This window comes from Legionella sp. PATHC035 (assembly GCF_026191115.1).
In the GTDB taxonomy this organism is placed as follows: Bacteria; Pseudomonadota; Gammaproteobacteria; order Legionellales; family Legionellaceae; genus Legionella.
Genome location: NZ_JAPHOT010000001.1, coordinates 576,715 through 634,385, shown reverse-complemented (window position 1 = coordinate 634,385; position 57,671 = coordinate 576,715). Strand labels below are relative to the sequence as shown.

Sequence of the window (57,671 nt, the reverse complement as noted above, 5' to 3'; positions counted from 1 at the left end):
AAGTACGAAGTTGGTTTAGGGGTTCTTGTGTTTTCCTATCGATTGGTAATTGTGGGCCCGGAGTAATATCAAAATTAACCACAGCCCCTTTTTTATCCGAAGGATTTTGGAACAGACGCAATTGCTCGTAGGTATTGGCTTTAGTTAACAATTCAGTTGGATTAATAAAACAAGCAGGGGGAGATAAAATAGGTCTACTGACGTCATATCGTCTTTGCTCATAGCGTTCGTTTAATTCTTGCCAAAATTGTTCTGCATTATTTTGAATCGTTTCAATCAAACAAATCTTGGCATTTTCTGGGAGATAGTCGAAAAAAGTAACCGTTTTTTCAAAAAATAAGGGAAGGTAATATTCAATTCCTGAAGGGAATTGTCCCTCAGTGATCGCTTCATAAATAGGGCATTGACTTGGATTGCCAGGAAAGAGTTCTCTAAAAGCCCGTCGAAACAGGAGCTGACTTTGTTCGTTTAAAGGAAACTCGCGGGCAGGTAACACATTGATTTCTTTTATTTTTTCTATTGTGCGCTGGGTTTCTGTGTCAAATTCGCGTAGACTTTCTATTTCATCGTCAAAAAGTTCAATACGAAAGGGTAAACCGGAACCCATCGGATAAACATCAATAATGGATCCGCGTAGGGCAAATTCTCCGTGCTCAAGTACTTTATTCACACAATGATAACCCGCTTGTTGTAATTGATTACGAAAAGCGGTTAAGTCCAGTTTTTGCCCTTCTTTTAGCATTAAAGCATATTGATTTAAAAATTCGGGAGGACATAGTCTGTGCATTAATGTGCTTGCCGAAGTGATGACAATAGCATCAGTCACTTGTTGAATACGGCTTAAGGTGTACAACCGTTCTGAAATAATGTCCTGGTGGGGTGAAAATTGGTCATAAGGGAGCGTTTCCCAATCCGGAAAAAATAACAGTTCTTGAGGACTGTCGGGATTGAGAAAGAAATTCAACTCCGCTTGCAATTGATTTGCACTGAGATTATCTTGGGCAATCAATAACTTAATTCCGGGAGTTTGTTGACAATATTCAGCAAGTGCTAGCGCCAAGCTGCTTCCATGGAGCTGACCCCATACTTGTTTAGCCTGTGTCGATTTATAAAGTAAGGTATTTATGGGCATAGCTTAGGCAGTCGGATTTAAAAATTTCCTATTATACCCGATGTATTGACTTGGTTCATCTTAAAATTGCGGATAAAAAGAAGATATTGAAGTTGACGTCGTTAGGAGGGCAGTTACTCTGTATGGAGTATGTATTGTCGACTTTTAATCGTAAGGATCATCGAAATGGCTTTTCACTACCCTCCCAAAAAAAAGAAAAGAAAGCTAAAAAAAGGTCCTGGAACTGCTCTAATTGATAAGACCACCCAAAATGAACCCCATATTCTATGGTGTATACCGGAACTAACGGATACAATTTTATTCTTTGCCCGAAGAAAACAACCCGAACCTATGGTTTCTTCAATCGCTGGAGTATCCAAGCACTTTTATTCATTAACTAACCCAATTCGTATCACCGAAAAATTATTAGTGCATACAGTTAAGGGCGGGGAAGCGATGGTTAAAAAGCTCTGCGAACTGAGTCCTTTTTCTCATATTCATTATCTCGCGAGACCTGCGTACGTAAAAGATGATGCCGGGCGTGAATTCTTTCATATTTCAGCATTTCAATACGCGGTGTGGGCGATGGATATTCACATGTTGAATCTGATGCTTGATTGTCTCCAAAATGCAGCTTATATCAGAGGAGGATATAAAATTGCTGAAGAACTACGTGTGCAATTATTAGAACAGTATGATGAAGTGATGCAAAGAGGCATTAATTACACCCTGGGTGATATTGAAATCAAAGGGGAACAACATTTTGATTTGCAACCACTCATCAATGCGATTCATCAATTCAGTGCTGGATTTCGGATCTGGAATTGGCAACAACGAGCAGAGCATTGGATTAACAGAGTTGGTAAGGAGCAACTGCGGATTCCGGCTCATATAGCCCAAGAGTATTGCCGAAATGATCGCGCATTTTACCCTTGTCCAAAGTTCAATGAAGAGGCATTGCCTCGAGATTTGGAATTTTATAATTGGAGAAAACGCATGACCGAATCCTGGTGGCCCGCAGAGGGGGGGGCATCTATTGGTCGTGATTTTGCCATGTTACGTTCAACACATATTAGAATTATGACAGTTGGTACTGGTTTACAGCATCATATAGGTTTGTCTAATGCAGGCATAAGTGCCAAACATGATGCACATGCATTAACAGTCTTAAATCAAACACGAACTCATGATATTACCTGTTTACGAACGCGGCTTTCAACCCCATTAAAACTGGCAAACTACGATCCGGAGCTAATGAAATTTTATCTCTAGGGACAGTGCACGAAACCGGGATTAGGATTTAGTCTCTAAAGAGACTTTTTAGTAAGAATCAGATATCCAATGGTTACTAATTCTTAATGTTGAGATTTAAAACATTCAATTCGTTGTTCTTCCTCCTGATCATCGAAATGCTCATACTTTTCTCGCTGCTCTTGAATTAAGCTGTTCAGAACAGAAAATTTATTATCCAAGCGTCCAGGATTTCCGGCTAATTGCTTCAGTTTTTCTGAATATCTCGTGATTATTGAATCGAGGCACTCAATCGATATTTTTACATCTGACAATGAAATGGAATCCTTCAAAGTATCCATTGTGTACACCAGTTCGTCATGAAATTCTTGTGCAATCGCAGACTTAGCTTTGGTCAATTTATTTCCGAAAAAATTAAATAATTTTGTTCGGCTGCTGTTAATATATTCATCAATATATTCAAGGTTACTCGTCATAATCTTTTTAACACTATGTACAATATCGTTTGCGGATATTTCATAACCATATTGACCTCTTTGGTATTTAAGGCCAGTTTCTTTACTGGGTTCATTTTCTAGATAGAGTTTAGTTTCCGTAATATCTACGCCACGATTGCTTAAATATTCTAAAAATCGTGCTACAGAATATAAAGAGGGTTGGTAATGTCCGCTGTAGGTATTAATGCTGATTAATTTGCCATTTTTTATCTCCATTTCACCCGCAGCTAATACAGGAGCACCTGCGTTCATCGAAGAGTGAAGTAATAATCTACCTTGCTCATCCAATAGCCCACATTGATGCTCAAAGACAGAAAGCTCATAATTCGTATTTAAAGTGAATGCAACAAACCCAGGCTTTTTGTGGGCTATTGATTGAGAAGAATCAAAAATTTTACCTTCTTTATGAAATAGACCATTATTGATTTCAATATTGAATTCTGCTCGTTGTTGTGGGGTCAAAAAAGTGGTTACTGCTTTATCAAACCTTTTATCTTTTTCATTAACATCGAGTAATTCACCCCTGTTAAAAGCCGTTTGAATATCTGCTTCTGAAGACTTTTGGGGCTCAGACGTGGGTTTGAGTACTCTATTGGGTTCTAATTTATATTTTCCTCTAGATAGGACGGGGATGTAGTCGGGATTTTCTTTTTTTCTCTTTTCCCTCTCCCGCATTAGATTATCTAAAAGCTCATTAAGTACATTCTTTTTATTGGAAAGTTTTTTAATATCAAAAACATAAATCATAAAATCAAGAGCGTTAAGTCGATCTTCCTTGCTTAACGAACTGTTTCGATAATCAGACCATGCCTCATCCAGTCGTTTTGTTACTGTTCCGTCTTTGCTTGAAAAATAATTCTTGGGCATATAGGGTGCTTTATAAACATCTTATAATCATTATAAGTTATTTTTTTTAGCAGTTGGAACAGGTAAGTAAAATTTATTGGTTCTTGGAGCAAGGCTATTTTAAAAATAAGTTCTAGCCATCAAACTCGGTCCAGTCATTAATTTTTATATCGAAATGATGTAACAAAGCGACGACGTCAGGAAAAGAAAAACGTGCTTTTTTGATTTTATTTTCACTCGGGTCAATTGTGTAGTTGATGGCATTCGTGAAATCTGCAGCGCTTAGATTGGTATGAAGAAACAGACTGTTCAGCAAGTCGGTGTTCACAAAACTTGCATAACTTAGATTGGCCTCTCTAAAATCAATGTCATGGGCTTTACATTCTTCAATAATTAAATTTGAGAGTTCTAATCCATAAAAACTGGAGTGGCTTAAGTTGCTGTTATAAAAATAGAGGGGACTTGTCAGCTTGACCAAAGGCCAACATAATTCAGTCCAGTTGATTCCAATAATTTTTGAATTTTTAAAGGCGACCTCAGAAAATTTGCAGCCTGGGAATTTTGCTAAAGAAAGATCGCAGGATTCAAAATCACATTCAGTGAATTTTGTATGGCTGAATATCATGTCGATGAATTTGCATTCTTTAAATTGGCAATTTTCAAAGTCGAGGCGCTCAATTCGTTCTTTTTCAATGCTTAATTGTGTGAACGTTTGATTGATGTACGTACTTTCATTAAATGGGAATGTCATTCAATTTTCTCTTTGAACTGTCCATCATCGGAGGGCGGAGGGCAGCGAGTGCTCTCTGAGCAGCACACGGTTCATTGCGCGCGATGTTGCGTTTATCCTCGCGATGTGCGAAGTTCCGCTGTACTTCACCAAGGCTAAAAATTGTCCAAGATATGGCATCCAACATCAGGCCTCATCGGTTTCAATAAGTCCTAACTCATCTAACTCTATATCTACCGATTCAATTTTTTGGAAGCGTGAAGTAATTTTTTTAGCGGAAGTATTCACCTCACTGACATCCTTATGGGCTTGGTCAATATGTCTCGAAAGGTTATCCATTCTTTTTTCAAACCGTTGGAAATCATCGGCCAGAGCTTGTAAGTGTTTTTGAATGATATGAACTTGTTTGCGAGTGGCATCGTCTTTAAGCACTGCCTTTGCAGTAGTTAGGACGGCCATTAATGTACTGGGGGAAACAAGCCATACTTTTAATCTTTGGGACAGCGAAATCAAATCTGGATAATTGGCATGAATTTCTGCAAAGATGGATTCTGCAGGAATAAACATCATGGCGCCATCAGTTGTTTCGCCAGGAACGATGTATTTTTCAGCAATGTCCTTAATATGTTTTTGGATGTCTTGACGAAATTGTTGTTGCAGTGATTTTTTTTCACTTGAACCGGCATCCACATTGATAAGCCGCTGGTAGGTTTCTAGCGGAAACTTGGCATCAATCACTACATTGCCCGTAGGCTCAGGCAAGAATAATATGCAATCGGCACGTTTTTGATTGTCCAGTGTATATTGCATTGCAAAATGATTGGGGGGAATCATGTTACTAATTAAGGTTTCGAGCTGTACCTCACCAAATGCGCCACGTGCTTTTTTATCAACCAAAACATCTTGCAGGCTGACTACATGATTCGATAATTCAGTGATTTTCTTTTGAGCCTCATCAATGATGGTCAAGCGTTTTACCACATCGATAAAGGTTGCGGAAGTTTTTTCAAAACCTTCCGTTAATTTATGATTCACTTGTTGCGTTAAGCCATGCAGATGATTGCGAATCTCTTCGGTTAGCAACTGTAAATGAGAGGTGAGTGCACTGGCATGTTGTTTAAAGCTATGGTTGATTTGTTCGCGTACGTCAGTCATTTGTTTGGGTACGGTATCATGGATGATTTGTTGCGTTATTAATTGTCCTTGAGCTATTTTCTCATTAACATTCAAATGGAGTTGATGCAATTGTGTAGTAAATGCGTCAAGAGTCTTTTCGTGTAACTGCTCATTCCGTTTTTTTTGCTGATTTTGTTGTATCAAAAACCAAATTAAAAATAGAAATTGAAGGGCTAAAGCACACGCCAAGCCCTCAATTAAAGTGATTGAAGATAAAAATTGCATTCATTAGTCCAAAAGTTGACTGAGTTTAATCGGCGGATCATATTGATAAACCGTTTTTAATTGCCCGTAATCAATAAGACGCAAGTAACCTATTGAGAGCTGATCCTCTGCTAAATGAGCCGAATTGTCAAAACTAAATTTAATTGTTTGCTTTCCTGGCGCAAGCCATTGTGCACTTTGGGAAGTTTCGACTGGGATTTCCTCACCTTTAGTGTTTTTCTTATATAAAATACCTTGTAACGCATAGCGACTTGCAGTAGCTACCTCTACAGTAGCTGCCAAGGTTAGTGGTTTCGAAGATACTTTTTTGATGTTCACGAGGCCTGCAGACGGGACTGAATAGGAAAAAGCGGCACGTCCACTGCGATAAGTCGGGGTATTGTCATCCAGTTCCCCCGATACCTCAACTTCTATGTACCAATTTCCTCCATGTGAGTTTTCATCAGAGGACAAAAGGGCATTGGCCTTAAATTGATTACGCTTTACCTCTTTGATTTCGAGAGGAATGTTCTGGTTATCAGGACCTACCAATGAGGCGTTGATATCATCCACTGGATAGGACGTGCTATTATCTTTTAGGGTAATAAGTGCATTGAATTGATCTCCATATTGATATTGCAAAGCGGAAGGCTCGATAAGCAAATGAATTAAGGAGTACTTTTCAAAAACATGAATTAGATACTGATCTGCATCACTTGCAGGATCAAGGTGCTTACTTTTGATTATGAAATTACCCGTGCCTAATTCGGGTTTGAGTTGCAGCATGGTCTGATGTGAACCTATTTTAAGTGATTCGTCGATTGCATCATCCTGGCTGTACAAAGAAGAAGCATCTTTTAAGTTCATGAATTTACTGTTGGTACTTTTTATTTCTAATGCAGGAACGGATTTGTTTTTTTGTAAAGGGACAATACGCAGCACTGCCTCTGGCGCATTAATGGGCAGGGTAATGCCATGTTGCAATTGAGTGGCAGTTATTTGTTGCGTGTAACTGTAACTTTTGTGAATATTCTTTTCAGCTTTACTTAAAGAATTTCCGGAAACCTTCCAACGAGCCTGCAGGGGTTCATGAGATAAACTACTGCAAATATCACAATCATAAGATTTGATAGGATTTTGTGGTAGGGTAAATGCGCTGATTTGTGAGCAACAAAATAAAGACAATAAGGTAAGTGTAGTTCTCATTTCGCGACTCCTTTTAAATCTAAAGCAGAAATTAGTATCTTATCTAACCCAAAACATGAATGACGGCTTTGATTGTGACTCAGTGGAGTCTCATCTTCTGTTACTTCCTTATCGTAAAACCAAACAGTGCCCGCAGCGGATTGTGAACTGCAATTTAAAAAACCATCCGCACAGGAATCTAAATAGACTTTGGAAATCTTTAAACCGCTGTTGAGCAAATAACCGTTACAATAACTGGCTGAAGAAAAAGGTGAGGCAGATACGTCAGTCCCTACAACTGCATTAAACGATACGGGCAGGGAAGGTCGATTTTTTGTGCCCAATAAAAGCTCTTCATTATAGATGCTCATGTCACCAACACGTTGTTGTTTGACCGCATCTCCCGTATAACCTAATAACCAGCTCAAACTGGCCTCAAAAATACCTCCATTGAGGAGTATGTCAGCAAGCGGAGTTCCTCCACTTGAAGGCGCTAGAGCGACAATTTTTTTGATTTTGTTTTGTAATCGCAGGTACCGACTGTCATAAGTTGGATTCGATAGGATCCAACGCATTACATTTCCACCATTGGAATGAGTGTAGAGAATTAAAGCATCAATTTTTTTATGATCTATAAAATCCAATAATTGATTTGCAGTACATCCTGCGGCATCTTCATCCCACATGTATTTACTGTAATCACAGTGGACAACATAGTAGTTTTTAGGATTAGGAAGTGCTTGAGCGATACTTTCAATGAAATCAGTTTTCCAATACTCTCCATCTGCATCTTCACGGTGATCATTTGTGCCATGCACAAATGCAACGCCTAAATTGATGGTTTTATTAGACTGAGGGAGAGCATAAATCCATGAAGAGAATAAAAACAAAAACACAGTTATCAAGATACGTTTAAAATCCATTTTTATCACGCCCCGGTTCATGTTGAATCGACATGTATCTATAGCATATTTTTTAATGATAAACTAATGTTTTAGGATAATTGCTTCCCCCTATAAGGGGATGAATATGTTATCGTAGCCAAGGTGAAGGCGTCGCCACGAAAAATCTCGTTACTGAGCATCGAGAGGGCTCTTTAAAACGTAGCACCATGCTACGATAAGAACACCCTTCGTGATGCTCCGCAGGGCAGGGGCGCTGCCGCATCTGGGCTACCAGGCATCTTTAAAATGCAATGAGTCCTTTGGTTTGAGAATATACGGATGAAATGAATGAGTATTGATGAAATAAAAGGAACCATTGCTGGGCTAAAGGAAAAAATAAGGCAGTATGATTATCATTATTATGTTTTGGATGAGCCTGTAGTTCCTGATGCTGAATACGACCGCTGTTTTCGCGCCTTACAAGATTTAGAAACGAAGTATCCTGAATTATTAACGGCAGATTCACCAACCCAACGTGTTAGTGGTACCCCTGCAGATGCATTTATGCCAGTAACCCATAGACAACCGATGTTATCCTTATCGAACGTCTTTACTGAAGACGAATTGAAAGCATTTATTAAACGAGTTACGGACAAACTGGATGAGCCGGTGCAACAATTGGTATTTACTTGCGAACCTAAGCTGGATGGACTTGCAGTTAATCTGACCTATGAGAATGGGATATTAGTCTCTGCAGCAACTCGTGGTGACGGAACCACCGGTGAAAACATTACTGCCAATATTAAAACAATACCCGCAATTCCCTTAGTTTTAAGAGCAAGCAAACCACCACGTTTTATCGAAATTCGTGGCGAAGTATATATGCCAAAAGAGGGGTTTGAAGAGTACAACAAAAAAGCAAGGGATCTGGGCGAAAAAACGTTTGCTAATCCACGCAATGCAGCAGCAGGGAGTTTACGACAACTGAACCCTGCAGTGACTGCAAGTAGGCCTTTGGCCATTTATTGCTATGGTGTCGGAGTTTGCGAAGGGTATTCTTTGCCCGACACGCATTGGGAGCAATTGCAACTTCTTAAGAAATTTGGTTTTAGAGTGTCTTCTGATATTAAGCGAGAAGAGGGCATGAAAGGGTGTTTGGATTATTACCATGATATGTTAGCGAGACGGGATCAACTCCCTTTTGAGATAGACGGTGTTGTTTACAAGGTTGACAGTATTCCTTTACAACAACAACTTGGTTTTATTTCAAGAGCACCACGTTTTGCCTGCGCGCATAAATTCCCTGCCACTGAAGAGATCACAGAACTTTTAGCAGTTGATTTTCAGGTAGGAAGAACAGGGGCTTTAACTCCAGTGGCACGCTTGGCACCGGTTAATGTGGCAGGAGTTACAGTGAGTAATGCAACGTTGCACAATATGGATGAAATTGCCAGAAAAGACATCCGTATTGGCGATAAAGTGATTATTCGACGTGCGGGTGATGTCATCCCTGAGGTGGTTTCAGTTGTTCTGGACCAACGTCCTGCGAACACCAAGGAGATTCATTTACCTAAAAAATGTCCTGTTTGTGGTTCTGATGTAGTGCGTGAGGAAGGGGAGGCCGTTGCGCGTTGTGTGGGTGGTTTATTTTGCAAAGCACAACTCAAAAGAATGATGTGGCATTTTGCTTCACGTAAGGCGATGTATATTGAGGGCTTAGGATCAGTGCTTATCGAGCAGTTGGTTGATGAAGGAGTTGTTCGTCATCTACCAGATCTTTATACGTTGGATGTTTCTACTTTGGCAAACCTTCCCCGTATGGGAGAAAAATCAGCAAAAAATTTACTGCTTGCTTTAGAAAAAAGCAAAAATACCACATTCAGCCGTTTTCTTTATGCTCTTGGAATTCCCGAGATTGGCGAGTCCAGCGCCCGCACGTTGGCAGAGCATTTCGGTGATATCGAGGCGATTTCCCAAGCAAGCGAAGAGGAGCTGATGAGTTTGCCGGATATGGGGCCTGTAGGTGCTTTTAATGTCGATCATTTTTTTGCACAAGAGCACAATCGCCAAGTGATTGAACGACTCATTGCTTTGGGAATACATTGGCCAAAAGTTGAAAAAAAGAAAGTGAACAAGGAGCACCCTTTATTTGCAAAAACAGTCGTTTTAACTGGGACTTTGAATACCATGGGCCGCGAAGAAGCGAAAGCAAAATTGCTGGCTCTAGGGGCTAAAGTCAGCGGCAGTGTCTCAGCAAAAACAGATTATGTGGTTGCTGGAAGTGAAGCCGGATCTAAATTGGATAAAGCAAATGATTTGGGTGTTCCAGTCTTGGATGAGGCACAGTTTCTTGAACTGATCGGCGGCTAGAAATTTCACCTGAGAGTTAGTAAAGGGGGGAGTCACAATGACCCTCACCCCTACCCCTCTCCCACAGGTGGGAGAGGGGATATTAAGATGCTGAGTTTATGAAAAAGTTCCCTTCTCCCCATGAGGGGAGTAGGTGCCCGTTAGGGCGGATGAGGGAATGGTTTTGCCTTAGAGGATGGTTTTGAATAAGGATGTTTTTTTGAATCGAATACAACGAATCGTTCTGATTATTCTTTTTTTTAAGAGTGTTAGTATCGCTCATGCTTGGCCTTGGGTATTGAATAATCCATATCCTCAAAGTCAAGCCAATCAAAATATTTATTATTCATCATTTTCGGAACAACCCAAGACTCTCGATCCGGCACTGTCTTATTCATTAAACGAGTATTTGTTTATTGCGCAAATTTATGAGCCTCTGTTGGGATATGATTATTTTCAACGGCCCTATCAATTAACTCCATTGATTGCTGCGCAAATGCCTCAGCTGCGATATCTTGATGCTCAAGGAAATACAATGTCAGAAAAGGGCCAGGAACCCCCGGCCTATACTGTTTATACCCTCACCATTAAGAAAGGAATTTATTATCAGCCCCATCCGGCTTTCGCCAAAGATAAGAAAGGTGCATACCTTTATCATCATTTATCACCTGATTATTTAGAGGATGAAGGTATTAATCAATTATCAGATTTTAAATATACGGGTACCCGGGAATTGATTGTTGACGATTACATTTATCAAATAAAACGTTTGGCAAATCCTGCTGTCAGTTCATCAATTTATGGGTTAATGAGCGACTATATCGTAGGTTTTAAAGAATACGGCAAAACGCTTCCTGGTGGTAATCAGTATATTGATTTACGGGAATATCCTTTGCAAGGGCTTAAGAAACTGGATGATTATTCCTTTGAGATTACTTTGAAAGGGGAATATACCCAATTTTTATTTTGGTTGGCTATGAGTTTTTTTGCACCTGTTCCATGGGAAGTTGATCTTTTTTACGCTCAACCCGGAATGGCGGATAAAAACATTACCTTGGGTTGGTATCCCGTGGGAACGGGACCGTTTATGTTGGTTAAAAATAATCCGAATCGCAGAATGGTGCTGCAAAAAAATCCCAATTTTCGTGAGGATTATTATCCAAGTAACGGCTCAGATGAAGATAGGAAATTAGGGTATTTGGATAATGCAGGAAAGCGGTTGCCGTTAATTGAAAAAGCAATTTATACCTTGGAAAAAGAGTCCATTCCCCGCTGGAACAAGTTTTTGCAAGGCTATTATGATACTTCTGCAATTGGTAACGACAGTTTTGATCAAGCCATTCATATCAATCAATACGGTAAAGCAGAACTCACACCAGAAATGCAAAAAAAACAAATATACCTCACGCAAACCTTTCAACCGAGCACTTACTATATGGGTTTTAATATGCTCGATAGTGTTGTTGGAGGCTCGAGTGAACGTGCGCGCAAGTTGAGACAGGCCATTTCAATCGCGGTAAATTATGATGAGAATATAGCTATTTTTTATAATGGACGCGGTGTGGCCGCCCAAGGGCCAATCCCACCTGGCATTTTTGGTTATAGAGAAGGGAAGGAGGGAATCAATCCTTATGTCTATCAATGGGTCGATGGTGAAGCTGTGCGACGGCCAATCAATGATGCCAAAAAGCTTATGTCTGAAGCGGGATATCCCGATGGAGTTGATCCAGCCACAGGGAAACATTTGATTTTGCATTATGATGTGACGACAACCGGAGGTCCTGAAGACAAAGCCTTATTTGATTGGATGCGCAAACAATATGCTCAAATAGGAATCGATTTAAATGTACGGGCAACTTTATATAACCGTTTTCAAGAAAAAATGCGTACGGGAGATACGCAAATTTTCAGTTGGGGGTGGGTAGCAGATTACCCGGATCCAGAAAATTTTTTATTTCAATTATATGGAGGCAATGGCAAAGTAAAATTTGGTGGTGAGAATACTGCCAATTATCAAAATCCCGAATTTGATCGTCTCTTTAATTTAATGAAAAATAGAGAAAATGATCCCCAAAGGCAGCAGATTATCGATACCATGGTTCATATTGTTCGGCATGACGCTCCCTGGATATGGGGAATACACCCAGAAGAATTTCTTTTATCACAGTCTTGGGTTTCACGGGTTAAACCCAACACAATGTCTTTTGCAACACTCAAATATACAGCGATCAATGTGCCTGAGCGAAATCAATTGAGGCAGGCCTGGAATCAACCGATTTTTTGGCCATTAGGGTTGTTGTTTTTACTTATTCTCATGCTGATTTTTCCTTTAATCATTGCTTATCACAAGAAAGAAAAAAAACCGGCAGAAAGGGCTTATATATCATGATGAAGTACTTGCTACGACGAATTATTTATTCAATTCCTATTCTTTTTGGGATCAATGTTCTTACCTTTATTTTGTTTTTTATGGTGAACACACCCGATGATATTGCACGTATGCATCTGGGGCAAAAACACGTTGAACAACAAGTGATCGATGATTGGAAAATAGCGCATGGCTATAATTTTCCCTTATTTTATAATGAAGAAAAAAATGGAATACAGAGAATAAAATCAACTTTATTTTTTCAAAAGTCGATGAAACTTTTTACTTTTAATTTTGGTGTGTCTGATTCTGGACGAGATATTAGCGAGGATATTACTTACAGGATGTGGCCTAGTCTTTCTATTGCTTTACCTGTTTTACTTTTGGAAGTCATAAGCAACATCATTGTTGCTATGGCAATGGCATTTTTTCGTGCAAGTTATCTGGATTTATCCGGTGTGGTGATTTGTATTATTTTAATGTCAATTTCCAGCTTGTTTTATATTATTGGGGGACAATATATATTCGGTAAACTATTACGTCTCGTTCCCATATCAGGTTATGACGGCGGTTTTGAAGCGGTGAAATTCGTTATTTTGCCTATTACCGTGGCTGTGCTTAGCGGATTGGGAGCTGGTGCACGCTGGTATCGGACTTTATTTTTGGAAGAAATGCATAAAGATTATGTGAAAACTGCCAGAGCCAAGGGATTGTCAGAACAAAAGGTCATGTTCAAACATGTATTGAAAAATGCAATGCTTCCTATATTAACTGGTATTGTGGTAATTATTCCTTCTCTGTTCATGGGTAGTTTAATCTTGGAGTCTTTTTTTGGCGTGCCAGGCTTGGGAAGTTATACAATTGATGCCATTCAACAACAAGATTTTGCAATTGTGAGGGCAATGGTATTTTTGGGTTCAATTCTTTACATTGTCGGTTTAGTACTCACGGATTTATCTTACATGCTGGTCGATCCGAGGGTGAAATTATCCTAAAAGAAACCGAGTGAAGCGGGATTGTTATTAAAGGATTTCCCTTCTCCCCACAGGGGAGAAGATGCCCTTCAGGGCGGATGAGGGTTATAATGAGCATCACCCCTGCCCCTCTCCCAGTAATGGGAGAGGGGGGGCTTTAACTTAATGGCACTAACGCTGTGCTGCGCCCAGGCTACTTTGGTGAGAGTGATAAGATTGGATGAGAAGAAAAAATGACTTTTGAGTTTCTATGGACTGATAAATGTTTTCTCACTTTATTAACCTTAAGTGTGCTGGTTATTTTATGGAGCCTGCGTAAACAACATATCAGGCGCTCTTTTAGCTTAATTTTCCGTCGTCCAATTGCGGTAAGCGCCGGCATCATCCTGTTGTTTTTTATTACCATTGGCGTACTGGACTCCATTCATTTGACGGCAGTAAAAAAAGAAGCAGAAACATCAACTACGGTGTTGGATAGAATCTTGGCCCCTATAGATGAAATCTCAGAAAAAACTTATTCGGCTCCTTTGGCTTTAAGGCAGTTTATCAGTGAAACGACTTTAGTGAATGGTGTAGTCAAACAAATATACCCAGTGCTTGTTTATCCGAGTAAACGAATAAAAACTGAAGCAGAGAAGAGCGAGGTCATTAAGAGCTCGATTTGGAATGCTTTAATATGGTGTCTATTCTCCGCTTTGTTTATAGGAGTTTTTTCCATATCTATTCGGTACTGCAGACGATTAAAATCTTATTTTGCTTTAAGTCCCACAAACCTAAGTACCTTGGTGACTTTGAGCCTGCTTACATTTTTTATTGTGCTTGCTTATGAGCTTTCAAGAACATTCCATGTATTAGGTACAGGTCAAATTGGACAAGATATTTTTTATTTTACTATTAAAAGCATACGTACTGGTTTAGTCATTGGTTTATTAACTACGTTGTTTATGTTGCCTTTGGCTTTATTTTTAGGGGTTGTTGCGGGATATTTCGGTGGGTTGGCAGATGATTTGATTCAGTATGCTTACACTACCTTGAGTTCCATTCCTGGAGTTTTATTGATTACTGCATCAGTTTTATCCCTGCAAGTTTATATCACCAACCATCCTGAGCAGTTTACCACTTTGGCTCAAAGTGCGGATGCACGTTTATTAGCACTTTGTTTTATTCTTGGAGTAACCAGTTGGACCAGTTTATGCAGACTATTACGAGCGGAGACTCTCAAATTACGGGAGGTCGATTATGTTCAGGCTGCACGTGCTTTGGGCTCTAGCTGGTTCACTATTATTCGAAAGCATTTATTACCTAATGTGATGCATATCGTGGTGATTACCCTTGTATTGGATTTTAGTTTTTTGGTTATGGCTGAGGCATTGCTTTCTTATGTGGGAGTAGGCGTCTCACCCATGACCATAAGTTGGGGAAATATGATCAACAGCGCACGGCTTGAGCTGGCACGTAATCCAGTCATTTGGTGGCCTATGTTGGCTGCTTTTGTTTTCATGTTTTTGTTGGTATTGGCAATCAACTTATTTGCTGATGCAGTCAGGGATGCGTTTGACCCGCACCAATCACAGATTTGATAGAGACAAAGAAGAAATAGAGCATTTTTCCATAAACGGAGTAGGAGCACAGTTGTGGGTTGAAGTGCTCATATTGGTTTTCAAAAATGCTGATTTAGGTTAAAGTTCATCAATTAAGTTTATGAGTTCAGTTCCTTATGCAACAACGTTTTGTTCATTTACGCGTTCATACAGAATTTTCCTTAGTTGATGGATTGGTACGGGTTAAGCCATTAATGAAGGCTTTACCGTCTCGAGGAATGTGCGCTGTTGCAGTAACTGATTATTGTAATTTATTTGCTGCAGTCAAGCACTACAAGAGTGCTGTTGATGCAGGAATCAAACCGATTATTGGCAGTGATTTACCTTGTCATGATCCCGAGCAACCAGAACGCGTATCGTCTCTGGTACTTTTATGTCTTAATTCAGAAGGGTATAAAAATTTAACTTGCCTTATTTCTAAAGCCTATCAAGAAGGTCAATATCAAGGGCAGCCCAGGGTTCAAAATCAGTGGATCAAGGAGTACTCAGCAGGACTTATTGCTTTATCCGGAGGAAGATTGGGGGATATAGGTCAAGCCTTATTGGCGAATGATATTGCGTTAGCCAAAACTCGAGCTTTATATTGGCAGAATCTTTTTCCCAATCGTTTTTATTTGGAAGTTCAACGCACAGGCCGTCCTGACGAAATACGCTACAATGAGCAATTAATTGCTTTAGCTGATGAACTGCAATTGCCTTTGGTCGCAACGAATGATGTGTGTTTTCTGGACCAGGATGATTTTGAGGCTCATGAAGCGCGTGTTTGCATTCATGAGGGATTTACATTAGCTGATCCGAGAAGAGTACAAAAGTATAGTGCGCAGCAGTACTTACGATCAGCGGATGAAATGATTGCTTTGTTTTCTGATTTACCTTCTGCAATAGAAAATACGGTCGAAATCAGTAAACGATGTACCGTAAAATTGGATTTAGGTAACAATTATCTCCCTAATTTCCCAATACCGGATGGATCTACCGTTGAGAACTATTTATCCCATTTATCACAAGTAGGTCTAGAAGAGCGCCTACTGCAAATATTTAAAAACAAATCTTCTCAAGAACTGCAGGCAGCTCGAGAGGAATACGACAAACGGTTGCAGGTTGAGCTGACTGTTATCAATAATATGGGATTTGCTGGCTACTTCCTCATTGTAGCCGACTTCATACAATGGGCAAAAAAGAATGGAGTTCCCGTCGGACCAGGACGAGGTTCGGGTGCTGGCTCATTGGTTGCTTATGCATTAAAAATTACCGATTTGGATCCCTTAGAATACGAATTGCTTTTTGAGCGTTTTTTAAATCCAGAGCGGGTGTCTATGCCTGACTTTGATATCGATTTTTGCATGGAAGGTCGTGATCGGGTCATTGATTATGTAGCAGAGAAGTACGGCAGACAAAGTGTTTCACAAATTATTACCTTTGGTACTATGGCTGCAAAAGCAGTAGTACGTGATGTAGGGCGTGTTTTAGGCCATCCTTATGGCTTTGTTGATAAATTAGCAAAATTAATTCCTTTTGAGATAGGCATCACCTTAAACAAAGCTTTGGAGCAAGAGGAAGAACTCAAACGTCGTTATACAGAAGAAGAGGAAGTTAGAGAGCTTATCGATTTGGCATTAAAGCTTGAGGGGATAACGCGAAATGCAGGAAAACATGCTGGAGGTGTTGTTATTGCACCTTCCCAACTTACCGATTTTACAGCGATTTATTGTGAAGAGGGATCCACTCAAATTGTTAGTCAGTTTGATAAAGATGATGTCGAGGCAGCTGGTTTAGTCAAGTTTGACTTCTTGGGCCTGAGAACTCTGACGATTATCGATTGGGCATTGGCGACTGTAAATAAAAAACAGGCTCTTGAAGGATTGCCTCCAGTGGATATCAGTCAAATTCCTACTGATGATGCGGCAACTTTTGATTTATTAAAAGCGTGTAAAACAACCGCAGTTTTTCAGCTCGAATCGCGTGGTATGAAAGAATTGATTAATCGTCTGCAGCCGGATTGTTTTGAAGACATTATTGCGTTAGTAGCCTTATTTAGACCAGGTCCTCTACAATCTGGAATGGTGGATGATTTTATCGATCGTAAGCATGGGCGTGCGGCTGTTGATTATCCTCACCCCGACTTAGAGCCTATTTTAAAACCAACATACGGCGTTATCCTGTATCAAGAGCAAGTAATGCAAATTGCACAGGTATTAGCAAATTATACTCTGGGCGCTGCAGATTTATTGCGTCGTGCTATGGGAAAGAAAAAACCTGAAGAAATGGCGAAACAGCGCGAGATTTTTACTGAGGGAGCGACTGCCAGAGGGGTTGATGAAAAGGTTGCAACCCATATTTTTGATTTGATGGAAAAATTTGCAGGCTATGGATTTAATAAGTCGCATTCTGCAGCTTATGCACTGGTCGCATATCAAACAGCATGGCTTAAGGCACATTATCCGGCCGCATTTATGGCTGCGGTAATGTCCTCAGATATGGACAACACCGATAAAGTAGTCACATTTATTGATGAATGTGCTCATATGAAATTAACTATTTTACCCCCCTCCATCAATCATTCCATGTATCCTTTTACGGTCACTGATGATACCACCATCATTTATGGTTTGGGGGCTATAAAAGGAGTGGGGGAGTCTGCAATAGATTGCATCACCGAAGAGCGCGAAGCGGGTGGGGTTTACTCCGATTTATTTGGTTTTTGTCAACGCCTTGATTTGCGTAAGGTGAACCGGCGCGTATTAGAAGCCCTGATTAAAAGTGGAGCCTTTGATGATTGGGGTGTAGAGCGGGCTATGTTGACCGCTTCTTTGGAAAAAGCATTGAAGGTCGCAGAAAAAGAACACCAAAATCAGTCCAGTGGCCAATTTGATTTGTTTTCCTTATTGGAGGACGAGAGCAATGAGCAAAAATATGTTCCCTGTAAACCTTGGTCTGAGGCACAACGTCTTGAGGGTGAACGAGAAGTTTTGGGGTTTTATTTAACCGGACATCCCGCCGACCAATATCGACGTGAATTTGGTGATTTTATCGTTTCGATCAGTCAATTAAATCCATCTATGCATAAAAAAGCCCTTATTTGTGCGCAAATCGTTGGAATTCGCAAAATTATAACGAAACGTGGCAAGAAACTTGTAATTCTTGGGATGGATGATTCCACTGCTCGACTTGATGTTGTTGTATTTGGCGAACTTTTTGAATCGGTGGGATCTACCTTGGCAACTGGAGATATGTTGGTTATTGAAGGTGAAGTAGCACATGATGATTATAATGGTGGTGTGAAAATGACCGCAAATAATCTTTATGATATTCCAACTGCACGCACCAAATTTGCTCGATGTCTTGAATTGCGTTTGTATCCTGAACATCAGGGGATTTTAGCCTCCATTCAGGCCTTGTTAAAAGCGCATGTCGGACGTTGTACGGTTCAATTTTCATACAGCAATGAGTATGCTCGGGCGCAGTTAAGTTTGGCGCCACAATGGCAGGTAATTCCCAGCGATGAGTTACTTGGCCTTTTGACTAATCTTTTAGGTGATGAGCACGTTGTGATGCGGTATTAAGGTCTAATTACAATTCTGCTATTTTGGCCATTTTGACTCAATCTAGCACATTGTAAGTAGACCCCTGGCTTTTAATTCTCTAAAAGCCTATCCATTTTGGCGGCGCAAATGAAATCATTATGACTCAGACCGTTGAGGGCATGGGTCATAAAACGAACGTGGCAATAATTATAACCGACTTCTAAATCAGGGTGATGATTTTCAGTATTCGCTATCCAGGCCAACGCGTTGACAAAAGCCATTGTTTCGTAAAAATCTTTAAAAGATAAACTACGTTTAATGATGCGATTATCCGCACTCACTTCCCAATTTTTATTCAATTGTGGCATCAAATTTTTAATTTGTTCTGCATTTAATGCAGCTCCAATGCCTTCACATGATTCACAATGTTTGCTGCTTAAATCACTGGTCATTTTATTTCCTTACTTGTAGTAATTACTCAACGCATCAAGAAATCGATTATTCTGCTCTTTAGTTCCAACAGTTACACGCAGGTAATTGTTCATTTTATAGGGATGCAGAGGCCTCAATATAATACCCCGATCCAATAGATAGTTATAGAGCAACATGCCGTCTTCTTTACAGTCAAAGGTCAAAAAATTGCATGCAGAGGGTAGGTAATTGAGATCCAATTCATTCAGTCCCTGTTTTATTTGCCGCATTCCTTCTTCATTGATTTGTAAGCTGAACTGGAGAAACTGCTCATCATCCAGGGCTGCATGGGCAGTGGTCAATGCGACCTGATTGACTGTAAATGGCAGTTGTATGCGAAGCATCAGCTCAATCACTGAAGGATGGGCTATGGCATAACCTAAACGAACACCGGCTAACCCGTATATTTTTGAAAAGGTTCTCGTAATCACCAGATTGGGGTGTTGGGCTAACCATTCGATACTGTTGCAATTGTATTGGGATGCAGCGTATTCATAATAAGCTTCATCAAGCACCAAGAGGGTGCTTTCAGGAATATTTTCTAACAAGCGTTTTACTTCTTTGGGATTGATTAAAATGCCGGTAGGATTATTGGGATTTGCAAGAAAAATGATTCCTGTTTTTGAATTGCATGCTTGGATCAAGTTATCTATGTTAACCGTCCAATCAGTATTTACCGCAATGGAGTGAACAGGAATGTTCAATGTTTGTGCCTGAATTGCATAAGTACTAAACGCATATTCATGGGTGAGAATGTGTTTGTCATGATGCAGTACAAAGCAGTTGAGGAGAAGAGTGTATATGTAATCCGAACCATTACTCACAAAAAGCTGGTTGGTATTGATATTAAGTTTATTCGCCAATTTGGTCATTAACGGATGATTCGTTGGTGAGGGGTAAGTTGCCAAGAGGTGGGCTGACATTTTTTGTAATGCAGCTTGGGCTAAAGGACTGCAACCTAGTGGATTTTCGTTACTGGCCATTTTAATAATGTGACTGTCGCTAATCCCTTTTTCACGTGCTAATTCTTCTATTGCTTTACCTGCTTTATATGGGATTAAAGATTGTATGCCGAGATGTGGTAATTGTTGAAAGTTAACTGCCATAAATTTTCCCTAATTATAAATTTTTTCATATTATCCAAGGTTTAGCATTCTGTCACGAGCTCATTGAAACAAAGAAATTTTTTTAGGGTTCTTTAAGGTTCAATCGTTTTACCGGGGATTAAAGAAGCCCCGGTATTGTGATTATTGATGAGAGGTTTTCATTTGGGCAAGTAACTCATCGAAGGCGAAATTGCGAGCCAAATCGGTTTCTTGTAAAGGTTTACGATCAACAGGGCATGAATGGTGGTGTTCTACCCAAAATCGAATGCCTTGTGTTCCAGATTTATTATCATCGTTAAAAGTATGTCCATCGCGATCCATTACGGTAGGAGTCCCATTAACGCCTAAAGGTTCGAGCGTAATGGGATCAAGAAGTTGGTTTTTAGAGCTTTCTGACGAAGCTTCTCCTTTTAACGGGCCCAAAAGGAGCTGCGTCCATGATGTGTGGCTGTAATGTTTCACTTGATCGCAAAATTCATCTGAGTGTACTGCAGTAGGGGGGATACAACACTCATGGTCGGGATTTTCAAGTGAAACAGGAACTTGTCCTGACTTCGCATAAACGAGTGCAACACCATTGAGTACCGCAGTACGACCCAGTTCGAGTAAATCGATGCATTTGCTTAGAAAATAAGTAGGCAGAGAGAGAGTCAGTCCAAGAGCCCAGCCAGAAAGACCACCCAATGCACAGCCTAATACGGCGATAGGTCTGGACAAGGATAAAAAAGGCAAGAAAAATTCAAGAGCTTTTGCAATGATAAAGGGGATGGCGGTCAGTGCTATCCCCAAAGTAGCAGTTCCTAAATTCCAGGCTTTTTGAAAATAACTTTGGGGAACTTCATAGACATTAAGTGATTCGAAAAAAGTTGTTTTGCCGATAAAAGCTGCGAAGTAATCCAGTGAGTTGGATATCTTTTTGTTCAGGAAAATAAGTCCCCGAAATAATAAATCAGGAAAAAATAAAGCAGCACCAATAAGTGCACCAATTGGGGCGCCAATTGCAAATCCTAAAGCTTCCCCAATCCAGCCAAATACTCCACGCATTACTCCATGATGGCGTGTGCCGTCAGCATAATCGATGTATGCACTATTTTCATTCCAGTATGAGGTATAATCAGGGACCCAGAAAATGGCTAAGATAAGGTCAAGAATGATGCCGGGAATACTCGTAATTTCTCTTAATACCAGGCGGGTCAACACATGACCTACGGTCATGCCTTTAGCGAAATAAGCATACATTGTTTTTCATCCTCTAAATTCATAATGTTTGGGAATGGTGCTCCTCGATTCCGCCGCCATTTTAAGCTCATTAAAGCCAAATAACAATCCAATAGGGTGAAATCAATTCACTTTGTGCAAATATGTTTTTTCTGAGGTTAATGTAGCTCTTGCATTTTTATTTTCACGGCGCTAACCTCAGACCGGCAAACCAACCACAGGAATGGAATATGAATTGGCAAAAGGGATTTTCCCTTACTGAAGTATTGGTCTCTTTATTGGTCGTAACCACGTTGGCTTTAACTTTGTTGCAGCAGCGAGGACAGAGCAAACAAGTATTGAACCAACTGATCTTACAAATGCAAGCCTCCCAGTTTCTTGATCAAGTCGAAGAAACTCTGCTGGCCCAGGTTGCAAAATTACCCTCCACTCCGACACCCTATCATTTGGAAATACAGCATAAAGATGAACAGGTACTGATTCAACTTGACTGGTTTCAACAATTAGGCGTTCTAACCCGCAAACACAGTTCCACAGGTAACCTAAAATGAAAAAATGTGCGGGAATCAGTTTAACTGAGGTTTTGATCAGTCTTTTTCTGACAAGCCTGATTGTTTCTATGTTATTCCAACTGTATTTAGGGAGCAAACGCCAATACATTGAAATTGAGAAGGTTTTGACTACGCATTTTGATTTACAATGGGTGAGTGATTTACTGAGTGATAGTGTCCGGCGTGCAGGTTTTACTCCTTGTTTGGGAATTGATCGCCTGCACGTTATTGATCGCAGAGCCCACCCCAATAAGATTCAGGCACTGCGCATAGGCAATCGTCCCGTTCAATTCATACAAGTCAATCGTATGAATGAATTTTTTTCTAAAATAATCAAAATTCAAGGTGCAACAAGAATATTGGTACAGAATCCAGTAAGTTTTCATAAAAAACGACCGGTACTGATTGCAGATTGTGAACATGCTGAGGTCCAAGAATTGGTTGATATAAAGCAACAGACCGATAGTTCACTCATTACTTTGAACAAACCTTTACTTTTTTCCTACACGGGTTCGACATATATCGGTGAGTTTCTTGAGGAGAAATGGTTCATTAAGAAAAATGCAAAGGGGACGGATGCTCTGTATTATCAATTGGTTCAGACCGAGGAAGTAACCCCTCTAATACATTTTCTGCATCCCCAAATTCGGCGTATCAAAGAAAAACAGTTTCTTGAACTAATCATGGGATTGGATGAAAACAAAACACAGGAGCTCAGAGTGGTGGTACGGGGTTCATGAATCAAGATAAGGGATTTATTTTATTAGTAACCATGCTTATTATGGGGGTGATTGGCTTACTCATATTGACTTCAATGCAGCATACCCTAATGTATTACAAGGCAATAAATAAACAAGAAGTAGTGCATCAGAATTTTTATCAATTAGAGGATGTGGCGTTGCAATTACTTCGTCAATATAGTGAGTTGCCTCAGGATTGTGTGATGCACACAGATTCTGCAAATCAGGTGACGCATCGTCTTTTTCATCACAAAGGGTGCTCTTTGAACAGTGGTAAGATGCAGTACAAATATTATATTGAGGACTTAGGTGAGTTTCCTTGTTTAAGAGCGTATTATCGAGGACGTAATACTGCGACCCATCACCAACGAATCACTATCGCACCTGTTGAAAATGGAACTCCTGGCTCATTTCTGCAAATACGATTTATCCATAGGGGAAGAATCATACCTTGTCTGACCAAGGAGCATTCAATTTCCCTCGGGGTGAGCAGTTGGCGATATGTACCTGCTTCATAAAATACACAAAGTATTCTGGGTGTAAGTCCCGTTATCCCTCGCTAGGTTTGGATGACGGTGTAATTAATATTTTCTTGAGCTATCTAAAACCTGGTTGTATTGTAGTGGTTAGGATTAATGGAGAGGTTTTTAGGTGCGTTTACAAAAGATTATTGAATTGAAGTATTGGCCGCAAATTGCTGTTCTTGCGCTGTTGTTCGCGGGATATGTTGCTTATCGTTATTTTGCTTATTATGACACACGTTCGAATGATGCTTATGTTTCCGCAAATATAATCAATATGGCCTCCTTAGTTTCTGGACCAGTTACCCATATTTACGTTCAAGAGAACCAAAAAGTGAAAAAGGGTGACAAGCTTATTGAAATTGATCCTCTTCCCTATACTTATGCCGTACAACAAGCTAAGGCTAAGTTAAACATTGCCAAATTGAATTATGAAAATGAAAAAGCGAATGTGATTAAGGCAGAACAACGATTAAAAGCAACTCAAATTCAGTTGAATTTAAGTCAGGATCACTACGAACGCTATTCAAAATTGCAATCGAAAGGAGATATGGCCAAGATCACTTTAATTAATTTAGCCGATAAAATGAAAGAACAAGCCGCCGCAATTAAGGAAGCAGAAGAGCAACTTAGAATTGCCCAAACTAATTTAGATGATAATGAAATTTTAGCAGCACAGGCAGAATTGGATCAGGCAAATTATCTTCTGAATCATACTACCCTTACAGCACCGGATGATGGGTACATTACTAATTTTAATCTGCGTACAGGTCAATACATCAAGGTTGGCGAGGGATTATTTGCTTTTATAGAAACCAAACAATGGTGGGTAGTTACCCGCTACAGGGAGACAGCAATTCGCTTGATACAACCTGGCGACAAGGCAAAAATTATGATTGATATGTATCCGGGAAAAGTATTTCATGGGCATGTAGACAGTATTGGTTGGGGAATCAATCGGGTACAAGGTGGCAATGTTGCTCCTTCAACCCTGGTTTATTTAGAAGCAACTGAAGACTGGATTCGCATTGCACAACGTTTTCCGGTGCGAATTTATATGGATGATTTAACCGATGACTACCCTATGCGCATTGGAGCCAATGCGACCACTATTACCTACAGGTGATATGTGTTTTTCTGGCCTCAAACGGTTGAAAACAGAGCTGCCATAAGAACAGCACTTGCTGCGTTAGCTGCGGTATTGCTTTCATTTAAATTTCATCTGGAAACTCCTTTTTGGTCGGGAATGAGCGTTGTTGTGGTTTCCAATTTGTATACCGGTAACATCATTGATAAGGCGATGTTGCGTATTATTGGCACTATTGCCGGGGCGTTTTTGGGCTTTTATGTCGCAGGACTCGTTGCCAACAGTTTTTTACTCTATTTTCTTTCCTGCTTTTCAATCGTGTGTATTGGTAGCTATTATTACAGTTTTAGTATCAATGGTTATGCTTATTTATTAGGTGCACTTTGTGCTTTCCTTATTATTTCACAAGTCGCTGTAAATCCACAAAACGCTTTTTTCGTAGCGATTTGGAGGCCGGTTGAGATTGGAATTGGTGTGTTAGTATCGGCAATCAGTGCCTATTTTATTCTTCCAAATCATTTAAAAGACAATATCACCATACAACTTCATGATATTTTTACCGATTTTTCGACGGGTATAGGTCAATTACTCAATATGTTGCGTGAGGGTAAGCCGGATTTTGATTTGTTTTCGCAAAACAATTTAAAGATAAAAAAGAAACTCCGTAAAGCAGTCGAGCTTATTGGCGCAATGAATCACGAATTAGGGGTTACTAAAGCAAGAACTGACCAGGTTCGTGCCTTATTGGATATTTTTTATGATCTGTCTCGACAGTTACAGTATTTGATTTTAATTTCTCCCCAACATAGTGATTTAACCATTGTGCAATCCTTATCGATAGAGCCTGTTCTGAATGCAATTCAATCCGATCTGGCGCAGTTGCAACTGGCTTTTTCGAATCAAGAGATGCTTCTGGAGTTAAAAACAGAGGCGGCAATTGCGGCATTGGAAAGGCATGTGAAACAGATTCAAAAAACTGACGAGAGAACTTTTTTTTACTTGAATCCCAAAATCAACACTGACGTGGAAGCACACGAGCCTGCTTTTAGGAGTAATTTTATCTATGCGTTTATCCATTTCCTGCATCAGGTAAACCAAAGTCTTCTTTTGATGCACTCCTTATTATGCCACCTTCCTTTAGGCATGACTGCAAAATTTCAAGTCTTAAAAACCCAAGAGCGAATCCGTACGGATAGGGATGTCATTAAGCGCAGCATTAAGGCTGGATTTTCAGTTATTCTTGCTTTGGGTTTTTGGATGGTAACTAATTGGCCTGGTGGTTTAAATGGAATTATCAGCAGTCTGGTGATTTCGATTCGTAAAAATCTTTTTGAAATGAAAAATGTCAGTATTCATCGTTTACTCGGCTGTATTTTGGGTGGGGGTATTGCTTTATTCTCCTTATTGCTCATCAAGATGAATCTTTATGATTTTATTATAATATTTTTTCTTTCAGTTTGGGGCTTTTCTTATTTTATGTTCAAGTTGCCTAAATATTCTTATATTGGGTTACAGGCAAATATCGCTTTAATCATTTCTCTTGCTCAAGAAGGAGGGCCTCCTGTTTATTTAGGACCTCCATTGCAACGTTTGGGCGGGATTGTCATTGGAATTGTAGCCAGTTTTATTGTGGCGAATCTTATATGGCGTTCTGACGTATGGACTATGTTGAATCGTTATCTTAACAAACTGTACCTCTATATGGGGCAAAATTTAAAGCAAATACTCTTAGCGCCAGGGAATCAAAAAAAACTGCATGATTTAGCCAATTTGTTTTGGACCTCCCGAGGATTGATTGAATCACTTGCTGATGAGCCCTTAAGCGCAAAAAAGCAAAATATGTTGGTGGAGTTGAAGAAGCGTTTTGATTCTTTGGTCATGATACAGGCAACGATGAGTCATATTTTAGGGGCGGTTAATCGGGAAAAAGTTGAGGAAGCAGCGCAATTATTAGGATGCGACTTAGTGTTTTATGAAAAGGAGGTATGGAGTGCTTTTACCCAGCATGATAGTGTATCTGGATTGAAATTAAGTGCCCAGTTGAACGACTTACTCTCTGAAATTGATAAGAAAAAGACATTTTCCATAGTTTCAGATAGTGATTTAAGGGGATTTTTAGCTTATATCAATGCGTTAAACCAATTGGTTTTAAGAATTCATTAGGAACTTAAGTCATCCTCTGAGCTGAGAGGGTGCTACAACATCGAGAACCCAGGTTGAGGCACCGTGTTAGGAATCGGATATCTCGCTTAATACCCGCGACAATTGGAGACTGTAGTCTCATGGTGCCCGATCCTAATATTTTTTAAGTTGGGAATTCATTCATTTTTTTGTTTGTGGGTTTCAGGAAAATTGATTAGAATCATTCAGTTATAAAAAAAATTTTTTACTAACCAAGTGTTCTTTATAAGAGCCAGATGTATAAATCCTGTTATTAATCGTTGCAAAATATTCCATAACGTGTAAAAATTGTCCGCCTATGAAAACGAAAATTCTCTCTATTACAACTTGTTTCGCCTTAATTGCCTTGAGTTTTTCAGCGTGGTGGTTTTGGCCGATGAAAAAACCGTTCACTCTGTTTCGACAGGCTGATTTTGATCGATTACCCGGTTGGAAATCTGCAGATTTAAAAAAATCGTTACAGACCTTTCAGACTTCATGCCGTGCTTTTATTAAGCAAAATCCAGAGCAGATTGTGGGAACGGATCATATTAACTTGCAGGTAAAGGATTGGCAGCCAGCTTGTAACGCTGCTTTAAAAATTTCTCCTACTGCTGAAAAAGAAGTGAGGCAGTTTTTTGAAACGTGGTTTACTCCAGTGGAGTTTACCGATACGGGCGAAAAACCTGGTTTATTTACCGGTTATTATGTGCCGGCAATTAAAGGTAGTTATACTAAATCTAAAAAATTTCACGTTCCTCTTTATGAAACCCCAGATGATTTGGTGACCTCTGATTTAGGACTTTTCTTTAACGACTTAAAAAATCGCAGTATTGTAGGTCGTTTAGAAGGTAAAAAACTGGTTCCTTATTATACTCGTGCACAAATTAATCGTGGGGCACTGAAAGGCAAAGCACGTGTTTTAGTATGGATTAATAGCCCCATCGATCGTTTGTTTTTGGAAATTCAAGGTTCGGGAGTCATTGAGCTTGATGATGGTCAGAAACTTTATGTGGGTTATGACGCACAGAATGGAGCTCCTTACACTGCAATTGCTGGAGTTTTGATCAAAAAAGGAGTGATGACTAAAGACAATGCATCCATGCAAGCAATAAAACGTTATTTGGAAGCGCATCCCAAACAGATGGATAAAGTGATTAATAAAAATAAATCGTTTGTTTTCTTCCGTAAAATGACTGAGGGGGTCGCTCTAGGCTCACAAGGTGTGGCTTTAACTCCTGGTTATTCTCTTGCTATTGATAAGCAATGGATACCCATGGGTGCACCTCTTTGGTTGACGACTACCCGTCCTGACAGCACCAATCCAGATGAAAATAAACCATTGCAACGCCTGATGATTGCTCAAGATACGGGCGGAGCGATACGTGGCAAAGTCCGTGGGGATGTTTTTTGGGGCGGCGGTGAAAAAGCGACGCTGATTGCTGGCCATATGAAGAATCACGGTCATTATTGGATTCTTTTACCTAAAAATGCAGTATCTCGATTAGAGAAGAATAAATTAATTTCTGGGTAATTTTGCCCTCACGCCTCTCCCGTGGACGGGAGAGGGGATTTCCTCCTTCTCCGTCATCCCGAGCCCTAGCGAGTGATTTTCTTGTCTTAACGCGGTGCTATAGCCGGGAGAGCCCGCGCTATGCATAGGATGAAGCGGGTAGGGCGGATGAAGGGAATGCTAGCTTTGATGACCAGCAGTCTTTTTCTCTGCTTCCTTAAATGGTGGAATCACGCTATTTAATGCTTCTTTATTGTTATTCAATGATTGAGCGGTATTGTCCTTTAAGGCATCAGCTAAACTAATGAATTTGTATCCATGCTTTTTATACAGTGCAATGATGTCTTCTAAACATAAGCTGTTGAGAAGATTGGCATGGATTAATAAAATTTGTTTGACATTTTTTCCTTTAGCATTTTTCTCTGCTCTTAAAGTTTGTTGCCAGATGTATGCCAAATAACGTTTTTTGAAGGCTGGAAGATTTTCGGCTCTTTTTCTATAAGGTATTCTGTAAAAGCGTGCATTAAACTCATAGTCTTTGCTGTCTATCGTTACTGGAGCAATCGTATATTGATGTGCGACCAAATAGTCGTTCACTTTTTGTTTTTTTTGACCAGTACCCTCAGCCAAATAAGGATAACGAAAATATTTAGGTTCTGTGAGTACAGGTGCTAGGACGGTATCAGCACGATCAATATCGGCTATGTATTTATCAGCACTCATACTATTTAAGCTTTTATGAGTATAAGTGTGATTTCCTAAAGCAAATCCTTGATTGCGAAATGTTTCCAGCAAATCCCATTCATTTTTGGCTACTGCTCCGCCAATTGCAAAACCTGTGGCTGGAACTTGATTATCAACAAGTGCTTTGACGATTGCCATAAATCGACTTTGGGTTCTTTTCAGACTTGCTGGTGTGCTTGTGCCTGATCCAACAAAGGGTAAATCATCAATTGTAATTGCAATTTCTTTTTCTTCCGCAAAACATGGAGAATTGAGTATGCAAAACAAAAGCGTTACACCGGTCCATCGAAGTAACATGATATCCCCTAAGTTATTATTGTTATTTAAAAATAACTATAGTAGACAAATTTCAAAAAAGTCTAATTTTTTTATAATTTATTCTTTATTATGAAGATTATTTGGTGATATGATGGAATATTTTCAAATTTAAAACCATTAATTTTGATGCAGGTTAGGCCTTGGCCTGACATTCGTTTTGCAAATACATTATGGAACTTTTGTTGGCCGAGGGCCAACCTGCATTCAGCTCATTGTTCTAATTTTTGCTTTGCTTTATGCAAACCCTCAAATATAGGCTCAGAAATATGATTTGGAAATTCAGCTGGTAATTTTTTTGAGACTTCTTGTATCACTGAATCTGTTTTTTCCAACATGTCATTGAGAATCATTTCAGCGCGGTCCGAAGAGTAATTGGCGTCTTTTGACGTGTCTAAAAAATGTCGACGTTGCAAGGTATGCCAATGGTAATGATTGTTTTTTCCTTTTAAAGCCATAGCCATTTTAATTTTCTGGGATTGCAGTTGATTCTTCTTAATCAAGGGATATGCGGAGATAATGTCATATAATGGTGAGAGCCTGTATTTTCCTTCAGCTTCAATAAAAAGGCTGAAATTTTTTGCATGTCCATCAATTGCGGCAAGTAACCAGAAAAAAACCTGGGCTTGATAGAACATATCCCGATCGGCTATTGAGTTGGCCGACCCAAGTAATAAGTTCATAATTTCTTTTATGCCTGGGCCTCCATCCGATTGATATTTAATGTTGTACGAAACCCCCAGTGCCTGGCACATATCCTCTTGAGGCAATCTCATAATCCAGCTTTTATCGCCAGACATTCTGCGATCAAATCGTTTTACAGATAAAACCTTTACGTCTTCAAAATGAAGAATGTTGCAATCGGCTACTGGCAGTCCATAGCTTTTCGCAAGAAGGGAACATAGCCACTCGTTTTCGCAACTGTCGCTTAAATCCATTTGCTGGTGTGCAATAACACCAATGGGTAATTTAAAGATATGGGTGGTTGGCGTTTCTTGAAGTGGTTCACACCATTGGTTTTCATGATATAAAAAAGCTGTTTTTTCTTGCGCTCCTGCAATAGAAATTCGGAAGTCTTCGTCCTCTTGGCTCATGCCTAAGGGGTTTATTCGATAATTTCGTAAAATTGAGGCAATTTTTTGCTCACTTACAGGTTTAAATTTAATTTTTTTCTCAAACTCATCTAATGGAGCAGTTACCAGCTGAATGGCTCCTACGCAATCTCTACCAATACCCGCGAGCAGATCAAAGGGCTGGCTGGTTGCAATTTGAAAGCGTGCTTGAATGCGCGCGCGAATCTGCTGATTATCTGGAAGTAAGTTATCAAAAAAATTATATACTACATCGCCAGAATAAGTGGGATTAATAAGCGGTAAAGAGAGCGAAATAGGCCGAGCTCCTGCTTGATTTAACCAATCGTGGTGGTATGTAAATCTCAATCCTCCCTGAGGTGTTTTCTCAAGCATCCCCACTAAAATGCCATTCATCAAGACATAAAGAGTTTGATTCTTTTTTACCATTCATCATTCCATGGATTGGTTGTTGTTTGTTCGCCTTTTGTTGATGCTTTGAAATCTAGACTAAGAGCAGATAATATTCGAAATAAAGTACTTAATCTCATATTTTCGGGATTATTTTCAATGGCAGAAATGGTTTTTTGCTTTAAGCCCACTAAATCAGCAACTTCAGCTTGGCTTAGCTTTAGCTTTTTTCGTTGATTTTTTATCAACAGTGCCAATTCCTGTGGTGAGTGGATCAGCATGAATGCTCCAGTTTGATACCTTATAAGGGATATAATTAATTGTATACCCTAATAGGGATAAATGCAATTTTATCCTCTTTAGGGTATAGGCGTAACTCTATACCCTAAAGAGGATAAAGTCCAACATTTGGAAGTGTTAGCTATTCTCTGGACCACGTGTTGAGTGCATAAAGTTTTGGTCAAAAAGTTAATGGTCTCGAAGAATCATCAGAATATTCTTCATCAGCAGAGCATTCTGAAGTCGAAGTATTTTCATAACTCCGACTGTCGCCGATAGAAAAGATATCGAGAAGTACTTCATATCTTTCTTGCAATAGAGAATACTCCTCATCAAAATATTTTTGTCTTGATGCGGCATCAACACCATCCATATTTTGGAGTAACTTATCACCGAACTCTTCCAAACAATTATGTAAGCCGCCAGTTACAAGAACAAAATCATCAATGCTAAAGTGATCACAATTGATTAAAAGATATTGCATCATAAATTGGGTTTTCAATTGCAAGATATCCATTTTTAACTGACTTATCGCCTTAAATAAATCACCCTGATTTTTAAAGAATAAAAAAGTAAATTTAGTAAGAATGTGATTGATTTTAATTTTAATTTCATTCATTTTTTTTGATAGCTCAATATCAGTCGTGTTATTGAGTAGTTCATCATAAGAGGATTCAATATGAGCGATATCCTTTTCAAACTCGTTACATAATGATTCATGAATGAGTGTCATTTTTTTATTGGATGGATCGATAAAAAAGCGTTTTGAATAAGCCATAGGGGTTCCAAAGTATAAAAGATACAAATTATACATTAAGTAATTATTTTATTCATTTTCCAGTATTGCTGTTTGAAAAAGAGGCATTTCATTGCTAAAATGCCATCCCTTCATTTTACCGAACATATATTTAGAACGAAGTGCGTTATTTAATTGTAATTTTATTCTTATTCAATTCCATAGGTCATGCCAATATTGGCGAGCAGATTTTAAAAGAATATCAGTCTAAATTTTATACTTTACCCGTGACTCATCAAGAGCATTTTGCGATGAGAATGTATACTTTAACTGGCAATGAAGAATACATAAATCCTATTATTAACTATCTGTATTTGCTTGGGGGTAGATATAGATATCTTTATAAAAATTTACAAAATGACGTAGTGATTGAGATTGAAAACAAACGTTTATTATCAATTACTGATGGAGATACTGAAAAAACTAAAAAAAGAATCAAAGAAAGTTTGAAGTACCCTAGAATTGCTTACTACCTCAGTTTACTCATTTTAACCAATAAAATATATTTTTATCATATGGAGGAAACCCCATTATTTCCTGACACGCGCAAAATTATTAATTTTTTAAAAACCAAAAGTAGTGATTTTGAAAAATATATTCTTGATGACGAAAACATAAAAATATATGGGGCGCAGCTTATAAATTATGTTTATTATTTGTACGATTTGGGAATTATTGATTTAAGAAAACCGTATACTCAAAAATTTAAGAACATATTTCCTGATAGTCAGGATGCCCAACTCACTGATTTGGATTATTCCGCAAAAATTTATGGGATGACTCATTTTATTTTAAGTGAAAGCCGTTACTATCAGAAACAACTGGATCCAAATCGATTTAATTGGATAACTCAATATTTTAAAACCCATATCGATGAAATTATATCGCGCACAGAATACGATGTGATTGTCGAGGTAGGGATTTGTCTTATGCTTATCAAGAGTAACGATTTAAAAACAATTAATAAAATCAAATCTCATTTAAAAGCCATTTACAATAAGAATTATCACATCCTACCTAACAAGGAAAACTCCTTTGACTTTATAAAAGGAGAGCATCGCAATATTTTAACAATTATGCTTTTTAGCTGGCCAAAGAAATTAACCGAAGTTCCAAAATCATTGTTCCAAATCATGTTGGAGAAAAACTTTATTCTCAGTGAATATGACTCAAAGATTATCTTTGGGTTTCGTGTGCCGTATTAGATGAAGTTAGAATAGGCATAGTTATAGAATGTTCCCAAATGATTGAAAGGCAATATTTCCTTAAAATTTTTTAACTGGAGTAGTCACCCATCCTGCTGCTGATTAAAACAAATAAGCTGGTTTTATTAAAATGATTTTTAGATGAAGTTAGGTGGACGCTTTTGGTGTTGGGTAGACGGAGTTGTCAACATGTTCTTTTGTGGAATCCAATAACTCTTGTTCTTCTGATTTCCAAAATTTCCAGGTTTTTTTATTTTTATAGGAGAGATAAATTCCTAATCCAAACACTAATGTTGTGAGAGCATAGCCTACAGTTTTTAATATTCTGATCGCTTTCTGATCATTATCGGCAGTAAATTTTTCAATAAACGCTCTATTTTCAATTAATTCGGTAAACCGATTAAGTCTGGTAAATACGTTTACGGTTGGATCGTTTAAAGCGTCTCGAGCATCCTGTGCACAATTGAATTTATCAACCAGTAATTGCAACTCAGATATATCTTTATTGCCACGATTTTCTATGGTTATTTTTGCGGGTTTTTTATGGCCGTCTTCATAATAGCTTGCAGAATGGCCGCCACAATGACGATGAAGAAAAACTCCAGTGGGTAAATCGATAGAGTTTATGGCCCTGAGTTTTTCTGCTTGATACATTTCAAAGTCATGATCGAGTGGTTGAGTGAACTTTTCTAATTGGTTTAAAAGATGTGCTCTTTTTGCCTGTATCGCTGGAAATTGCATGCTATACCAGTTATCAAAAAACTCGCTATCCATATGACTTTTTATCGCTTGAACCAAATTAGGGTTGGATTTTAGAACTTTAAATAATGGAGCAAGGTTCCCAGCGAGCAGGCAATTTTTCATGCTAAAATCACCTGTTCTTCGCACAGGTGCTCCAACTATGGCGATTCTGTATTCTTTAATCAAATCAATATCCCCCAACGCGACAGGTTTGCTGGTTTCTAATGCTTGATGTAATTGAGCTGAAAATTTTTTCATACCAATTTGTGTCCTGGCCCATTGGGAAAAATTATTACCTAAAAAAGGTGCCGCAAAAAAATCAGCGTGGGTATACATAAAGTAAAGGACTTTCATTAATTCGGGATTAGGATCATGACTCATTTTAATTGCACACGAAAAAAGATCGTTATCACAATGATAGCAAAAAAAGATTAACTTAATATTAATCAAAATGGATTTTATTTGTCCGAAAATGGGTGTGTCATCAATTGTTCATCATGCTAAAAGAGCTCAACAGAGCTACTGCATCTTGCTTAGGATTCAGCTATATTTATAGATGAGGGTTGGAAAGGTATTCAAAATGAAACTGAGTAAAAAGCTGTGTTTTATGTTAGCCTATTTGTTGGTGATATTGCCTTTTATTGGTTTTTATTTTGGTGATTTTTATAGTTTTCTTCCATTTTTTGTATTATTCACCTTGATTCCTTTGATGGATGTTTGGTTCGTTGATTCAAGTAATCCAGACAGTACTCAAGAGCAGAGGTTACTCAGGGATCGATATTTCAAACTCATTACCTGGATATATGTACCGGTGCAATATAGTTTTCTGATTTTGGCGATTTATTTGGTCGTACATTATCCGTTAACGGTCACCGAATTTATTGGATTCAGTTTGTCGATTGGGCTTTTGACTGGTGGCATCGGAATTACTCTTGCCCATGAGCTCATGCATAAAAACTCCACGATTGATCAACTCCTAAGTAAAATTTTATTGGTCAGTGTATGTTACGGTCATTTTTTTATAGAGCATGTCCGTGGACATCATGTTCATGTGGCTACGCCTAGAGATCCTGCAACAGCTCGGCTAGGGGAGAGTTTGTATCACTTTTTACCAAGAACAATTATTGGTTCTTTTCGTTCAGCGCTCAACATAGAAGGCAAGCGTTTAAATCGTCTCGGATATTCATGGTATCATTGGAACAATCAATTTTACTGGATTATTGGTATTCCTTTGTTTGTAGCAATAGCTCTTCTTTATTATGGTGGGTGGGGGGCTCTTTTATTCTTTATCCTGCAGTCGTTGACTGCCATTTTATTGTTGGAAATCATTAACTACATTGAACATTATGGTTTAGAGCGCAAGAAACTCGCTAATGGTTCCTATGAGAAAGTTTCCGCACAGCATTCATGGAATGCGAGTCATTGGCTGAGTAATATGCTCCTTTTCCATTTGCAAAGACATTCTGATCATCATGTTCATGGGGCACGCCCTTATCAATTATTAAGACATATTGACTCAAGCCCACAACTTCCTTCTGGCTATTTGGGAATGTTAATTTTGGCTCTGTTCCCCCCATTATGGCGGGTGGTAATGGATAAAAGAGTACTGATTAGTCGCTCGAAAAACTCATGAGGTCTATTTTTATTTTCTGACGGAATACGTCCAATATAAAAAATAACATTTTTGATGTTTTCTAAAAAAAAATCTGTTAAAATTTTCCGCAATTCGTAATTACTCAGCCCAAAAACCATTACATCAAGGGCGAGTGGAGGACTGGTAAGTTTAATTAATCTCGAATCAATAAACAGGTAAAAATATTGCCTGATGGGTTGTATTTGAGTGCAATTAAGCGATATCAGCCTAAAAATGTGGCGCATCATTGCCTGTCAAAGCCCTTAGGTTCTTCCATTGCTTAGTTTCAACCTATCACGCTTATTTCTAGCCTTCAGTTTAAGTGGGTTAATCCGCGGATTAACCGCAACAATAAATTTTTTAATAGGTTTATTTAGAAATGAAAACTCGTGTTTTTTCTTTCGATATTGATAGTTGGTTATCTAATAAGGCACACAACAGGGCTCCTGGTGCAAATTTAGATAATCAGCAAAATCAATCTGTCGACCCTGTTGGTGCTGCACAGGTGGAAGAGCAGATTGAGAAGGAGGCTGTAGATCATACTATTGCTGCGCCTGCTGCAACTGTGGCTTCCGCCGCTTCTAATCCAGGATGCAATCACCATGGTTTTTACAATCAAGCTGCGCGTTCCACCACGGATCGTCTCGCTCCAATTCCCGAAAAATATTTTGAAGCGAGTTCCGGTCTCACCGGTTGAATTGCAGCTGCATTTTTTCCTAAGCTATAAGCAAATAACAAACTGTCTTGAGTTCACAGCTCAAGACAGTTGCTAGGTCTGTATGAGAATAAAATACCCAGCTAGACCCATTAACCACTTATTTAGGCGTCGTTGTAATTTCCTCTTTGGGGGTAATGTCCCCGCTCGTCGCAGAATTCACTTGAGTGCCCTGTATCGGTTTTGATACTGGTCTCCAGAAGAAAGAAAACCAACCACCGCCGGTCTCTGTAGTTGTTTTTTCTGGTTCTTTATTTTTTTCTTTGAGACGATCCTCGACACCAAAATGTTCAATCGCGTGTTTTTCTGCTAATTTCATGAATTCTGTATCGGCAATGGAAGGAAGTGCATTGGTTCTCTCTTTATAAAATCGTTCAGCCGCTGTTGCGATTAATCCATTCGCTTGTTTCAGCAAGTGCAATTCATCGACTTCAATTTTTTCATTAGGAACTATGCTACGTAAAGCAGCTAAGTCATAGATAAAGATTCGAATTTGTTGATAAAGCTTTGCAAAATCTTCAATAGTATTAGCAAACTGTTCTTCATAGCTTTTACTCAGTTGCTCAACGCTGTATTTTTCCAGGCCTTTTCCTGCCAATTTTTTATGAATATGAGTTATTTTGATTGTTGATGGGTAATTAGGTAATTTTTTATATTCTTCGGAATTTATAATTTCATCCAGCATAACTGACGGGCTATTTTCAAGCTGATTTAATTGCATTAATAATTCGCTAAAAAACTGTGCTAAGCGGTTATCTAGCGACTCTTGCAGGTATTTAAAATCTTTTTTAATGCCCTGGGCGCGAACCACTAAAGTATGGTTTATGCTCGTGAAACTTAACAGTAGAAGTTCTGCAACATACTGACGAATCGTTACATTATCTGATGTAGCAAGTTCTTTAAATTTAGTTAAGATATCAATAATTGCTTGATAAAGGGCTTCTTTTTCCTTTTCTTTTTCAATAGGTGACCAATCATCCGTTAAATATTGTTGGCTAACCTGGCGAATCACTATGCCAAATGTTTCTAATACATTCTTGCGATTTACTTCTGAATCCAAAATGGAAGATTCTTTATTGGCAATTTTATTAATGTTTTCTTCTAAAACCAAGCTTGCAGTGTTAATCATATCCGCAAGATTTTTTCTTTGGGTACCCAGTCCAAAAATTTGAAAAAAGTGAGCTTGCATTAATAAGGCATGTTCTTCATTGACATAGCCAGAGTAAGTCGTAAAAACATCATTGAAGAGGCCGTAGATATGTCCTTTATGCAAAATTTTGCGTTGCTTTGTAAGGCCCATATAGGAGTAATTGGTTGAGTTATATGCATCATAACCAATTTGATTTTTGGCAATCATGGCATAAAGTGATCGCAAAATAGTAGAAAAATCGAGTGAAGCAACAGAAATTGATTTGGTTTCGGTATCGTCTCCCAAATATTTTCGACCTAAAGCGGAATACTGACGAAAAATTTGGGTGCCATCGTTAAATTCGACATGATGCTCGCTTAAAAAATGAATTATTTTATATATTAGTAATTTTTGGACATGAGTGGTTTTATATCCATTAGGGCAGACGATAATCCCTTGCTGGGAACCATTATTTCCGGTGGAGCCTGTTCCGTGATGGCCGGGCATGGAATAACGAACATAGTTTTGTGTTTCTTTAGAAACTACTTCGGGACAAATTGGGGTAAAGCCCCAATCCGAGCGTTCGTTGGCATAAAAAATTAATTCAGCATTTTTTATAATTTGGGGTAATATAAAAAATCGTTCGTCATACCAGGTAATTGGAAAACAATCTCCAGGGACAGGGTCGATACCAAAGAAATTTATTGATGCATGAGACAGATAGGTTTTAAGCTGATTGAACCATTGCTCTTTCTCTTCTTTGGGGATCAGATTAATTTGGGATTTTAGCGGTTCGATAATATCTGGTGTATTATTTGTCGGCGTACCTTTTTGTCTTTTGATTTGTTGTTCAGTTAAATACTTCAATACCTCTTCAAAAGTACTGCATGTGGCAATAATCGATTGGATAGCTTCTAATTCATGGGCGATTAAAATCGATTCAACAGCACCTCTACTGTGAGCAATGATATTGATTTGTGTTTGCCCGCGGGCTATTGCTTTTAATATTGCCGCCAGACCAAGGCCAATTTTTTCTCCTACATTAGAACCATCCGTTTTAGGTCCATTGATTACGGTAATTTCATCAGCCTGAAAAGGGTAAGGATTTTTTAAGTCTACTTTTGTCGTTTTAGTAGGGGCGCTGGTTTTAATCAAAGAAGAGATTAGGCTTAATGTTTCTCCCTTAGGATAATCTTTTACTTTTGCACCCTTAGTATATGGAGCAGGTTTGGGGATTTGTTTTAATTCAGGAGTGAAGTCAGTGAGCGTCCCTAGCATCGTGAGCGTGAATGGTTGTTTTTCGATTTTACTGTCCATAGTATATGCCTCGTATTATGACACAATGATCAATTGTGGATTCTTCTGAATATAATTCATTGATTCTTTAAGCATTAAGAAACAATCAAACTGTCGAGGTTCAGCCACCTAACCTGTAAATAATGGGCTGATGGTATTTTTTATAGTTTCATTTTTAGCAAATAATAGCAATAAAAATTGTCTGATTGTATTAAAAAGAAGATAATGCGGCATCTTATAAGCCAGGTGTTTGTATTATGTTTTTCGTCCTTTCTAGTAGTAATCTGGTTCTGAAAACGCAGAAAGAAATTAATCAATTTGTTAAAGCGACAGTGAATGGAAAGATATTTTTTGGCAATATCAGTGAGCAGGATGAAGAGCAGATTCTTGCTTTATTCAAACCAATGGTTATTCAGCGCAAGAGTCCAACGAAATTATTTTGTTGGATAGATACGGTGAGTTCCAACTTCTTAGAAAAAGCTGCTTAAACTTATTGAAGGAAATCCATATTTTACCCAGCTTATCCTGGACTCACAAACTTCAATGTTTGATCCTGCGACCTCCCTTTCACTTCGTTCCGAATTCGAGATGCAATTAGATTTGGGGCTATGGGAGATACTGGCACGAAATTTACCTCCTCATATCAAACAACTAGAACTATCTGCTGAGTATAATAACCCCATGGGACAGAGAATTACTTGCCATGATTTTGGAGACCTTAAAATTGATAAAAATGAGTCGGCCGAAGAGTCTTTAGAACGATTTATTGATGCTCTAAAGAATTGCAAACAGACCGGATTTCATTTAAAGCTTAAGGCAGAGTTCTTGTCTTCAATACCTCCTGATAAGAGAAAAGAATATATCCATAGAATAGAAGTTTTACTCGCAGAAAAAGAAATTTATTTTGCATCGAACTCGTTTTTGACGGAGCAATCTCTTTACAGGCAAAAGCAACACGCATTGTTTTTTACTGTTTTGGCACATGCTAAAAGAAATCATGAACTGAGCGATTTAGAGCCCGATTTTATTGAGAAAAGTGAGCTTTTGGATCTCGAGTTAGCTATCGAAGAGGATACTGATGAAGTTGAATCTTCCATAAGCTCTTGTCGTGCTTTTTAGGTGAATTGCAAATTATTTTTCAATATGTGTAAATTATATTCACTCAGTTAATATTTCATTAATTTTTATCACTTACAATGCTCAGTCAGTGATCACCTCAACTGTGCGTCGATGAAAATTTATAGTAAAAGAGATCAAGGGTTTCAAGAGGTTTATACTCATGAAAATTCTCTCCCGCAGAATATTGAAGCGCCTGAGAAGAAACCCTTTATTATCTTGAAATTGCGTAATGACTTTGTGAATTTTCACTATCTCGATGATTATTTTCCGCTGTTTAAAACACTCGGATATGTGGAGCTCAATAAAGAGTCACTCATTTTAACGGTTACGAGTAAAAGAAAAGTTGAGATTGTTATCAATGCAATTCTTAAAAGTGCTGATTACGATCATGCTCAAAATGAAGCTCTTTTTCATAGATTAAAGTCCATACAGCAAGAGCTGGCTAAAATAGAAAAGCCTAGTCAATTGCCTCCTAGAAGCAAAGATTTTGCATACTATCATCCGGTACATGTCGAGGTTACAAGAGAGCTAAATGCCCCCAAACCCTCTCATAGCGTGAGGAAAGTACAAAGGGATAGTAAACCAGCTGTAGAAATTTTTAAAATAGATGAGTCTGGAAGAAGAATTACTGAAATTGAGGCCTTTAATGGTATGGGTTATCGGCTTCTGTTAAATGACCGCACACCGAAAGTTAGAAGCGTGCATGATGCGGAAGGACATCGAGTTGGGGTGCTTTCTTGAGAGATAGAAAATTATCGATCGTTACATGATTACTATCTTAAAGAGAAGCAGACAACGGGGCGCATGCGTTCACCAAAGCAGAAGGATCTCGTAAAATCCGGTATTGGTAGAATATTAGCCGCTGCCTATTGTGAGGAAGAGAACGATCTGCATGGTGGCAATATCGGCTATGATCCCATCCAGCTTATATCCAGAAAAGTGGATCATGATCAAGCAAACTGGACATTCACATCAAAATATCAAAATAAAAATCCTAATAAGCCACTTAATAAGCCTGGAGAAAGAGCATGGGGTATAAAACCTAAAGATGCTTTTCCGATAACTCAAAGAGATATTACTCATTTTCCACATTTAACGGATGCCAAACCTCGGGCTTTTCCTGATGAGTCAGATATGAAGCTTTTAGAGTTGGTAGGAATTGAGAATGATCCTGATTTTATTAAAGATGCATTTTCAGTTTTTCTTAAAAGCGCTTTATTCGATGAGCAAATTTATCGACCAATTGCTGATGCAACGATTGGGAATCCTAAACTACGAGAAGAATTAGTTGCTCATAAAACCAGACGGAGTCAATTACTTGGAGAGGAACTGTTAAAGAATGATAAGTTTTTAAATTTTCTTATTAATCATCCGGATTTAAAATCACAAATCCTTGATGAATTTAAAGAATATAACAATGATTATAAGGAAAATAGCCCCTTGCGTCTCAATCTTGGGAATTTAGAAAATAAACTTGCAAATTTTGTTGATCAAGCACACGGCATAATCAAAGAGCGAGAAAAAAGAGTAGCTCATTTATTTGAGGTACACTATAAACCAGATTTGGATAATAATTCATATCAATATAAAGATAAAACAGCAATTGGCTCAGCTCAACGAAAAAAAATAACAATCGAACACATCAAAACAAAGCTTCATGTGACCGAGAGTCAAGCGGATTTATATTTCAATAAAGCCAGGGAAAGGTGGTCAAGGAATCCAATAAATAGTAAAAATAATATCAATGAACGAAAAGCAGAGAGTACTCTTGAGGAAGTTTTAGCTGATGTCATTAAGCTGGATAATAAAGTTGGTTTTTTTGGTGGTGAAGAGCGTACTCTAGATAATGGCAATACAATTAAAATACCCAAAGGTGCTGCCGCGATTTTTGATCTCTACAAAAAATATAAAAATCAGAAAATAACCTCTGCGATTGAAACCCTAGAGTTGATTATTGAGCAAGCAGCTATTTCAAACGCATATAAAGGTCATACCTGGTTTAATCGACGCCAGAATGAAACCTCTGAGTTTTATAATAATATCGTGGTCATTAAGAATCGACCATTTGTCGAAGAGATGAATGCTGCGTTAGACTCACAATTTATTTTTTGTCGGTAATTTTTCTTAACATATCACTAGATTCTTCTAATGCATCGTTAATTTTTGATAAGACATTGTCTTTTGATTGAAAAAATCCATGCCGCCCTCGTTTTTCAACAGGCTTAGCCAAAACAAGAGCTTCCTCTTTTGTTATTTCTGCTGCTTTAATATAAGCTTTAATTGATTGTCTCAGTGTTTTATCTAATTGAGATATAATTTCATAATAATTATTTGATTCATCAACAGGCTTCGCAAAATCTTGAGTAAGTTGTTCCGTAGCGCTCTTTAATTGTTTTACTTTACTTTGGATAATTTGGTATTTTTCGTTACTTACACCATATTTTTTTTCTAGTTTAGTGGCTATTTCTAGGAGCGCCTTTTCCAGATTTACTGCTGCTGCAACAATCATCTGCTGCTTTTTTTGAAAAAGGTCATATAAGGTACTAATATGCTCTTCGGAATTATATTTTCTGATGTAGTCAGTATTATAGTTTCTAATGGGGCTAAAAGTATGTTTCGAAGGATTAAAGTCTTCTACGTGATTTGTATAAACATCTAAAACTTCGTCATATTCTTGATAATAATTTTTTGTTCGAGAAAGATATTCTGAAGCAGGGTATACATCATCAGACCAAGGATCACAGATATAAGCATCCTTACCCCAGGTTTCTGGCTTCTTCGGATCACTTCCTTTTTGTCGTCCAACCACCAGGACCACGTGATTTCCGCCTGCTAATTGAAAAACCTCTGCGTTGATATGAGGCGCATAATGAGCTATGTAATCAAGAGCCAATTCAGAAAGCTCATTACAATTTCCAATTGAATATTTTTTACTGCATTCAATCGATTTGTAAAATTCATAGATGTAATAGTCAAACTCCAACCAGGAGCTTTCAGCTTCTTGAGATTTTTCCCTTATAGTTTTTATTGCATCACTAAGGCTTTTTCTCTTATCAATAGGATAAGTATTATTAATAAGTTGAGTTGCACCTTCTACGATAAATGCTCTTGCATATTGATTAGCAAGATGAGCTGCATCCTGATTTGAGTAGGGGACAATAGGCATTCCTAATTTCATAAAAAAAACCAAAGGGCTCACTTTCATTAAATTATAGTGAAAAAAACTTAAGATTTTATTATTCTAAAAACAGGGGGATAGCAAAAACTTAAAACCCTTTAACATCCACTCCCAAAAGAATAATTGAGTGCAAGAATTCATATGCCAGTTGCATCCGTGCAGTGCTTCATAATGAGACTTTATTTTCATGAGCAGAAGGCGGATCATTGAATGATCCGGGAAGGGGAGAGGTTTTACTCTCAAATAGACCAAGCCTACGGAGATTTTCCTCGTATTCCTGAACTTTGCGAAATACTTTGCCTGTGTTTTTTTTCTTTGGAATCGAATTCATTTGAGGTTGAGTCTCCTGATTTGAGTGTCCTGCACGCTGATGTTCCGCAATAGATTCAGAGATTTTATTCACTCCAACAAGAGAGGCACTCTCCCAATCAGAACTTTTTTGAGGCATAGCAGAAGTCATGTCCGCTGGTGTCATTGTATGTTTCAAATAAAGATTTAATGCATTCTCCCCGGAGGATAATGCTTTTTCTAAAGAGGCTAATTTTTGAGAGACCGGAGTTTGAATATTGAATTCAGTTTTTAGCCGTCCCATGGGGCTGCGATTATGTTCAAATAAAAGAGTACACTGAGATAGGGATTGGACCAGCCGCATCTTTTCTGACAATTCCTCTTGAGGATTATCGTAATCATAGAGCTGTTTATTCAGTAGTTGGGCTGCTTTAAACTTGTCTGTAGCAAGAGCATTTTTATAGGATTCACTTTGTTTCAATCGCATCTCTTCTCGTAAACGTAATTGGGCAGGAATATTTTCAAATTTATTAATGAAATCAATTAAAATAGAGGCTCTCTCTCTATCCTTCTTGTTGCTGCTTTCTTTCCAATTTTCGTGTAATGCGCGTAATGATTTTAGTTCCTTAGCTATTTGCCGTTTTGCAGTTTGCCAATCATGATGATATTTCAGTGTCCCTTGCTCAAAATGACGTAAGCTCTCCTCGACAACAAATTTGCCAGGACATTTTGAAATAATGCTTTTGAATTTGCAGTAGCTTTCGCTGGTATGAGCATTTTTTCCATCGGTGCCTGCGATACGTTGCATCCATGCCTCTCTTTCGGCAAAAATTTGTGCAAAAAGCATGAATTGTCTATACCCTAAAAGGCCGAAAATATCCTCTTGGCTTATGAATTCTGGTAAATTTGCTGTGGGTTGTTGGGCAAGAGGTGCTATAACTTTGGTGGTAAACTCGTTATAGAATTTTTCAATGGTCTTTAGCTCAACATTTAACGTTTTAAAGCATTCTTCATTTGCTTCGAGAACAGAATTGTTTTTTTCCCATGCTTTAAATTGCTTCATCAAACGGTGGTAATTTTTAAAAATTTGTTGATGCTGATTCGGGTTGGATTTATTTCTAATAAACATGGGATCTCCAGTGCCTTTTGAGTTTGTGACTAGATGATAAAAAATACAGAATGATATCAGGAGATAAATATTTTAGAAGAAAGTTTCTTCTGTGCCGAAAACATTAATCTCAGTGAGATTCATTATTGCATATAAGTCATGGGCAAACAGCGGTTTGCTCTCGTTGGAATATAGGGATTGCATCAGACCCTCTGCATTTTGTGGTTCTTTACCTGTTTCTTGTTGCTTAAAGTCTAGGTCATTTAATTCTATTTAAAGAAAATGCTGTTAGGAATCAGGCATGAACGCTCCTATTTATGATTAGAATGATTATTAATTGATATTGGTGTTATCCTCAGGATCAATATTGATATATTGAGGGGCTAAGTCATTTAGCCCTTTTTTAGGGTTTGCCAACCGTAAAAGATGGTTGATCCTGACCTTCTTTTTGAGGATTGATGGTCTCCCCGCTATTTGTATTGAAGTGAAACATAAAACGATTTTGGGGACTACTTTTTTGGGGATGACGTTTCCTTACCTTTTCTATTTGATGATTCACGAAAATTATCTTCTTGTCTTTGACTGGCTGACTTTCCTCTTGCTTAAACCCTTGATGCTCTTTATTCAGATCGAATTTAGATAGATGTTTTCTCCATGAACAGTCTTTTCTTGGTTTCAATGAGAGCTGATTATCGGCTGTTTGACTGAGTTTAAACATGTTTTCCGTCATACGTTTTTTATGATCCTCGGGTAACCAATAACTTTTCTGTTTTGAGGGGGGCAGGTTATTGTCTTCTAGTTTTTTTACAAGATCCCTTTTTCGCTTTTTTGAAGAATCAACCTCTATTTCTTGAGGTATGTCGCGCGCGTTTTGTTGTCCGTGTCCTTGGCTATAGTCTAAATCAAAAACACAGGCTGTTGCTTGGGAGTTTTTGCTATACAACGCATCTTCCAGTTGCTTAAGGTCTTCCTCATTCAATTCTAATCTAAGAAAAGAGGAGTCCTCGGTTTGCGGCTTTTTGCCATAGTACGCATCCTCCAGTTGTTTCAGGTCTGCTTCGTTTAATTCTAATTTAAGCAATGAGGCGTCCTCGGTTTGCGGCTTTTTGCCATAGAAAGCATCCTTCAGTTGTTTCAGGTCTGCTTCGTTTAATTCTAATTTAAGAAAATGTGAGTAGGGATTAGGCATGAAAGCTCCTATATGAAAAAAACCTGATAGGGTATCAACTGAATTAATTATTGTCAATGTGATTACAATAAATCCTATGTGTTTGGGTGATTTTTTATAATAACTTAATTTTAAGTTAATCAAATTGTGTTATATTATTACAGCATGTGCAAATCAAAAAGGTTCGTCGAGAAGTTAACAATGTTTTCTAAAAAAGAAATTATTTACATCCCCAAACACACACACGTCCCCGCACAAGATAGTCCTCAATGTTATTTTTTTTCCTTCTTACATTTAAGAGCAATGCATAAAATAGAAGCAAGTGTCTCCTCCTGTGTTAGCGATATAGTTCAGGCATGTAGAGCAACCGAGGATGATTTTAAAAAAATTATATACAAAGTAATGTCAGCTTATGCTGATGACCTTATCCGAATTGCGGATGAAATAATTGATGAAAACGGAGAGGATTATGATGGTGATTGGATTGAGGATTTTTTGGATAAATATGGGGTCGACTTTGCCATGGCAAGATTACTCGATTTATCTGTGACCACATTTGAGGACTTAAATATTGATACAGACAATTTCAAAACTGCTGATTTAGCCAAAACTCTTGAACAATTTGGTCCTATAGCCATAAGACTCACACATGGTAATATTTTTCCTCAAGGAACGTTACCTTTAGCTGAAAAAATTAAATCTGCGAATGGATTAATAGAAAGAAACGTTTACCGTGCGGACGGATACCAAGTCAATACGCCGCACACCATTCTTTTAATTGGCGTTAAAAACGAACCTAGGAAACAGGTTTATTTTATAGATCCCAATTACCCAAAAATGATTTTATCTATGGAATTTAAATTGTTTAAAAAGCACATGCTTATGGCAGAGTTTGTTCATCATTCCAGTAATACGCTAAAATCAGATGAGGTCATTTTTTCCAAACCTAAAAAGAAGCAGCGTGACCGCAGCGATCTCGCAGATTTTAACCCGAAACGTCGTAAAGAAAACCCGTTAAATGGAGCGCTTATGGATGGAGCAAGCGCTACAACTCCTACCGATGAAAAAGATGATTTCTATCCAAATTTTCAACCGTCTAGCTTTCTCCTGTTCCGTAGCGCGCAGTCTGTTTCTCTTGGAGCCCAAGAATTAGGGAGCGCCAAGATACTGCTTGAAGAGCCAAATGAAGAAAGCGTCAAAGGCTTTTCTTAAATATCAATAGGGGAAAAGGGAAACAATTTCCATGCTCTATGAAGGTATGACTCCCTCTTTCAAGGCAAACTCCTTTGAATTTTTGCTAATAACTGTTGGCAGATAAGGTGCTTGGTTTGGTCACAATTGTTTAAAATATTTTTCTTAATTGCTTTTAAATCTTCAGGATCAGTAAGTTCATTGATATGATCAATGACAAATTGACGAAAGGCTGCTGTACTTTTATTGCCAGTGAGGTAAGGGCTCGCATAGTTCCATGGCTTGGTTAATAGTTTGGAAACAACATCAATCATTCCTTCTGCAAACTCACCATCATCATACTCAGGATGCTCCTTGATTAGCTTCGATATCTCTACTGCTCGTTTCCATGCTTTTGGCGTATTTTGCGTTTTGTTAAGATAGATTTCAGCCTCATCCATTTTCGCCTCTAATAACGTTCCCGTATTTGTTTGAGCATTTAAAAGCTGGGAACAACACATTAAGACATATCCCAATATGAATAATATCGTTTTTTTCATTTCCGTATTTCCCTATTTATGAAACCTGAGTTTAAGTAATGAGTGTAGCACTCCATCTATCTTGAAGAGTGGGTTTCAACTCACTAAGTGCCAAAGTATTGTAGACCTTTTGCTTCACCTTAACGAGCCAAAAAATTTTTTCCAGTCTATCATTTAAATAATATTCAGCATTGGAATCAATATCTCATTAAGGAATATTATGAATGCCCCAGTACTCACTGCATTTGCTTTTTTTATTGCAACGACGGTAACTTTTGCAGGCAACACCTCTTACAACGGCCCTGATAATCCCATTATTCCTGCCGATAATAATAAAATTAGATTGGACCTTTCTCAATGTATCGAAGATACCAATGAGGTGATGAGCGATAATGAAACCCATGATTTAGCCAAGGATTTATGTAAATTACGCGCAGAACATCAAGCCGCTCGTAAACACGTGTTAAAAGGACTATCTGAATTAGTCGATCAATATCAAGGAGTGACAAATCATGATCATGATCAACGATTAGCTCAGACCATTTCATTGATTCAGAGCGGAATAAAAATATGCCTTGATGCACTAGCTTCTCAAGAATATTGTCACAATATAGGTTGTGCTACTGAACCAGAAATTGATGCTATCTTTTGTGATAATCAAGCGATGGCCATTATCAATAGAATTTTAGGACGTGAGTAATTGAGAGAGTACAGATAAAAGCTTAGTGCTGGTGACAATTAGTCGTCGTGCTTTCTTCGCGGGATCGTGAACCTAACAGCTATCTATGACTTAATGTTAGGCTTAGGCGCAACGCGCTATAATTCGGGACGAGTGTAATATCCGCTGTTATATTCTCGCCAATTTCGAGCAGGGGGTATATGACATTTTTTTGAAACCATATGCCATCCTTTTTCTTCATGAAATTCCTTATAACATACGGGTTGATTGGGGACGTTTGCTAGTGTCATGGATGCAGCAAGCGCTAATACAGTCGCCAATGATTTAATTTTCATCTCAACTCCTTTTCGTTTTACCTTGCAAAATGATATATAAATTATCAATATGATTATATTATGACCTACCTGGGTGTGCAAAGTTTTTATGTTTTAGCTGAGGGAATTTGCTGTTTTATTCGTTGAATTAAGTAGGGGGAAAATCGATTGGATGAAAGTCGAAGGCATTGAATCTAGATTCATGATGAGCACCTGTCGTTCACCACGCAACGCGATAGTCCTAATTGAATCCTATATTTCTCTGCGTCTGGGGCAAGGCCATATAAGCTATCATTTATAGGAGTTCAATGAGTCGATGTTGATTGGCAAGGCGTATTATTTGCTGCTGTTAAACGATGGGGTTGAGTTGCTCCATTAACCGAAAAGGAATTAAATTTAAACGGATTGAATTCAGGGAGTATGCTGAGCCAAGCTCCTTTTACAGATGGTGGTAAGATAGTCGAAAGGGCAGCAAATCCCGCAAAGCGAACGAAGCGGATGATTCCTAGCATTGGCGAAATTAACCCAGGCAAGCTCTTTACTATTTAACTTTTAAGTTACTTCAGTTCGTGGTTTTTCTCTAAACCCATTTATATAGCCGATACGCAAAGAGGTTAGTGAAAAAGCTACACTTTGTTACATTCAAAAACTGGGCCTCGTAGATTGTTCTTCTGCATTCTCTGATGTAATTCTGGCTTCAAATTTTTTCACCTCTTCTGGATAAGCTTTAGCAAAATCTTCGGCATTATGATAAGTCCCCAGTTTTTCACCATCTTTGTAAACATGTATTGGCGGGTGAATCTTCCCGTCGTTAACGGCTGGCATAACCCAACAAATCTCTCCCTTAAGTTCTGGCTCCTTGGATAACTCTTTCATGAGATGCTCAAATGCTGCTACTCTAGACTCTGAGTCAAAGGTTGAGGGATATTTCATGTGTATTATTTTCTGGTTATTGTGGTCTTCTACATTTATCTTCTCTGCTTTTTTATCTTTTGGCATTCGATCATTTACTCGATGCAGTATTTTAAGAAAATCAATCGGCTGCTTGCTGGTTTCAAATATGCGATCTTCTTCATTTTGATTAGATTGACTACTTTTGCGTAATAATTTCGTCATTTCAATATCTTCTTCTTCTCTTTGCTTTTTTTTCGCATTTTCGAGCTCTTTTTTATAATTACTCATTCCCAACTCTCCATTTAGTGAGTGTTTCAATTACTTCTTATTAACGATCTATCACTCAAAACAGAAACATAGTTATATAAATCAAGTATAGTATTAACCCTGATTATTTCTAGTAAGGCAATTCATAGACCAACTAATGGTGGTCCTCACTTTATTTTGCAATCAAAGCTTAAGAAAAGAAAAAGATACAACACAAATAGATAAGATGATTAGTTTATAGCTTTGTGTTATTGTGCACCAAAAATCTCCACATAGGACTTTTAAGAAGTTTCTCCGGAGTTCGCGTTATGGGGCTCGATTGTTAATTAGAAGTGCTCCCTTAAATGGGAGATACATGCAATTTTTGATGTCTCGGAATTCACGGTGAGAAGTTTAATCTCATGGTGGCCAGAGGCAGAATCGAACTGCCGACACGAGGATTTTCAGTCCTCTGCTCTACCGACTGAGCTATCTGGCCCCGAGGGTTGCTATTAGACTCCGAGAAGCGTTTTGAGTCAAGTGTTGAATGCATTTTTTTTTAAAAAAAATTGTTTTTTATTTTTAGGCCATTAATTTTTGAATCATCCTTTTATGATTTTTTTATAATCATAGTGTTTTTTTTGACTAAATGATTGAATTTTAGGTATTTAATTTTCTCTTTTTGACCTTAAATTAACCTAATTGGAATTTGATTTTTCTAATGTGTTGAGTTTATATCAATATCTTGGGATGAACAGGAAAATAGACGATTTCGGAAGGAGATTGAGGTTATTAATTTTAACTTAATGAGCAAATCGAGCCACTGTCTTGAAATACACTTTCCCGACAGTGGCGACTCAGTGCAAGCGTGTTGCCGATTTTAAAAGCAAGAAAAAAATTCACGTTCTTTATTCGCATCCCGAGTGCCATAAGGGTTTAATAATGCCCTAAAGTAGGGTTATCCTTCGCCTAGCATGAAGTTTTGCAACCGGGACCCCAAATTTATTTAGGGGTGTAACCAGCAGGTTTTTCAGAACCTTCACCAAAAAAATATTTTTGCATTTCTTCTTTTAAAAACTCGCGTGCTTTAGCTTCCATTAAATTCAGGCGGTATTCATTGATGAGCATGGTTTGGTGGGTTAACCACATATTCCAGGCTTGTTTTGATACTTCATTATAAACCCGTTCACCTAATGTACCGGGGAAGGGGGGGTTTAATAGGCCTTCAGCTTCTTGTTTTAATTTACAGCAATATACTATTCTGGTCATGTTTGCCTCTTATTTCCAACACATAAACGCAGTATAGTGTACGTGTTATTTGGCAATTTTGTACTTAAAATGATTAAATTATTTTTTAGTCCGAACGATGTTTCGCCTGTGCCAATAAAATATGTTGAGAAAGAATTTGTTCCTGCTCATTGGTTAATCCATTAAACGATACTGCGGTTCGGTAGTTATGTTCGCTTTGATATTGGCTATAAACCACAGTGCCTTCAACAATGACAGGTATCATTTTGGGTTTGGTATAGATGACCAATTTTAATAGTGTTTTTTCCTTAATGAGCTCAGGTGTCTTAAATGCCATTCCCCCTAGGCTAATATTGACCTTACGTAGCTGAATTGTATTGGTCATAAGCATTTGTCGTGATAAGTAATCTATTTTTGCATTGAGTAGATTAAGGTAGTGGGCGATTGTAGGTTCTTTAAGGGCAATAACTTGGGTTAGTTCAGCTAATTCATAATCAATCTCTTGAAAATAATGTGCCGCCTCAAGATAGCGTTGCCCATTCTTGCCTAAAAGTTGATCCACAACTGCGCGATCAGGACACAGTTCCCCTGGCTCCATAACTCGGTAGTTAAAATAGATATGATCTTCTACTCGAAAATGTTGACGTCTCTCATGTATAGGCATAATTGCTCCATTAACTTCATTCAGTATGTGCAAATAAATTATTAATTGCATAACATTTTTAAATGTTCCTCATGTGCCGCGTCTGATGACAATGAATTCGGTGATGATTTTAATGTCCACACCTCCTCTTCCTTCTCCTGCTTTGTTTCAATGATGAATTCATGCTGCTTCAATTCATCTTGTTGCATGCATGATGATGTGAGAAGCGGGCTAAAAAAGGGTATTGTAAACACCTCTAATTGACAGATCACTTCTTTAGCTTTATCGGAGAGTTGGGAACTTTCTCGCTGTGCTTGGGTATAATTTGTTGCTGCATTTGCTTTTTGTATGCATTCATCAAGAAAACTTATAAAGTGTTGATCCGTGATTTTATCTTGTTTTATTGCCTGTACTACGACTGCATTAAATTCGGATACTCTATCCAGTTTTAAAGCAGCAGCAAATGCATGATTTAACGTCACTGGAACTTTTAAAGGGGGTATTAACCTCTGTAATTGTTGCTGTGCATCAAAATAGAATTTTTTGAAAACATGCATGCCAAAGCCTCTATCATGAGCGCTCATAATGAATTGTTTCAATTGTTCTTCAGTTTCAACAATACATTTCAATTGTTCATCAACAGAGACCTTATCATGATGCATTTGCTCACGATAACGGGTAATCGTGTGCATAATGTAAGTTCGATTTCCTGCATTATATGCTTCTTTAATTGCTTCCAAGTCGAGTGGATCCAAATAGTTGATGGCTGGATCTAAGACTAATCGATGCTCAGGATGGAGTATGTCTTCTCTTAATTCAATCAATTGGGCCTTACTCAGGGTGATTGTTTTGGGTGTGGTGATAGTTATGGAGTCGCCTCCACCACGTCGTTTAATAAAATCCACCATGACTGAAGAGACTTTGTCGCTAAAGGTGAGTTGTACTATGTCATTACCCAGATCATCTATTTTTTTTAGTTTATTTGGTTGTCTGTAAGTCCAAGGGTTTTTAAAAGGGCGTCCATCGTCACTATACAATATAGGATTGTGTATTAGTTTTTCAAAAATCAAAGCACTTCTTACCATCGGCAAGTCAATATCACCTGTCGATTGCGGTAAAATATCATCAATTGCTGCGAGACGTTCGATTAACCGAGTACGTAAGGTTTCTGCATCTTTTTCTAAAAGCATGAGATCGCTTAACTCCGAAGTTAATTGGCTTTGTTTTTCAGTACTCAATGGTTTTTTAAATTGTCGTTTAATTCGAGCTGCTTGCTGCTGATGTTGCCATATAACGTGACTTACATATTGGAGAATTTTATCGTCCATTGCACGTAATTGCATGATGCTTTCAAATTTAGAATGCATGGACGAATCTTCAATGAGGGTACGATTTCTTCCCAAACCATGGCGTGTGTGTTTTTTAAGAAATTCTCCGGGTATGAGACACAGACGTGAATCAAGGATAAACTTGTGGGTATCCATAAGTGACTGGTCAAAAATAAAAAGTGATTTCGCATTTCTCAAAGCCTTATTTTGACAATTGCCACCTATGGCATCGGTATCACTACATAAGTAAAGCAAGCCAAACGCATCGCCAAAATCATCAATAAAACAGTCCGCCTGTATTCCTTCACCTAAAGATTTAATCGTTGAATAGTGAGTATAAGTTTTTCCTAATAACCAAGCGTAAAAAGTTTTTCCTAAAGAAAAACTACTAAGCAATTGTATCTCATCAAAGGGAATAAATAATGCAGGATGACCGTTATGAGAAATGGTCGTGGTAGTTGCCGTATCTAATTCCATCAATCGGGAAACATTAAGCGCCATTGCTTCATGTTGAACTTCTTGAATGGCACCGTGTTTCGGTAATTTGATAATCGCTTCCGTATTAAGTTTATATTGTTCTCTCTCAGTCTGATAATCTTTTATACTCAAATCGGGCGCTCTATCGCATAGATGACGTAATTGTTTTTTTACATTGTCCAAACTCATTAAGGTGATTTTTTCTGTTACACCACCTATATTTTCTTGTAGTGTGCAATAAATAAGAGTGGCCCCATTGTCTTGCGGGATACAGATACGCTTTAATTCATTAATATTATTCAGATCGAATAGAATATTTAATCGTTCTTGTATCCTGTCTTTTTCTGAATCATTATGCGGTAATCGTTCCATCTCTTCTTGTAGACGTTGAATCAGTGCTGTCACCTGTATGAAATTGGAAGCATCAAATGCTGTAGCATCTGGAAAAGTTTGGGTAAGCGAGTACAGTTTTGTTCTGCAGTTGATTATCAAATCATCTAATTCATTATCGAGGTCTGTGGGTGTATGAGTTGGTCGTTCGTAGTAATTGTCTTTGGGTAATCGAATAATCTCATGAGCGTTTTGGGTATAGCGTATGCCTTCCTCTGCTTTTTTGAAGTCGACAGACTTTAAGAGAGGAGGAGAGCCCCCTTTCTCAAAGGTAGTAGAATATTTAATGATGCCACAAAATTCTCGCCACTGTTCGGAATCTGTTTCCAGGGTTTCCAAGTCAAATAAACCATTTTGATGGAAATCGATATGATCCAATAACTTATCCAGATCAGAATAGTACTCAAGATCGATATTTTGCAGTTCCATTGCAATAGGATTTTCACACTTTTCTTTTAAAAATCTTTTGATAATCCTATTTTTTTGCCCCAACTCCATGAGTTACGTCCTTATAAAACCAAATTATTCCTGTTTATAAATATAGACAATTTTTATGCTTTTGGTCAAAAAGAACTTTAAGGATTTCCGTAGAATAATCAAAGTGAATACAAAAGAAAATTTTAAAAATTACGATGGTTATTAGTGTGTATTCGAAGAAAAAAACAATTTTGAGGTAATGAAGTCGCTCTTCCCTGAGCATTGATCTAATTTTTATTGTACCAAACCAGTCGCAGTAACTGATGGTTCGGATGTTTTTTCTTGGGTCAGCGGTTTAAAAACATCTTGAATCCGCGGGTGATGCGTTCTTTGCTCACCTCGAAATAGGGTGCTTCCAATCCGATGTGCTGATTTATGTTTAAGCGGTGAGATAGCATTGGACAATTTTGCATAATTTGCAAAAAAATGTTGGCTTTCTGCAAGACTCACAGAAGTTTTTTTCTTATGCCGTTGAGGCTTCTCTTGAGGGGGAGTGCTCTTTTGCGGTTCAGAGTCTAAGGTTCCATCTGGAGATTTTGGGGACCTTACAGGGGGTTCTGCTCTCTTAGAGCTGTGTTCTTTGACTACCACCGTCTGAAAAGAAGAGGACTCTGCTGGAGTTTCTTCATTGCTAATTCGAGAGGATTTTGCGGATGTGCCGTCTCGATCTTTTGGACTTTCAGGCGCTTCCTCTTCACAATCAGCCTCATCGCTCTCGCTTTCCGAGTTCGGGGTATTAAGGGCTCGAATCTCATCTAAATGAGCTTCAAAGTAATCTTGAAAGTTATTTGATTCAGTGAGGCCTAGGTCATCGAGCTCTTCTGCAGGCAAAAATTCTAATTGAATAAAATGAGTTCGAAAAGTTGGATCGTTATAATCGAGTGCAATCTTTATTTTGTCTACCGGGGTCACTCTGTCCACTCTGATATAACCCCTGGTGAGGAAATGGATTGCTTTTCTCCACCAACTTGAGGCCTCCCAATCTTCGGTTAATAGAGCATCTTCAATATCCTGAGAAATTTGGGAAAAATATTCTTTGGAATATTTTTGATAACACTTTGTCGCTAATTGTTCCGCCAATCGATTTAAACGAGGTTCTTTTGGCTCGCGTTCCGAAGTGGCGGTAAAAATGGCGTCTGCTTTCTCTAAAAATTCTCCTTTATCGATGTTATCGGTGGCCAAAAGCTTTTGAATCTCTTTTAATTCATTTTGAATACCTAAGGTCTCTGAAGATATTGCTGTTTCAAGTTTTCTATGAAATACCGCTGGGTTGTTAATCAAGAATAATAGCTCTTGGAATTGATTAATGGAAAGTCTTTTCCCTATTTCAGGACGTGTTAATTCTTCAATAAGAATGGACAAATTGGTTATCGCATAGCCTGGCTTTCGAAAATATGAAAGTGCAGTCCGGTGACGCGTTTTTCTTAAATCAGGTATCTTATCTACTTGCGTCGCAATTAAGAACTCCTTAAGCGCCATACCGAGCTGATAGGACATCAGTTGCTCTACATTAAGGTGGGTTTTGTAGGCAGAAGGGTAGTATGTCTTAGATTCTTCATTAATACATACAAGATATTCGGGAGGAGCATAGCGGGGAGATGCACGTACTTCACTGGCAAGAGGATTTGGGGAATTGACAAATGTTTTGCGGTCACTGATGACCAACTTATTATTATGCGCCAAAAAATTACTCAATTTAATATCAGGATGGTAGTAACCTGCTTCTTTGAGTTTAAGACAAAAATCATTAATTTGATTAAAGTGAAATTTTGCTCTTGCGGCGATTGTTTCTTTTGACTCGCCTTTTAACGATTTTGCGACATGAAGTAAATTTCCCTGGTTAGCATATTGGCTTAATACCACCGGCCGGTATTCGAGTTCCTGCTGGTCTTGACTTTTGAATTGCATCATGAAAAGACCACTATCATTGGCGAAATATTTCGAAACAGGATCAGAGTATAAATCTTGATCATTTAAATCACTACGGTCTACTACAGATAGAACGAGAGTTTTGTCCCATCCTCTCATTTCGAGTGTAAAGTTGTAATTATTAACCGCCTCGTCACCGAGAACTTCTGTCTTATAGGCAGAGCTACATGTAACGATGTCACCTTTAATTGCGCTGATTTTTTCTTTGGCCAGTGCTAAAATTCGGCTGTGATCATCGAGACTTTGTTTCAGCATTTTATCGTGTTCAGCTAACAGACTAAGACGCTGGCTTATTGTTACAAATTGTTCTTTAATTTCGGCAAAAGGTTTGCTGCTCTTCAATAATGCATCTCGCTCTTTCATTAACTTATAGAGCTCAGTGTCACTTTGTTCTGGCAGCTCAGCGGCTGATACAGGGCATAGTGCTGCTACTGCTTTTGCAAATTGAATTCCTTTGTAAAAGAATGCACCATCAGGATTTATTCCATAAGCCAAGAGATGTGCTTGCCAACTCTCGGTATCAGTGGCTGAGAGCCAATGATATTCTCCTTCAGTTATGCGTATTGAATTGACTGAATAATTGATTTTTTGCAGATAAAATAAACGTTGGACCTCATCTCCAGGTGCTATTTTATTAAATTCATGGATCAGTCTTATCAACTTTCGATATTTCGCGCTTATAGGTTTTACTGTTAATCCCATGGATACTCCATTACAAAAAATCAAAAAATATTATCGATTCATTAAAGCTCGACAATCTATTTGTACTAAGGTGTCATTAAAAATTGTGTAAAATTACAGCATAGTACCACTTATCTTTCAAGAATAATAATTGCCCAGAAAGGAAAGAAAGTAATAGTCTTGTACTCCATCATTTTCAGTTGTTCATTGTGACTCTCAAATTGCATGAACCAATAGGGCTTGGTTTGAGATGATGCAATTACTATGAAAACCACTATCTTAAGTGATTAGTTTTATGATTTAATATTGATTATTTCTAGCTTAAAAAAGGGTTATCATGACTTTTGTAGTAACAGAAAGTTGTATTAGGTGTAAGTATACTGATTGTGTTGAAGTATGCCCCGTTGATTGTTTTTATGAAGGACCCAATTTTTTGGTAATTCATCCAGACGAGTGTATTGATTGTGCATTGTGTGAACCTGAATGTCCTGTCAATGCCATTGTTTCTGAGGATGATTTAACTTCAGAACAGCAGCAATTTAAAGAATTAAATGCGGAACTTGCTAAAAATTGGCCTAATATAACCGCTAAAAAAGATGCCCCACCTGATGCCAAAGATTGGGACGAGGTTAAGGATAAACTTCAATATTTACAGAAAGAGTGGTAGAAATCACTTCACTTGCTGACTCATGCCAGCGAATTCTTAGTGAGAAAGGTCGACTTTCCACTGCTATTTCAGGATTTGTGGCGCGTAAGCCACAATCTGATTTAGCTGTAGCGATTGCTGAAGCAATTGAAGAAAAATCAATTTTGATTGCTGAGGCAGGTACTGGAACAGGCAAAACATTTGCTTACTTGCTTCCTTGCTTGTTAAGTGGCAAAAAAGCACTGATTTCTACAGCAACTAAAACCCTGCAAGATCAACTTTATCAAAAAGATTTACCTACTTTGGTTAGAGCTTTAGGATTATCTGCACGCATACAAAATCTAAAAGGAAGATCCAACTATATTTGCCAATACCGCGTAGAACTGCACTCCGAAGAAGGTCAGTTTCAAAGCTCCCAATGCGCACATGAGGTGGCTCATGTACGCAGTAAACTATCGCAAATGAAAAATGGGGACCGATCGGAGCTTCCCGAGCTGAGTGAGGATTCATCAGTCTGGCCTTATGTTACCTCTACAGTGGATAATTGCTTGGGTGCTGAGTGCCCTAATCACGAAACCTGCTTCTTACTCAAAGCACGCAAACGTGCGCTCGATGCAGATGTAGTAGTGATTAATCATCATCTTTTTTTTGCTGATTCACGCCTAAAAGAAGAGGGGTTTGGCGAGTTATTGCCCGGTGTGGATGTCATTATCTTTGATGAGGCCCATCAACTTGCCGAAATAGCAAC

At 38.3% G+C, this 57,671-nt stretch carries 48 protein-coding genes and 1 tRNA gene (2 of these 49 only partly in view); 23 read left to right on the top strand and 26 right to left on the bottom strand.

Going from position 1 to position 57,671, the window contains the following annotated elements:
* Positions 1–1,132 carry the 5' end (the start) of a transcription-repair coupling factor gene (gene mfd, locus OQJ13_RS02810; RefSeq protein ID WP_265709046.1) on the bottom strand. The gene continues 2,324 nt to the left of window position 1, outside the view, so 1,132 of the gene's 3,456 nt are visible here — the first part of the coding sequence; the start codon lies at positions 1,130–1,132; the stop codon falls past the left edge of the window.
* A gap of 165 nt (positions 1,133–1,297) precedes the next feature.
* On the opposite strand from mfd, the gene OQJ13_RS02805 reads away from it, so the two are divergent.
* Entirely contained in the window at positions 1,298–2,383 is a 1,086-nt protein-coding gene (locus OQJ13_RS02805) for a hypothetical protein (protein WP_265709044.1), read from the top strand.
* Between the two features lie 83 nt (positions 2,384–2,466).
* On the opposite strand, the gene OQJ13_RS02800 is transcribed toward OQJ13_RS02805, so the two are convergent.
* The 5 genes from OQJ13_RS02800 to OQJ13_RS02780 all read right to left on the bottom strand — a co-directional run bounded on the left by OQJ13_RS02800 (position 2,467) and on the right by OQJ13_RS02780 (position 7,923).
* On the bottom strand, positions 2,467–3,726 hold the full coding sequence (locus OQJ13_RS02800) for a hypothetical protein (RefSeq protein WP_265709042.1): 1,260 nt from the start codon (positions 3,724–3,726) through the stop codon (positions 2,467–2,469).
* A gap of 112 nt (positions 3,727–3,838) precedes the next feature.
* Positions 3,839–4,456: a pentapeptide repeat-containing protein gene (locus OQJ13_RS02795; RefSeq protein WP_265709041.1), complete on the bottom strand. Its 618-nt coding sequence runs from the start codon at positions 4,454–4,456 to the stop codon at positions 3,839–3,841.
* 165 nt (positions 4,457–4,621) lie between these two features.
* Entirely contained in the window at positions 4,622–5,836 is a 1,215-nt protein-coding gene (locus tag OQJ13_RS02790) for a DNA recombination protein RmuC (RefSeq protein WP_265709040.1), read from the bottom strand.
* Between the two features lie 3 nt (positions 5,837–5,839).
* On the bottom strand, positions 5,840–7,021 hold the full coding sequence (locus OQJ13_RS02785) for a DUF4785 domain-containing protein (RefSeq protein ID WP_265709038.1): 1,182 nt from the start codon (positions 7,019–7,021) through the stop codon (positions 5,840–5,842).
* Positions 7,018–7,923 (bottom strand): hypothetical protein, encoded by a 906-nt coding sequence (locus tag OQJ13_RS02780; RefSeq protein ID WP_265709036.1) that lies wholly within the window; start codon positions 7,921–7,923, stop codon positions 7,018–7,020. Before OQJ13_RS02780 ends, OQJ13_RS02785 begins: the two co-directional genes overlap by 4 nt.
* A 309-nt stretch (positions 7,924–8,232) precedes the next feature.
* Here OQJ13_RS02780 and ligA point away from each other — a divergent pair, with 309 nt between their 5' ends.
* From ligA to dnaE, 5 genes are all read left to right on the top strand, one after another.
* Positions 8,233–10,254 carry an NAD-dependent DNA ligase LigA gene (gene ligA, locus OQJ13_RS02775; protein WP_265709035.1) on the top strand — a complete coding sequence of 674 codons (2,022 nt, stop codon included), beginning with the start codon at positions 8,233–8,235 and terminating at the stop codon, positions 10,252–10,254.
* 217 nt (positions 10,255–10,471) lie between these two features.
* The gene (locus tag OQJ13_RS02770; protein ID WP_416209918.1) at positions 10,472–12,622 is read left to right on the top strand and encodes an ABC transporter substrate-binding protein; all 2,151 of its coding nucleotides are present in this window, start codon (positions 10,472–10,474) and stop codon (positions 12,620–12,622) included.
* Entirely contained in the window at positions 12,619–13,596 is a 978-nt protein-coding gene (locus OQJ13_RS02765) for an ABC transporter permease (RefSeq protein WP_265709032.1), read from the top strand. The genes OQJ13_RS02770 and OQJ13_RS02765 overlap by 4 nt, the downstream gene beginning before the upstream one ends.
* A 212-nt stretch (positions 13,597–13,808) precedes the next feature.
* Positions 13,809–15,155: an ABC transporter permease gene (locus OQJ13_RS02760; RefSeq protein ID WP_265709030.1), complete on the top strand. Its 1,347-nt coding sequence runs from the start codon at positions 13,809–13,811 to the stop codon at positions 15,153–15,155.
* 137 nt (positions 15,156–15,292) lie between these two features.
* On the top strand, positions 15,293–18,739 hold the full coding sequence (gene dnaE / locus OQJ13_RS02755; RefSeq protein WP_265709028.1) for a DNA polymerase III subunit alpha: 3,447 nt from the start codon (positions 15,293–15,295) through the stop codon (positions 18,737–18,739).
* A gap of 71 nt (positions 18,740–18,810) precedes the next feature.
* Here dnaE and OQJ13_RS02750 read toward each other — a convergent pair whose 3' ends face one another.
* The 3 genes from OQJ13_RS02750 to OQJ13_RS02740 all read right to left on the bottom strand — a co-directional run bounded on the left by OQJ13_RS02750 (position 18,811) and on the right by OQJ13_RS02740 (position 21,516).
* Entirely contained in the window at positions 18,811–19,152 is a 342-nt protein-coding gene (locus tag OQJ13_RS02750; RefSeq protein ID WP_028380179.1) for a 4a-hydroxytetrahydrobiopterin dehydratase, read from the bottom strand.
* 9 nt (positions 19,153–19,161) lie between these two features.
* Entirely contained in the window at positions 19,162–20,277 is a 1,116-nt protein-coding gene (gene hisC / locus OQJ13_RS02745) for a histidinol-phosphate transaminase (protein ID WP_265709027.1), read from the bottom strand.
* Between the two features lie 141 nt (positions 20,278–20,418).
* Positions 20,419–21,516, bottom strand: coding sequence for a hypothetical protein (locus OQJ13_RS02740; protein WP_265709025.1), 1,098 nt, complete (start codon positions 21,514–21,516; stop codon positions 20,419–20,421).
* A gap of 209 nt (positions 21,517–21,725) precedes the next feature.
* Between OQJ13_RS02740 and OQJ13_RS02735 the strand changes: the two genes are divergently transcribed.
* The 6 genes from OQJ13_RS02735 to OQJ13_RS02710 all read left to right on the top strand — a co-directional run bounded on the left by OQJ13_RS02735 (position 21,726) and on the right by OQJ13_RS02710 (position 28,088).
* Positions 21,726–22,046 (top strand): type IV pilus modification PilV family protein, encoded by a 321-nt coding sequence (locus OQJ13_RS02735; protein WP_265709024.1) that lies wholly within the window; start codon positions 21,726–21,728, stop codon positions 22,044–22,046.
* Positions 22,043–22,786 carry a PilW family protein gene (locus OQJ13_RS02730; protein WP_265709022.1) on the top strand — a complete coding sequence of 248 codons (744 nt, stop codon included), beginning with the start codon at positions 22,043–22,045 and terminating at the stop codon, positions 22,784–22,786. The genes OQJ13_RS02735 and OQJ13_RS02730 overlap by 4 nt, the downstream gene beginning before the upstream one ends.
* Positions 22,783–23,304, top strand: a complete 522-nt coding sequence (locus tag OQJ13_RS02725) for a type II secretion system protein (RefSeq protein WP_265709020.1) — start codon at positions 22,783–22,785, stop codon at positions 23,302–23,304. The genes OQJ13_RS02730 and OQJ13_RS02725 overlap by 4 nt, the downstream gene beginning before the upstream one ends.
* Before the next feature lie 133 nt (positions 23,305–23,437).
* Positions 23,438–24,433 (top strand): HlyD family secretion protein, encoded by a 996-nt coding sequence (locus tag OQJ13_RS02720; protein ID WP_265709019.1) that lies wholly within the window; start codon positions 23,438–23,440, stop codon positions 24,431–24,433.
* A 3-nt stretch (positions 24,434–24,436) separates the two neighbouring features.
* Complete coding sequence (locus tag OQJ13_RS02715; protein ID WP_265709018.1) at positions 24,437–26,557, top strand: FUSC family protein; 2,121 nt, start codon at positions 24,437–24,439, stop codon at positions 26,555–26,557.
* Between the two features lie 316 nt (positions 26,558–26,873).
* The gene (locus tag OQJ13_RS02710) at positions 26,874–28,088 is read left to right on the top strand and encodes a murein transglycosylase A (protein ID WP_265709015.1); all 1,215 of its coding nucleotides are present in this window, start codon (positions 26,874–26,876) and stop codon (positions 28,086–28,088) included.
* Positions 28,089–28,247: 159 nt separating this feature from the next.
* On the opposite strand, the gene OQJ13_RS02705 is transcribed toward OQJ13_RS02710, so the two are convergent.
* From OQJ13_RS02705 to OQJ13_RS02690, 4 genes are all read right to left on the bottom strand, one after another.
* Positions 28,248–29,108, bottom strand: a complete 861-nt coding sequence (locus OQJ13_RS02705) for a polysaccharide deacetylase family protein (RefSeq protein WP_265709013.1) — start codon at positions 29,106–29,108, stop codon at positions 28,248–28,250.
* Positions 29,109–29,338: 230 nt separating this feature from the next.
* Positions 29,339–30,646 carry a type II toxin-antitoxin system HipA family toxin gene (locus OQJ13_RS02700; RefSeq protein WP_265709012.1) on the bottom strand — a complete coding sequence of 436 codons (1,308 nt, stop codon included), beginning with the start codon at positions 30,644–30,646 and terminating at the stop codon, positions 29,339–29,341.
* Positions 30,640–30,888 (bottom strand): helix-turn-helix domain-containing protein, encoded by a 249-nt coding sequence (locus OQJ13_RS02695; RefSeq protein ID WP_265709011.1) that lies wholly within the window; start codon positions 30,886–30,888, stop codon positions 30,640–30,642. The genes OQJ13_RS02700 and OQJ13_RS02695 overlap by 7 nt, the downstream gene beginning before the upstream one ends.
* A 179-nt stretch (positions 30,889–31,067) precedes the next feature.
* The gene (locus OQJ13_RS02690; RefSeq protein ID WP_265709009.1) at positions 31,068–31,664 is read right to left on the bottom strand and encodes a hypothetical protein; all 597 of its coding nucleotides are present in this window, start codon (positions 31,662–31,664) and stop codon (positions 31,068–31,070) included.
* A 140-nt stretch (positions 31,665–31,804) separates the two neighbouring features.
* Between OQJ13_RS02690 and OQJ13_RS02685 the strand changes: the two genes are divergently transcribed.
* Complete coding sequence (locus OQJ13_RS02685) at positions 31,805–32,887, top strand: DUF3541 domain-containing protein (protein WP_265709008.1); 1,083 nt, start codon at positions 31,805–31,807, stop codon at positions 32,885–32,887.
* Positions 32,888–33,034: 147 nt separating this feature from the next.
* Here OQJ13_RS02685 and OQJ13_RS02680 read toward each other — a convergent pair whose 3' ends face one another.
* On the bottom strand, positions 33,035–34,009 hold the full coding sequence (locus OQJ13_RS02680; protein ID WP_265709006.1) for a hypothetical protein: 975 nt from the start codon (positions 34,007–34,009) through the stop codon (positions 33,035–33,037).
* 199 nt (positions 34,010–34,208) lie between these two features.
* On the opposite strand from OQJ13_RS02680, the gene OQJ13_RS02675 reads away from it, so the two are divergent.
* Positions 34,209–35,261 carry an alkane 1-monooxygenase gene (locus tag OQJ13_RS02675; RefSeq protein WP_265709005.1) on the top strand — a complete coding sequence of 351 codons (1,053 nt, stop codon included), beginning with the start codon at positions 34,209–34,211 and terminating at the stop codon, positions 35,259–35,261.
* 379 nt (positions 35,262–35,640) lie between these two features.
* Positions 35,641–35,958: a hypothetical protein gene (locus OQJ13_RS02670; RefSeq protein WP_265709003.1), complete on the top strand. Its 318-nt coding sequence runs from the start codon at positions 35,641–35,643 to the stop codon at positions 35,956–35,958.
* Between the two features lie 118 nt (positions 35,959–36,076).
* Here OQJ13_RS02670 and OQJ13_RS02665 read toward each other — a convergent pair whose 3' ends face one another.
* Positions 36,077–38,422, bottom strand: coding sequence for a hypothetical protein (locus OQJ13_RS02665; RefSeq protein ID WP_265709001.1), 2,346 nt, complete (start codon positions 38,420–38,422; stop codon positions 36,077–36,079).
* 236 nt (positions 38,423–38,658) lie between these two features.
* Here OQJ13_RS02665 and OQJ13_RS02660 point away from each other — a divergent pair, with 236 nt between their 5' ends.
* The 4 genes from OQJ13_RS02660 to OQJ13_RS02645 all read left to right on the top strand — a co-directional run bounded on the left by OQJ13_RS02660 (position 38,659) and on the right by OQJ13_RS02645 (position 41,638).
* Positions 38,659–38,889 (top strand): hypothetical protein, encoded by a 231-nt coding sequence (locus tag OQJ13_RS02660; protein WP_265708999.1) that lies wholly within the window; start codon positions 38,659–38,661, stop codon positions 38,887–38,889.
* A gap of 55 nt (positions 38,890–38,944) precedes the next feature.
* A complete protein-coding gene (locus OQJ13_RS02655) occupies positions 38,945–39,520 on the top strand; it encodes a hypothetical protein (RefSeq protein WP_265708997.1) in 576 nt (191 codons plus the stop codon).
* A gap of 111 nt (positions 39,521–39,631) precedes the next feature.
* A complete protein-coding gene (locus OQJ13_RS02650; protein WP_265708996.1) occupies positions 39,632–40,261 on the top strand; it encodes a hypothetical protein in 630 nt (209 codons plus the stop codon).
* Positions 40,262–40,324: 63 nt separating this feature from the next.
* Positions 40,325–41,638, top strand: coding sequence for a hypothetical protein (locus OQJ13_RS02645; protein WP_265708995.1), 1,314 nt, complete (start codon positions 40,325–40,327; stop codon positions 41,636–41,638).
* On the opposite strand, the gene OQJ13_RS02640 is transcribed toward OQJ13_RS02645, so the two are convergent.
* From OQJ13_RS02640 to OQJ13_RS02630, 3 genes are all read right to left on the bottom strand, one after another.
* Positions 41,622–42,698: a hypothetical protein gene (locus tag OQJ13_RS02640; protein ID WP_265708994.1), complete on the bottom strand. Its 1,077-nt coding sequence runs from the start codon at positions 42,696–42,698 to the stop codon at positions 41,622–41,624. The two genes, OQJ13_RS02645 and OQJ13_RS02640, sit on opposite strands and share 17 nt — an antisense overlap.
* 166 nt (positions 42,699–42,864) lie before the next feature.
* A complete protein-coding gene (locus tag OQJ13_RS02635; protein WP_265708993.1) occupies positions 42,865–44,115 on the bottom strand; it encodes an EbhA in 1,251 nt (416 codons plus the stop codon).
* Positions 44,116–44,497: 382 nt separating this feature from the next.
* Entirely contained in the window at positions 44,498–45,283 is a 786-nt protein-coding gene (locus OQJ13_RS02630) for a hypothetical protein (protein ID WP_265708992.1), read from the bottom strand.
* 180 nt (positions 45,284–45,463) lie between these two features.
* On the opposite strand from OQJ13_RS02630, the gene OQJ13_RS02625 reads away from it, so the two are divergent.
* On the top strand, positions 45,464–46,474 hold the full coding sequence (locus OQJ13_RS02625; RefSeq protein ID WP_265708990.1) for a hypothetical protein: 1,011 nt from the start codon (positions 45,464–45,466) through the stop codon (positions 46,472–46,474).
* A gap of 59 nt (positions 46,475–46,533) precedes the next feature.
* Here OQJ13_RS02625 and OQJ13_RS02620 read toward each other — a convergent pair whose 3' ends face one another.
* Entirely contained in the window at positions 46,534–46,992 is a 459-nt protein-coding gene (locus tag OQJ13_RS02620) for a hypothetical protein (protein ID WP_265708989.1), read from the bottom strand.
* 199 nt (positions 46,993–47,191) lie between these two features.
* Here OQJ13_RS02620 and OQJ13_RS02615 point away from each other — a divergent pair, with 199 nt between their 5' ends.
* A complete protein-coding gene (locus OQJ13_RS02615; protein ID WP_265708987.1) occupies positions 47,192–47,671 on the top strand; it encodes a hypothetical protein in 480 nt (159 codons plus the stop codon).
* 116 nt (positions 47,672–47,787) lie between these two features.
* Here the strand turns inward: OQJ13_RS02615 and OQJ13_RS02610 are convergent, their stop codons facing one another.
* The 7 genes from OQJ13_RS02610 to legK7 form a co-directional block, all read right to left on the bottom strand.
* Positions 47,788–47,985, bottom strand: a complete 198-nt coding sequence (locus OQJ13_RS02610) for a hypothetical protein (protein ID WP_265708986.1) — start codon at positions 47,983–47,985, stop codon at positions 47,788–47,790.
* 621 nt (positions 47,986–48,606) lie between these two features.
* Positions 48,607–49,146 carry a hypothetical protein gene (locus tag OQJ13_RS02605; protein ID WP_265708984.1) on the bottom strand — a complete coding sequence of 180 codons (540 nt, stop codon included), beginning with the start codon at positions 49,144–49,146 and terminating at the stop codon, positions 48,607–48,609.
* A gap of 381 nt (positions 49,147–49,527) precedes the next feature.
* Positions 49,528–49,603 (bottom strand) — tRNA-Phe (locus OQJ13_RS02600).
* A gap of 503 nt (positions 49,604–50,106) precedes the next feature.
* Complete coding sequence (locus OQJ13_RS02595) at positions 50,107–50,373, bottom strand: oxidative damage protection protein (protein WP_265708983.1); 267 nt, start codon at positions 50,371–50,373, stop codon at positions 50,107–50,109.
* A gap of 85 nt (positions 50,374–50,458) precedes the next feature.
* On the bottom strand, positions 50,459–51,016 hold the full coding sequence (locus OQJ13_RS02590) for a PilZ domain-containing protein (RefSeq protein ID WP_028380206.1): 558 nt from the start codon (positions 51,014–51,016) through the stop codon (positions 50,459–50,461).
* Positions 51,017–51,057: 41 nt separating this feature from the next.
* A complete protein-coding gene (locus OQJ13_RS02585; protein WP_265708981.1) occupies positions 51,058–53,688 on the bottom strand; it encodes a hypothetical protein in 2,631 nt (876 codons plus the stop codon).
* Between the two features lie 213 nt (positions 53,689–53,901).
* Complete coding sequence (gene legK7, locus OQJ13_RS02580) at positions 53,902–56,298, bottom strand: LegK7 family Dot/Icm T4SS effector kinase (RefSeq protein ID WP_265708979.1); 2,397 nt, start codon at positions 56,296–56,298, stop codon at positions 53,902–53,904.
* Positions 56,299–56,614: 316 nt separating this feature from the next.
* On the opposite strand from legK7, the gene fdxA reads away from it, so the two are divergent.
* Both fdxA and OQJ13_RS02570 read left to right on the top strand, forming a co-directional pair.
* Complete coding sequence (gene fdxA, locus OQJ13_RS02575; protein WP_028380209.1) at positions 56,615–56,944, top strand: ferredoxin FdxA; 330 nt, start codon at positions 56,615–56,617, stop codon at positions 56,942–56,944.
* Positions 56,938–57,671: the start of an ATP-dependent DNA helicase gene (locus OQJ13_RS02570; RefSeq protein WP_265708977.1), read on the top strand. The gene runs 1,225 nt beyond the window's last position; only the first 734 of its 1,959 coding nucleotides appear in the window; it begins with the start codon at positions 56,938–56,940; its stop codon lies beyond the right edge, outside the window. Before fdxA ends, OQJ13_RS02570 begins: the two co-directional genes overlap by 7 nt.

Coding starts and splice junctions, on each gene's coding strand:
- OQJ13_RS02660 (WP_265708999.1), top strand. CDS start 38,659: ATGTTTTTCGTCCTTTCTAGTAGTAATCTGGTTCTGAAAACGCAGAAA.
- OQJ13_RS02605 (WP_265708984.1), bottom strand. CDS start 49,146: ATGAGTAATTATAAAAAAGAGCTCGAAAATGCGAAAAAAAAGCAAAGA.
- OQJ13_RS02680 (WP_265709006.1), bottom strand. CDS start 34,009: ATGAGTCATGATCCTAATCCCGAATTAATGAAAGTCCTTTACTTTATG.
- OQJ13_RS02670 (WP_265709003.1), top strand. CDS start 35,641: ATGAAAACTCGTGTTTTTTCTTTCGATATTGATAGTTGGTTATCTAAT.
- OQJ13_RS02655 (WP_265708997.1), top strand. CDS start 38,945: ATGTTTGATCCTGCGACCTCCCTTTCACTTCGTTCCGAATTCGAGATG.
- OQJ13_RS02800 (WP_265709042.1), bottom strand. CDS start 3,726: ATGCCCAAGAATTATTTTTCAAGCAAAGACGGAACAGTAACAAAACGA.
- OQJ13_RS02790 (WP_265709040.1), bottom strand. CDS start 5,836: ATGCAATTTTTATCTTCAATCACTTTAATTGAGGGCTTGGCGTGTGCT.
- OQJ13_RS02695 (WP_265709011.1), bottom strand. CDS start 30,888: ATGCTGATCCACTCACCACAGGAATTGGCACTGTTGATAAAAAATCAA.
- OQJ13_RS02765 (WP_265709032.1), top strand. CDS start 12,619: ATGATGAAGTACTTGCTACGACGAATTATTTATTCAATTCCTATTCTT.
- dnaE (WP_265709028.1), top strand. CDS start 15,293: ATGCAACAACGTTTTGTTCATTTACGCGTTCATACAGAATTTTCCTTA.
- hisC (WP_265709027.1), bottom strand. CDS start 20,277: ATGGCAGTTAACTTTCAACAATTACCACATCTCGGCATACAATCTTTA.
- OQJ13_RS02650 (WP_265708996.1), top strand. CDS start 39,632: ATGAAAATTTATAGTAAAAGAGATCAAGGGTTTCAAGAGGTTTATACT.
- OQJ13_RS02590 (WP_028380206.1), bottom strand. CDS start 51,016: ATGCCTATACATGAGAGACGTCAACATTTTCGAGTAGAAGATCATATC.
- OQJ13_RS02710 (WP_265709015.1), top strand. CDS start 26,874: ATGAAAACGAAAATTCTCTCTATTACAACTTGTTTCGCCTTAATTGCC.
- OQJ13_RS02585 (WP_265708981.1), bottom strand. CDS start 53,688: ATGGAGTTGGGGCAAAAAAATAGGATTATCAAAAGATTTTTAAAAGAA.
- OQJ13_RS02725 (WP_265709020.1), top strand. CDS start 22,783: ATGAATCAAGATAAGGGATTTATTTTATTAGTAACCATGCTTATTATG.
- OQJ13_RS02640 (WP_265708994.1), bottom strand. CDS start 42,698: ATGAAATTAGGAATGCCTATTGTCCCCTACTCAAATCAGGATGCAGCT.
- OQJ13_RS02785 (WP_265709038.1), bottom strand. CDS start 7,021: ATGAGAACTACACTTACCTTATTGTCTTTATTTTGTTGCTCACAAATC.
- OQJ13_RS02595 (WP_265708983.1), bottom strand. CDS start 50,373: ATGACCAGAATAGTATATTGCTGTAAATTAAAACAAGAAGCTGAAGGC.
- OQJ13_RS02690 (WP_265709009.1), bottom strand. CDS start 31,664: ATGGCTTATTCAAAACGCTTTTTTATCGATCCATCCAATAAAAAAATG.
- OQJ13_RS02750 (WP_028380179.1), bottom strand. CDS start 19,152: ATGACCAGTGATTTAAGCAGCAAACATTGTGAATCATGTGAAGGCATT.
- OQJ13_RS02645 (WP_265708995.1), top strand. CDS start 40,325: ATGCGTTCACCAAAGCAGAAGGATCTCGTAAAATCCGGTATTGGTAGA.
- OQJ13_RS02760 (WP_265709030.1), top strand. CDS start 13,809: ATGACTTTTGAGTTTCTATGGACTGATAAATGTTTTCTCACTTTATTA.
- OQJ13_RS02705 (WP_265709013.1), bottom strand. CDS start 29,108: ATGTTACTTCGATGGACCGGTGTAACGCTTTTGTTTTGCATACTCAAT.
- OQJ13_RS02740 (WP_265709025.1), bottom strand. CDS start 21,516: ATGTATGCTTATTTCGCTAAAGGCATGACCGTAGGTCATGTGTTGACC.
- OQJ13_RS02730 (WP_265709022.1), top strand. CDS start 22,043: ATGAAAAAATGTGCGGGAATCAGTTTAACTGAGGTTTTGATCAGTCTT.
- OQJ13_RS02610 (WP_265708986.1), bottom strand. CDS start 47,985: ATGAAAATTAAATCATTGGCGACTGTATTAGCGCTTGCTGCATCCATG.
- OQJ13_RS02635 (WP_265708993.1), bottom strand. CDS start 44,115: ATGTTTATTAGAAATAAATCCAACCCGAATCAGCATCAACAAATTTTT.
- legK7 (WP_265708979.1), bottom strand. CDS start 56,298: ATGGGATTAACAGTAAAACCTATAAGCGCGAAATATCGAAAGTTGATA.
- fdxA (WP_028380209.1), top strand. CDS start 56,615: ATGACTTTTGTAGTAACAGAAAGTTGTATTAGGTGTAAGTATACTGAT.
- OQJ13_RS02795 (WP_265709041.1), bottom strand. CDS start 4,456: ATGACATTCCCATTTAATGAAAGTACGTACATCAATCAAACGTTCACA.
- OQJ13_RS02675 (WP_265709005.1), top strand. CDS start 34,209: ATGAAACTGAGTAAAAAGCTGTGTTTTATGTTAGCCTATTTGTTGGTG.
- OQJ13_RS02665 (WP_265709001.1), bottom strand. CDS start 38,422: ATGGACAGTAAAATCGAAAAACAACCATTCACGCTCACGATGCTAGGG.
- OQJ13_RS02615 (WP_265708987.1), top strand. CDS start 47,192: ATGAATGCCCCAGTACTCACTGCATTTGCTTTTTTTATTGCAACGACG.
- OQJ13_RS02620 (WP_265708989.1), bottom strand. CDS start 46,992: ATGAAAAAAACGATATTATTCATATTGGGATATGTCTTAATGTGTTGT.
- ligA (WP_265709035.1), top strand. CDS start 8,233: ATGAGTATTGATGAAATAAAAGGAACCATTGCTGGGCTAAAGGAAAAA.
- OQJ13_RS02630 (WP_265708992.1), bottom strand. CDS start 45,283: ATGCCTAATCCCTACTCACATTTTCTTAAATTAGAATTAAACGAAGCA.
- OQJ13_RS02780 (WP_265709036.1), bottom strand. CDS start 7,923: ATGGATTTTAAACGTATCTTGATAACTGTGTTTTTGTTTTTATTCTCT.
- OQJ13_RS02625 (WP_265708990.1), top strand. CDS start 45,464: ATGTTTTCTAAAAAAGAAATTATTTACATCCCCAAACACACACACGTC.
- OQJ13_RS02700 (WP_265709012.1), bottom strand. CDS start 30,646: ATGGTAAAAAAGAATCAAACTCTTTATGTCTTGATGAATGGCATTTTA.
- OQJ13_RS02735 (WP_265709024.1), top strand. CDS start 21,726: ATGAATTGGCAAAAGGGATTTTCCCTTACTGAAGTATTGGTCTCTTTA.
- OQJ13_RS02805 (WP_265709044.1), top strand. CDS start 1,298: ATGGCTTTTCACTACCCTCCCAAAAAAAAGAAAAGAAAGCTAAAAAAA.